General features: G+C 61.8%; 56 protein-coding genes and 1 pseudogene (1 of these 57 only partly in view). 27 read left to right on the forward strand and 30 right to left on the reverse strand.

Going from position 1 to position 55,803, the window contains the following annotated elements; translation table 11 throughout:
* On the reverse strand, positions 1–1,076 hold the 5' portion of the coding sequence (locus FPT15_RS16600) for an MFS transporter (protein ID WP_145162905.1). 151 nt of this gene lie to the left of the window's left edge; the window shows 1,076 of its 1,227 coding nt (coding positions 1–1,076); it begins with the start codon at positions 1,074–1,076; the stop codon falls past the left edge of the window.
* A 274-nt stretch (positions 1,077–1,350) separates the two neighbouring features.
* Between FPT15_RS16600 and FPT15_RS16605 the strand changes: the two genes are divergently transcribed.
* Positions 1,351–1,605: a hypothetical protein gene (locus FPT15_RS16605; protein WP_145162907.1), complete on the forward strand. Its 255-nt coding sequence runs from the start codon at positions 1,351–1,353 to the stop codon at positions 1,603–1,605.
* Positions 1,606–1,698: 93 nt separating this feature from the next.
* Here the strand turns inward: FPT15_RS16605 and FPT15_RS30370 are convergent, their stop codons facing one another.
* From FPT15_RS30370 to FPT15_RS16620, 4 genes and pseudogenes are all read right to left on the reverse strand, one after another.
* Positions 1,699–2,562, reverse strand: a complete 864-nt coding sequence (locus FPT15_RS30370; RefSeq protein WP_372241481.1) for a methyl-accepting chemotaxis protein — start codon at positions 2,560–2,562, stop codon at positions 1,699–1,701.
* Positions 2,554–3,324, reverse strand: a pseudogene (locus FPT15_RS30375) (MCP four helix bundle domain-containing protein); the annotation flags it as partial. The pseudogene FPT15_RS30375 and the gene FPT15_RS30370, both read right to left, overlap by 9 nt.
* Before the next feature lie 144 nt (positions 3,325–3,468).
* On the reverse strand, positions 3,469–4,674 hold the full coding sequence (locus FPT15_RS16615) for an EAL domain-containing protein (RefSeq protein ID WP_145162911.1): 1,206 nt from the start codon (positions 4,672–4,674) through the stop codon (positions 3,469–3,471).
* A gap of 108 nt (positions 4,675–4,782) precedes the next feature.
* Positions 4,783–8,394, reverse strand: coding sequence for a transporter substrate-binding domain-containing protein (locus FPT15_RS16620; RefSeq protein ID WP_256676471.1), 3,612 nt, complete (start codon positions 8,392–8,394; stop codon positions 4,783–4,785).
* Between the two features lie 176 nt (positions 8,395–8,570).
* Here FPT15_RS16620 and FPT15_RS16625 point away from each other — a divergent pair, with 176 nt between their 5' ends.
* The 5 genes from FPT15_RS16625 (at position 8,571) to FPT15_RS16645 (ending at position 11,836) form a co-directional block, all read left to right on the forward strand.
* Positions 8,571–9,197: a response regulator transcription factor gene (locus FPT15_RS16625; protein WP_145162913.1), complete on the forward strand. Its 627-nt coding sequence runs from the start codon at positions 8,571–8,573 to the stop codon at positions 9,195–9,197.
* Positions 9,198–9,370: 173 nt separating this feature from the next.
* Entirely contained in the window at positions 9,371–9,928 is a 558-nt protein-coding gene (locus FPT15_RS16630) for a cytochrome b (RefSeq protein WP_145162915.1), read from the forward strand.
* A gap of 34 nt (positions 9,929–9,962) precedes the next feature.
* Positions 9,963–10,514 carry a tetratricopeptide repeat protein gene (locus tag FPT15_RS16635; RefSeq protein ID WP_178119706.1) on the forward strand — a complete coding sequence of 184 codons (552 nt, stop codon included), beginning with the start codon at positions 9,963–9,965 and terminating at the stop codon, positions 10,512–10,514.
* 72 nt (positions 10,515–10,586) lie between these two features.
* Positions 10,587–11,072 (forward strand): RNA polymerase sigma factor, encoded by a 486-nt coding sequence (locus tag FPT15_RS16640; RefSeq protein ID WP_145163240.1) that lies wholly within the window; start codon positions 10,587–10,589, stop codon positions 11,070–11,072.
* Positions 11,069–11,836, forward strand: a complete 768-nt coding sequence (locus tag FPT15_RS16645; RefSeq protein ID WP_145162917.1) for an anti-sigma factor — start codon at positions 11,069–11,071, stop codon at positions 11,834–11,836. Before FPT15_RS16640 ends, FPT15_RS16645 begins: the two co-directional genes overlap by 4 nt.
* A 2-nt stretch (positions 11,837–11,838) precedes the next feature.
* On the opposite strand, the gene FPT15_RS16650 is transcribed toward FPT15_RS16645, so the two are convergent.
* Positions 11,839–12,798: a LysR family transcriptional regulator gene (locus tag FPT15_RS16650; protein ID WP_145162919.1), complete on the reverse strand. Its 960-nt coding sequence runs from the start codon at positions 12,796–12,798 to the stop codon at positions 11,839–11,841.
* A 157-nt stretch (positions 12,799–12,955) separates the two neighbouring features.
* Between FPT15_RS16650 and FPT15_RS16655 the strand changes: the two genes are divergently transcribed.
* From FPT15_RS16655 to FPT15_RS30060, 4 genes are all read left to right on the forward strand, one after another.
* Positions 12,956–14,275 carry an MFS transporter gene (locus FPT15_RS16655; RefSeq protein WP_145162921.1) on the forward strand — a complete coding sequence of 440 codons (1,320 nt, stop codon included), beginning with the start codon at positions 12,956–12,958 and terminating at the stop codon, positions 14,273–14,275.
* 13 nt (positions 14,276–14,288) lie between these two features.
* Positions 14,289–15,518 carry a Zn-dependent hydrolase gene (locus FPT15_RS16660; protein ID WP_145162923.1) on the forward strand — a complete coding sequence of 410 codons (1,230 nt, stop codon included), beginning with the start codon at positions 14,289–14,291 and terminating at the stop codon, positions 15,516–15,518.
* Positions 15,519–15,605: 87 nt separating this feature from the next.
* On the forward strand, positions 15,606–16,628 hold the full coding sequence (locus FPT15_RS16665) for a histone deacetylase family protein (protein ID WP_145162925.1): 1,023 nt from the start codon (positions 15,606–15,608) through the stop codon (positions 16,626–16,628).
* Positions 16,629–16,702: 74 nt separating this feature from the next.
* A complete protein-coding gene (locus FPT15_RS30060) occupies positions 16,703–16,834 on the forward strand; it encodes a hypothetical protein (RefSeq protein ID WP_256586935.1) in 132 nt (43 codons plus the stop codon).
* 28 nt (positions 16,835–16,862) lie between these two features.
* Here the strand turns inward: FPT15_RS30060 and FPT15_RS16670 are convergent, their stop codons facing one another.
* The 7 genes from FPT15_RS16670 to FPT15_RS16700 form a co-directional block, all read right to left on the reverse strand.
* Positions 16,863–17,756: a hypothetical protein gene (locus FPT15_RS16670; RefSeq protein ID WP_178119707.1), complete on the reverse strand. Its 894-nt coding sequence runs from the start codon at positions 17,754–17,756 to the stop codon at positions 16,863–16,865.
* Between the two features lie 98 nt (positions 17,757–17,854).
* Positions 17,855–19,789 (reverse strand): response regulator, encoded by a 1,935-nt coding sequence (locus tag FPT15_RS16675; protein ID WP_145162927.1) that lies wholly within the window; start codon positions 19,787–19,789, stop codon positions 17,855–17,857.
* On the reverse strand, positions 19,779–20,642 hold the full coding sequence (locus FPT15_RS16680; protein ID WP_145162929.1) for a sensor histidine kinase KdpD: 864 nt from the start codon (positions 20,640–20,642) through the stop codon (positions 19,779–19,781). The genes FPT15_RS16675 and FPT15_RS16680 overlap by 11 nt, the downstream gene beginning before the upstream one ends.
* Positions 20,635–21,642: an ATP-binding protein gene (locus FPT15_RS16685; protein ID WP_145162931.1), complete on the reverse strand. Its 1,008-nt coding sequence runs from the start codon at positions 21,640–21,642 to the stop codon at positions 20,635–20,637. The genes FPT15_RS16680 and FPT15_RS16685 overlap by 8 nt, the downstream gene beginning before the upstream one ends.
* Positions 21,633–22,037: an ATP-binding protein gene (locus tag FPT15_RS16690; RefSeq protein WP_145162933.1), complete on the reverse strand. Its 405-nt coding sequence runs from the start codon at positions 22,035–22,037 to the stop codon at positions 21,633–21,635. Before FPT15_RS16690 ends, FPT15_RS16685 begins: the two co-directional genes overlap by 10 nt.
* Positions 22,034–22,396 (reverse strand): STAS domain-containing protein, encoded by a 363-nt coding sequence (locus FPT15_RS16695; protein WP_145162935.1) that lies wholly within the window; start codon positions 22,394–22,396, stop codon positions 22,034–22,036. Before FPT15_RS16695 ends, FPT15_RS16690 begins: the two co-directional genes overlap by 4 nt.
* A 2-nt stretch (positions 22,397–22,398) precedes the next feature.
* A complete protein-coding gene (locus FPT15_RS16700) occupies positions 22,399–23,250 on the reverse strand; it encodes an STAS domain-containing protein (RefSeq protein ID WP_145162937.1) in 852 nt (283 codons plus the stop codon).
* Positions 23,251–23,675: 425 nt separating this feature from the next.
* Here FPT15_RS16700 and FPT15_RS16705 point away from each other — a divergent pair, with 425 nt between their 5' ends.
* A complete protein-coding gene (locus tag FPT15_RS16705; RefSeq protein WP_106577295.1) occupies positions 23,676–24,578 on the forward strand; it encodes a LysR family transcriptional regulator in 903 nt (300 codons plus the stop codon).
* Here the strand turns inward: FPT15_RS16705 and FPT15_RS16710 are convergent.
* The 4 genes from FPT15_RS16710 to FPT15_RS16725 all read right to left on the reverse strand — a co-directional run bounded on the left by FPT15_RS16710 (position 24,570) and on the right by FPT15_RS16725 (position 27,715).
* Positions 24,570–25,328 (reverse strand): substrate-binding domain-containing protein, encoded by a 759-nt coding sequence (locus tag FPT15_RS16710; protein ID WP_145163244.1) that lies wholly within the window; start codon positions 25,326–25,328, stop codon positions 24,570–24,572. The genes FPT15_RS16705 and FPT15_RS16710 overlap by 9 nt on opposite strands.
* The gene (locus FPT15_RS16715) at positions 25,328–26,632 is read right to left on the reverse strand and encodes an MFS transporter (RefSeq protein WP_145162939.1); all 1,305 of its coding nucleotides are present in this window, start codon (positions 26,630–26,632) and stop codon (positions 25,328–25,330) included. Before FPT15_RS16715 ends, FPT15_RS16710 begins: the two co-directional genes overlap by 1 nt.
* 470 nt (positions 26,633–27,102) lie before the next feature.
* Entirely contained in the window at positions 27,103–27,495 is a 393-nt protein-coding gene (locus FPT15_RS16720) for a VOC family protein (protein WP_145162941.1), read from the reverse strand.
* 40 nt (positions 27,496–27,535) lie between these two features.
* Complete coding sequence (locus FPT15_RS16725) at positions 27,536–27,715, reverse strand: hypothetical protein (protein ID WP_106576985.1); 180 nt, start codon at positions 27,713–27,715, stop codon at positions 27,536–27,538.
* Between the two features lie 129 nt (positions 27,716–27,844).
* Here FPT15_RS16725 and FPT15_RS16730 point away from each other — a divergent pair, with 129 nt between their 5' ends.
* The 3 genes from FPT15_RS16730 to FPT15_RS16740 all read left to right on the forward strand — a co-directional run bounded on the left by FPT15_RS16730 (position 27,845) and on the right by FPT15_RS16740 (position 30,428).
* Complete coding sequence (locus FPT15_RS16730) at positions 27,845–28,780, forward strand: LysR substrate-binding domain-containing protein (protein ID WP_145162943.1); 936 nt, start codon at positions 27,845–27,847, stop codon at positions 28,778–28,780.
* A 26-nt stretch (positions 28,781–28,806) separates the two neighbouring features.
* Positions 28,807–29,994, forward strand: a complete 1,188-nt coding sequence (locus FPT15_RS16735; RefSeq protein WP_145162945.1) for a low temperature requirement protein A — start codon at positions 28,807–28,809, stop codon at positions 29,992–29,994.
* Between the two features lie 71 nt (positions 29,995–30,065).
* Positions 30,066–30,428, forward strand: a complete 363-nt coding sequence (locus FPT15_RS16740; RefSeq protein WP_145162947.1) for a 5-carboxymethyl-2-hydroxymuconate Delta-isomerase — start codon at positions 30,066–30,068, stop codon at positions 30,426–30,428.
* Between the two features lie 3 nt (positions 30,429–30,431).
* On the opposite strand, the gene FPT15_RS16745 is transcribed toward FPT15_RS16740, so the two are convergent.
* The 4 genes from FPT15_RS16745 to FPT15_RS16765 form a co-directional block, all read right to left on the reverse strand.
* The gene (locus FPT15_RS16745) at positions 30,432–31,367 is read right to left on the reverse strand and encodes a LysR family transcriptional regulator (RefSeq protein WP_145162949.1); all 936 of its coding nucleotides are present in this window, start codon (positions 31,365–31,367) and stop codon (positions 30,432–30,434) included.
* Positions 31,368–31,504: 137 nt separating this feature from the next.
* Positions 31,505–32,692, reverse strand: a complete 1,188-nt coding sequence (locus FPT15_RS16750) for a cyanate transporter (RefSeq protein WP_145162951.1) — start codon at positions 32,690–32,692, stop codon at positions 31,505–31,507.
* A 219-nt stretch (positions 32,693–32,911) separates the two neighbouring features.
* Entirely contained in the window at positions 32,912–34,354 is a 1,443-nt protein-coding gene (locus FPT15_RS16760) for an aldehyde dehydrogenase family protein (protein WP_145162953.1), read from the reverse strand.
* Entirely contained in the window at positions 34,351–35,976 is a 1,626-nt protein-coding gene (locus FPT15_RS16765; RefSeq protein ID WP_145162955.1) for a 5-guanidino-2-oxopentanoate decarboxylase, read from the reverse strand. The genes FPT15_RS16760 and FPT15_RS16765 overlap by 4 nt, the downstream gene beginning before the upstream one ends.
* 110 nt (positions 35,977–36,086) lie before the next feature.
* Between FPT15_RS16765 and FPT15_RS16770 the strand changes: the two genes are divergently transcribed.
* Complete coding sequence (locus FPT15_RS16770) at positions 36,087–36,959, forward strand: LysR substrate-binding domain-containing protein (RefSeq protein WP_145162957.1); 873 nt, start codon at positions 36,087–36,089, stop codon at positions 36,957–36,959.
* A gap of 121 nt (positions 36,960–37,080) precedes the next feature.
* Here FPT15_RS16770 and FPT15_RS16780 read toward each other — a convergent pair whose 3' ends face one another.
* Positions 37,081–37,695 (reverse strand): NAD(P)-dependent oxidoreductase, encoded by a 615-nt coding sequence (locus FPT15_RS16780; protein WP_145162959.1) that lies wholly within the window; start codon positions 37,693–37,695, stop codon positions 37,081–37,083.
* 33 nt (positions 37,696–37,728) lie between these two features.
* The gene (locus FPT15_RS16785; RefSeq protein ID WP_145162961.1) at positions 37,729–38,595 is read right to left on the reverse strand and encodes an MBL fold metallo-hydrolase; all 867 of its coding nucleotides are present in this window, start codon (positions 38,593–38,595) and stop codon (positions 37,729–37,731) included.
* Positions 38,596–38,699: 104 nt separating this feature from the next.
* Between FPT15_RS16785 and FPT15_RS16790 the strand changes: the two genes are divergently transcribed.
* Positions 38,700–39,605: a LysR family transcriptional regulator gene (locus FPT15_RS16790; RefSeq protein ID WP_145162963.1), complete on the forward strand. Its 906-nt coding sequence runs from the start codon at positions 38,700–38,702 to the stop codon at positions 39,603–39,605.
* A gap of 99 nt (positions 39,606–39,704) precedes the next feature.
* Positions 39,705–39,881, forward strand: coding sequence for a hypothetical protein (locus tag FPT15_RS29795; RefSeq protein WP_164487913.1), 177 nt, complete (start codon positions 39,705–39,707; stop codon positions 39,879–39,881).
* Here the strand turns inward: FPT15_RS29795 and FPT15_RS16795 are convergent.
* Complete coding sequence (locus tag FPT15_RS16795; RefSeq protein WP_145162965.1) at positions 39,874–40,758, reverse strand: helix-turn-helix domain-containing protein; 885 nt, start codon at positions 40,756–40,758, stop codon at positions 39,874–39,876. The two genes, FPT15_RS29795 and FPT15_RS16795, sit on opposite strands and share 8 nt — an antisense overlap.
* A 180-nt stretch (positions 40,759–40,938) precedes the next feature.
* On the opposite strand from FPT15_RS16795, the gene pobA reads away from it, so the two are divergent.
* On the forward strand, positions 40,939–42,132 hold the full coding sequence (gene pobA / locus FPT15_RS16800) for a 4-hydroxybenzoate 3-monooxygenase (RefSeq protein WP_145162967.1): 1,194 nt from the start codon (positions 40,939–40,941) through the stop codon (positions 42,130–42,132).
* Positions 42,133–42,198: 66 nt separating this feature from the next.
* Complete coding sequence (locus FPT15_RS16805; RefSeq protein ID WP_145162969.1) at positions 42,199–43,716, forward strand: MDR family MFS transporter; 1,518 nt, start codon at positions 42,199–42,201, stop codon at positions 43,714–43,716.
* Positions 43,717–43,848: 132 nt separating this feature from the next.
* Here the strand turns inward: FPT15_RS16805 and FPT15_RS16810 are convergent, their stop codons facing one another.
* Positions 43,849–44,685, reverse strand: coding sequence for a cache domain-containing protein (locus FPT15_RS16810; protein WP_145162971.1), 837 nt, complete (start codon positions 44,683–44,685; stop codon positions 43,849–43,851).
* Between the two features lie 51 nt (positions 44,686–44,736).
* Positions 44,737–45,510 (reverse strand): transporter substrate-binding domain-containing protein, encoded by a 774-nt coding sequence (locus tag FPT15_RS16815; RefSeq protein WP_145162973.1) that lies wholly within the window; start codon positions 45,508–45,510, stop codon positions 44,737–44,739.
* A gap of 402 nt (positions 45,511–45,912) precedes the next feature.
* Here FPT15_RS16815 and FPT15_RS16820 point away from each other — a divergent pair, with 402 nt between their 5' ends.
* The 5 genes from FPT15_RS16820 to FPT15_RS16840 all read left to right on the forward strand — a co-directional run bounded on the left by FPT15_RS16820 (position 45,913) and on the right by FPT15_RS16840 (position 50,685).
* Positions 45,913–47,283: a glutamine synthetase family protein gene (locus FPT15_RS16820; RefSeq protein WP_145162975.1), complete on the forward strand. Its 1,371-nt coding sequence runs from the start codon at positions 45,913–45,915 to the stop codon at positions 47,281–47,283.
* 216 nt (positions 47,284–47,499) lie between these two features.
* A complete protein-coding gene (locus tag FPT15_RS16825; RefSeq protein ID WP_145162977.1) occupies positions 47,500–48,099 on the forward strand; it encodes a class I SAM-dependent methyltransferase in 600 nt (199 codons plus the stop codon).
* A gap of 122 nt (positions 48,100–48,221) precedes the next feature.
* Positions 48,222–49,355 (forward strand): ribonuclease D, encoded by a 1,134-nt coding sequence (rnd, locus tag FPT15_RS16830; RefSeq protein WP_145162979.1) that lies wholly within the window; start codon positions 48,222–48,224, stop codon positions 49,353–49,355.
* A complete protein-coding gene (locus FPT15_RS16835) occupies positions 49,352–49,645 on the forward strand; it encodes a YcgL domain-containing protein (protein ID WP_145162981.1) in 294 nt (97 codons plus the stop codon). The genes rnd and FPT15_RS16835 overlap by 4 nt, the downstream gene beginning before the upstream one ends.
* Before the next feature lie 107 nt (positions 49,646–49,752).
* The gene (locus tag FPT15_RS16840; protein WP_145162983.1) at positions 49,753–50,685 is read left to right on the forward strand and encodes a D-2-hydroxyacid dehydrogenase; all 933 of its coding nucleotides are present in this window, start codon (positions 49,753–49,755) and stop codon (positions 50,683–50,685) included.
* A gap of 45 nt (positions 50,686–50,730) precedes the next feature.
* Here the strand turns inward: FPT15_RS16840 and FPT15_RS16845 are convergent, their stop codons facing one another.
* On the reverse strand, positions 50,731–51,315 hold the full coding sequence (locus tag FPT15_RS16845) for a nitroreductase family protein (RefSeq protein ID WP_145162985.1): 585 nt from the start codon (positions 51,313–51,315) through the stop codon (positions 50,731–50,733).
* Positions 51,316–51,468: 153 nt separating this feature from the next.
* Here FPT15_RS16845 and FPT15_RS16850 point away from each other — a divergent pair, with 153 nt between their 5' ends.
* Positions 51,469–51,918, forward strand: coding sequence for a YcgN family cysteine cluster protein (locus FPT15_RS16850; RefSeq protein WP_106576966.1), 450 nt, complete (start codon positions 51,469–51,471; stop codon positions 51,916–51,918).
* 13 nt (positions 51,919–51,931) lie between these two features.
* A complete protein-coding gene (locus FPT15_RS16855; protein ID WP_145162987.1) occupies positions 51,932–53,152 on the forward strand; it encodes a hypothetical protein in 1,221 nt (406 codons plus the stop codon).
* Between the two features lie 145 nt (positions 53,153–53,297).
* Here the strand turns inward: FPT15_RS16855 and FPT15_RS16860 are convergent, their stop codons facing one another.
* The 3 genes from FPT15_RS16860 to FPT15_RS16870 all read right to left on the reverse strand — a co-directional run bounded on the left by FPT15_RS16860 (position 53,298) and on the right by FPT15_RS16870 (position 54,719).
* Positions 53,298–53,648, reverse strand: coding sequence for a DUF2892 domain-containing protein (locus FPT15_RS16860; protein WP_145162989.1), 351 nt, complete (start codon positions 53,646–53,648; stop codon positions 53,298–53,300).
* 67 nt (positions 53,649–53,715) lie between these two features.
* A complete protein-coding gene (locus tag FPT15_RS16865; RefSeq protein ID WP_003189607.1) occupies positions 53,716–54,183 on the reverse strand; it encodes an RNA methyltransferase in 468 nt (155 codons plus the stop codon).
* A 161-nt stretch (positions 54,184–54,344) separates the two neighbouring features.
* Positions 54,345–54,719 carry a YajD family HNH nuclease gene (locus tag FPT15_RS16870; protein ID WP_003210675.1) on the reverse strand — a complete coding sequence of 125 codons (375 nt, stop codon included), beginning with the start codon at positions 54,717–54,719 and terminating at the stop codon, positions 54,345–54,347.
* 151 nt (positions 54,720–54,870) lie between these two features.
* Between FPT15_RS16870 and FPT15_RS16875 the strand changes: the two genes are divergently transcribed.
* A complete protein-coding gene (locus FPT15_RS16875; protein WP_145162991.1) occupies positions 54,871–55,791 on the forward strand; it encodes a ParB/Srx family N-terminal domain-containing protein in 921 nt (306 codons plus the stop codon).
* The last annotated feature ends 12 nt before the right edge of the window (positions 55,792–55,803 follow it).

A 55,803-nucleotide genomic window follows, 5' to 3' on the forward strand; every position in this document is an offset into this window, starting at 1 on the left:
GCAATGATCACTTGGAACAAGGCAACAAACAGGGGCATGCCGCGTTCGACATCCTTGGGTGCCACCACAAACATCCAGATACTGGCGCAGGCCGGGAAGGCGCCGAAGGCGAAGCCCCACAGCCCGATCAACATCGCGGCGCCGGTCATGCCGGTGGCGAAGTAGGGGAACAGCGCGGTGCTGGTGCCGATCATCAGCGCGACCAGCAGCAAGGTATAACGAACGCTGCGGTTGGCAGCGAAACCGGCAAAGACATTGCCCATCACCCCGGCCACACCATAAAGCAGCAGCAGTGAGCCAATCGTCGGGCCGTCAAAGCCGGAGCTGTTTTTGAAGAAGGGCGCCACATAGGTGTAAGCCGCAAAATGCGCCAGCCCGATCAGCAACACAGCGATCAACCCGACCCGTGCTTGTGGGTTGATGAACAAGGCCGGCAGGTCGCGGACCTCAATGGCTTTTTCCGGGGTAAGGCGTGGCAGCAGGAGGACCTGCGCCAGCAACACCGGCACGCCGACCAGCGCGGTCACCAGAAAGGTCATGCGCCAGCCCATCAGGCCACTGAGCCAGGTGCCAACGGGCACGCCAAGTACGGTGGCCAGCGTCACTCCCATCATGATGATCGACGTGGCCTTTGCTACGCCCACTCCCTTGGGTGCCAGGCGTCCGCTTAGGGCGATTGCCGTCGCCCAGAAGCCGCCGATGCTGATACCCAGCAGTACGCGGCCGAACAACAGCACGCTGAAATCGCTGGCGTAGGCCACTACCGAGTTGGCGATGATCATGATCAGCGTCAGGCCGATCAGCAGGTAACGACGGTCCATGGCGCCAATGCTGACAGACAGCAACGGCGCGGCGAGGGCGGCCATGATGCCGGGCAGGGTCACCATCAGGCCGGCGTGGCCGGCGCTGATGCCGAGGTCGCTGGCAACGTCGTTGAGTACGCCCACCGGCAGAAACTCACTGGTCACCAGGGCGAAGGCGCCCACGGCGACTGAGAGAATCGCCAGCCACTGCTGTTTGACACTCTGTTGATTATGTTCGGGAAGGCCGCTGGGGGCCGGGCTGGCGCTTGGCATGGTGTTGGGTTCCATAGGGACATGTCGCCTGAAACAGGCGAAGGGAAGGGAGAGTGGAGGCGATTATAGGAAGCGGGTTGGGCAATCACACAGGCGAGCGTTTCGATAATAACCATCAGTGCAATCGATTAGACGCCTTACATCACGCTTGCGCCTTTCGTACCGGTTTCCCAAACGTTGCCTACAGGCAGCGCGTTGCGACCCGTTCTGCAACTCACTATCGTGGTCCAGCGATTTTCAGGTAGGAAATCCCACACAGCAAAGGACCTGCATCATGAGCAAAAACACCAAGAAAACCTCCGGCAAGATGGCCACTTTGGCGGCGCAAACCCTCAATAATCCAAACGCCTCGGCCCTTGCCAAAAGCCTTGCCGCGTCGGCCTTGGCCCAGAGCAGTACAGACAAGCAGACGAGCGCCGAGATGGAGGAGAAAGCAGCGAAGGCGCTTCAGAGCGATAAATACAGCGACCAGACCAAATCCCTCGCTGCCTCGGTCCTCTCCCAGGCCAATAGGGAACGCGGAAGCTGAGTTAACAACGCCGCCAAGGCACAAGCCCTGTAGCTAAACACGCTACAGGGATTTTTCGTTTCCGGCGTTTTGTTCCAGCAGCTTGAGGCGGGCTTAAACCACGAACTTTGCAATCATCGTGTTCAGGTCAACCGCCAGGCGTGAAAGCTCCTGACTGGCGGCGGTGGTCTGGTTGGCCCCGGCGGCCGTCTGGGCCGACAGATCGCGGATATTCGTCAGGTTGCGATCCACCTCCCGGGCCACTTGCGCCTGCTCTTCGGAAGCGCTGGCGATGATCAGGTTGCCTTCGGTGATGCGCGTGATTGCATGGGTGATGCGCTCCAGCGACTCGCCCGCACAGTGGGCCACGGTCAGTGTCGAGCGCGCGCGTTCATTGCTGCTGTGCATCACCGATACCGCCTGGGTCGAACCCTTCTGCACCCCGCTGACCATCTGCTCGATTTCCTGGGTCGACTGCTGGGTTCGATGCGCCAGGGCCCGGACTTCGTCGGCCACCACGGCAAAACCGCGTCCGGCCTCGCCGGCGCGGGCGGCTTCGATGGCCGCGTTCAGCGCCAGCAGGTTGGTTTGTTCGGCAATGGCGCGGATCACGTCCAATACTTTGGTGATGTCTTGAACGCTGTCGGCCAGGCTCTGGATTTCTTCGGTCGCCGACGTCACTTCCTCGGCCAGCAAAGAAATCGATTCCACGGTGTCCATGACGTGGCTGCGACCGTTGCCTGCCATGGCATCTCCGTCTTGGGAGGCGTCGGCAGTGCTGATGGCGTTGCGTGCGACCTCATCCACCGCAGCGGTCATCTGGTTGACCGCTGTGGCGGCCTGTTCGATTTCACCGTTCTGTTCGTGCAAGGCCCGTGTGGATTCCTCAGTGACCGCCGAGAGTTCTTCCGCCGCGGATGCCAGTTGATTGGACGAGTCGGTAATCTGGTGGATGGTTTCGCGAAGGTCCGACTGCATGGTTTCCAGCGCACGCAGCAACTGCCCAGGCTCGTCGTTGCCGTCCACCACAATCGACACGGTCAGGTCGCCCTTGGCCACTTGCTCGGCGATACGCACCGCCTGATGCAACGGCAGCACGATGCTGCGGGTAAACAGCGTGGCCAGCAGTGCGGTGAGGAATGTCGCCAGTGCCATGGCGACGAATACCCATTTCACTGCGCCGTGGTACGTGGCGTCGGAGCTCGTGGCCGCGTCGTCGGCTTCCTGAATATTGATCGACAGCAGGTTCGCCAGCTCGGTCCCAAGCTTGTCGCCCAGAGCGATCAGTTCGCCGTTGAGCAGCGCGATAGCCTGTGGGCGTTCGCCGTTGGCGGCCAGGGCCAATACCTGTTGCTGGACCTGCAGGTATTGTTCCTGGGCCGACTTAAAACGTTCGAACGTGACTCGCTCGGCGTCCACTGTGAGCTTGCTCGCGTACTGCGCGTTGTCGGCCTGAATCTGTTCGCGCAGCTGCGAAAAAGCCCGCTGGCTGGCCTTTACCTGCTCGGCGCTGTCCACCAGCATCACCCGGTAGGTCGCGGCGCGGATCTCGGACACGGCGGTTTGCAGGTCGCCCAAGGCGAGGATGCTGGGCAGCCAGTTTTTGTCGACTTCATCCGACTGGCGAGCCATGTCACGCATCTGGCTCAAAGAGAACAGGCCCAGCAATACCACGAGCAGCCCGACCAGGCCGAAGCCAAAGGCCGAACGCAACGCTATTTTCATCTTTCTTAAACTCATGAACTCCCCCGGTGACAGGAAAAAAGAGCGGTTGCAGCCTGCGGTTGTCCACGCGAAAGCGCAGGAGGCACCGGCTGCACCCCTCCGTTGGTTTGAATGTTTTCTAAGGCGCCAGTCAGCGGTGGTGACCGGTGTTGAGCGTCATCACAAGCGCTGCGTGATGGCGTTTCTGCCGATCAGCCATGGCAACAGGGTGTGTGCAGGCATTGGGCGAGCAAGCAGGTAGCCCTGGCCGGTTTCACAGCCCAGGGTTATCAGGATGTCGCGCTGTTCAACGGTTTCAATGCCTTCAATCACCACACCAATGTTCAGCTCGCGCGCCAGGGACAAGACGCTTGAGATCGCCGCACGACTGCGCGGCTCCGAAGACAGGTCGCGAATAAATTCGGCCTGTATTTTTATTTCGTTGAACGGCAGGCTGCACAGGCGCTGCAATGACGAATAGCCGCCGCCGAAGTCGTCGATGGACAACCCGCAGCCCATCATGCGTAGGCGCACCATGTTTTCCAGGCTGATGGAGCCTGGGTCGAGCGTGCCGGTCTCGGTCATTTCAAACGACAGGCTGCAACCGGGCGCGTCGAAGCGCTTGAGCAGCAGGGCCACGTGCGCACTCATCTGCGGGTTGGCAAATTGGCTCGCGTTGACATTCACTGCGAAGGTGAGTGACACCTCAGAAGCCAGTGCTTCCTTGCGCAGCGTCAGGCATTGATCGATCTGGCGATACAGCAAACTGTCCATCAGGCCGTGGCGTTCCAGTACCGGAATAAATGACGCGGGCGCCAAGATGCCCCGCTCAGGATGATTCCAGCGTGCGAGCGCCTCCACGGAGGTGACCTGCAATGTCCTGATGTCGAATTTGGGTTGATAGAAGACCTCCAGCTCGCCGTTCTCCAGTGCGCTGAGCACCTGATGTTCGTTGGTCTCACCGGCAATATGCAGCGGGCAGGCTGGGTGCGAGTCGTCGTCCAGGTACTTGCCTGCCAGTCTTTTCAACTCGTGCTCGTGCAGCGGTTTGCACAACTGGCCGAGTACCCGCAGACCGAGCAGTGTCGCCATATGACTGATGGCTTGGCGCAAGTCCAACGCGATACTGCTGGTGATAACCACCGATTTCAGCGCGTGCCGTTGGCTTGCGCGGCGCAGGAAGGTAATGCCGTCCATGCCCTCCATGCAGATATCGCAGAACGCGATGTCTACCGGCCCGTTGCTTTCCAGCAACTGCAGCGCCTCCCAGCCGCCAGAGGCTTCAAGAATGCGGGTACAGCCCAGATGAGCGAGGAGCATCACGGCGTAACGGCGCTGTACTGGCTGGTCCTCCAGGATCAGGACGCGAAGGGTGGACAGTGGCATCTGAATAGCTCATCGAAATTCTCAGACGCTAGATTGCCAAAAGGGGGTGGCCTTTTAATGGCGAAACCCCTTACGTCTTTGCAAGAAATTTCTTAAGCGGGTTGGCGCTTACGCCTGCGCAGAGTCCTCCTGCAGCAGCGCCAGCAACTGCCGCATGCACGTTTGCACGGCGGCGGTCGAGGCAATCAGGTCGGCTCGCTCTGCGCCATTCGCGCAGTGGGCCTCAAGGTTTTCGCAGGTGAGGATCAGCTGTTCGTAGCGGATAAGCCTTGCCCCACCTTTGACCCGATGAGCCACGTGAGCCAAATGCTGTCGGTCGTCGCACGCCAGCAGCTCGGTGAGCTGTTGCAGGTCGGCGAGGGTGCTCGACAGCAGTTCTTCACGCACGGTTTGCAGCGCCGATAACTTGCCAGGAACCAGCGTTTTCAAATGGGCCTCGAGTGAGGCGGGGGTCAGCTCCGTGCTCGCCTCGCTGTCGAAGTATTCGGTTTGCAGTGGCTGCAGCCGTGCACTCAGTTGCTCCAGGCTGATGGGCTTGAACAGGCAGTCGTCCATGCCGGCCTCCAGGCAGCGCTGTTTTTCTTCGGCGACGGCGTTGGCGGTGAACCCCAGCAACAAGCAACCGGGTTCGCCTCTGGAGTGCTCCGCCTGGCGAATCGCCTGGGCCAATTGATAGCCGTTCATGCCTGGCATGTCGCAGTCTGTCACCACCACATCGAACGGCTGCGCGTTCCACAAGGCCAAGGCCTGGACGCCGTCGCTGGCTTGCTGAACGTCGTGGCCCAAATAGGACAGTTGTTGTGACAGCACCAGGCGATTGGCGGCGTAGTCATCCACGATCAATACGCTTAGCGCCAGGCCCGGCGTCATCTCCAGCGCCACGTCGGCCGGCGGCGAAGGTAGGTCTGCGGCGGGCAGATCGAGCTTGACCGTAACCTGCGTGCCTTTGCCGGGGGCGCTGGTTAACACCAGGCTGCCGCCCATCATTTCGATCAACGACCGGCTGATGACCAGCCCCAGGCCGGAGCCTTGCTGCTGATTGCCGGCCTGGCTGAACGGCGCGAACAACTGCTGCTGATCGGCTGCGCAGATGCCCACGCCGGTGTCCACGATACTCACCGATAGCTGCATCGGTTGGTTGGCGTCAGCCGGTTGCGCGTGGGCGCTGATGCGCACTTCGCCCACGGCGGTGAACTTGATCGCATTGCTCAACAGGTTGGCAATAATTTGTTTGAAGCGCAGGGCATCCATCAGCACATTGCGGTTGACCGCCGGATCACTCTCCAAGGTCAGCGTGATGGCCTTTTCACGCGCCAGGCCGTCGAACACACGCGTCACCGCGTTCAACAACAGGTGCGGGTTTGCGCTCTCGAGCGTCAGGCTTTGCCGGCCGGATTCGATGCGGGCAATGTCGAGTACGTCGCCGATCAGCGCCAGTAATTCCTTGGCAGCGCCCGACGCTACATCGATGGCGGCGCGGTCGAAAATGCCGTGTTCAGACTTGCGCGCAGCCATTTCCAGCATGCCGAGCACGGCGTTCATCGGGGTGCGGATCTCGTGGCTGATGGTCGCCAGAAACGTGGTTTTGGCCCGGTTGGCGTTATCGGCTTCCTGCTTGGCGGCGTGCAGTTGTTCAACCAGGCGCTGGCGGTCACTGACGTCGACCCAGCCACCGATCAGGCCGTCGACACGGCCTTCGCTGCCGCGAAAAGGCAGGATCCAGTGATAGATGGTGAGTACTTCGCCGCTGCGCAGGACAATCTGCCGGTCACGCAGCAAGGGTTCGTCGGCGTCCATGACGGCGAGGTAGTCGCGGTGATATTCCAGAGCCTGCTCCTGGCTGGAGAGCAGGCTTTGCATCACGGTGGTGCCGAGCAACTGTCGCTCGTCCTCAACACCAAAAACCTCGCGATAAGCCTTGTTGCACATCAGCAACCGTGCCTGGCGATCCCTTACATAAGTAGGGTGGGGCATGCCGTTGATCAGCACTCGATCGAATTCAAGCCTGGCACTGAGTGCCCGCTCGGCAAGCTTGCGGCGCAGCACTTGGCGGCGCAGCAACACAATCCATACACACGCACTCAGCAGCAGCACGGCCGCCAGCGCGAAGCCCTGCAGGATTGCCGCCCGGTGTTTGCTCCAATAGCTGTCGTCGAGCACCACCGGGCTGCGCCAGCGATTGGTCAGTTCGTCCATTTCCTCAGGCGAGATGCTCAGCAGCGACTTGTTGAGGATCGAGAGCAATATCGGCGAGGAGTGATCCACCGCAAACGCCAACTGCGCAGCACGGGCGCCGACGGTTGCGCTGATCTTCAATTGGTCGGGGTAGTTTCGGGCAATCAGATAACGTGCGCTGACCAGGGTGCTGACACAGGCCTCGACACTGCCTTTGGCGAGCATTGAAAACGCATCGGCGAGGCTTTGCGCTTCGACAATCCGCACCTGCGGAAACTGCCGTTCAATCAGCTCCCGGCTGGCGTTGCCCTTGATGATCGCCAGGCGTTTGCCCGACAAATCCTGCAGGTTGTTCGAGCTGTCGGCGTGGTTGCGCGTGACCAGCACAAACGGGGTGGACAGGTACGGCCGGCTGAAACTGACGCGTTGTTCGCGATCAAGGCTTGGGGTCAATGCCGCCAGCATGTCAGCCTCCCCGTGGTTGACACGGGTAATCATCGCATCCACCGAGCCGCCTTTTTGCGGGTCGAATTTCAACCCGGTCCTGAGGCTGATTTTGGCCATCACGTCGGCACTCAGGCCGCGGAAACGGTCGTGCTCATCAAAAAAGGTGAAAGGCAAAAAGTCTTCATTGACCACCACTTTCAGGCGCGGATGGTGTGCCAGCCAGCGTTGTTCCTCGACGCTGAACTGCACCTGATGAGTGCCCGAGATGCTCACGCCGCCAGCATTCCAACGGCGCGCAATGGCCATCTGTTCACTGGCGGGGATGGCTTGCAGCGCCGCATTGATCAGGTGCAGGAGTTCACTGTTCTGGCGAGTGGCGGCGAACGAGAAGTTATTGACTTCCATGCGCGAGAAATCCACCAGCTGCACGTTATTCAAGTAACTCTTGTTGATCAGGTAACTGGCGCTGACCGAGTCCCCCAGGTAAACGTCAGCCTTGGAAAAAGCCACTGCGCCTACGGCGTTGAGGATCGAGGGATACAGCTTGAACGTCGCGTGCGGATAGAACGCCTGAACCGTACTCAGCGGCAAATAGTGTTCGACCATGGCCACGGTTTTACCCGCCAGGGTGGGATCGACCAACGGCGAATCATGGGTGCGCGCCACCAGTGTCGGCTGGTCCAGGGTGTAGGGTTCGGACAGGCGAAGGTCCGGGTCTGCGCGTTCAAAATCGTTGGCCGACGCCAGCAGGTCGATCTCACCGCGTTTGAGCGCCTGGATAACCGCACTGCGGTTGGGGTAGCGCTGCACCTGGATTTGTACCGACAGCAGTTGGCCGATTAGCGCCAGGTAGTCCGCACTGATGCCCTCGAATTCGTTGCTGTGGTTGGTGATGTCAAAGGGCGGATAGTCGGGCTCGGACGTGCCGACACGCAGCTGTTTTTGCGTACTCAGCCACGTCAGATCGGCGCGGCTCAAATGCGCTTGGCCCTCCTGCACGCTGGACCGGCCCAACACGGTTAACGTGACGGGCGAATCAGCCGCCCATGCCATGTGAGCACTCGCCCATAACACCAGCAGGGCTGCGAACAACTTCAAATCAAAGGTCCTTAATGCGTGGAAAAGAGGGCGCAACCGCGGCGCTTTATGCACACAGCGCCATTGTCCACCCGCTGAGTGGCTCGTCCGGAATTGGGTAGTGGCACTAAAGCACTATGGTACATTGTCGGCATTATTGCCGACAAAGCCCGACTAATTCCCGAGGAAAGCTGCAGATGTATAAAGTCCTGGTGGTCGATGACCACCCTTTTATCAGGACCGCGCTGCGTACGCTCGTGAGTGAGGAAGGTTATGAAGTGGTGGGCGAGACCGACAATGGCGTCGACGCCATCAGCCAGGTCCGTCAACTGACCCCGGACCTGGTGTTGCTGGACATCACCATGCCGCGCCTGGACGGCATTGCGGTGATCGAAAGAATCCGCGCGCTTGAGTTGAACACCCGGATCATCGTCCTCACCTCGCTTTCCTCGGAGCACTACGCCACGCGTTGCATCAGCGCCGGGGCCTCGGGGTTCATCAGCAAGACCGATGAACTGAGCGTACTGGCCCAGGCCATGAAAACCGTGATGAAGGGCTATGTCTATTACCCGGAAACGGTGGTGGCGTTTTCGCGCAAACGCGCATTGGCCGTGGATGAGGCGCAACTGATCGCCTCGCTGTCCAACCGTGAACTCTCGGTATTTCAGCAGTTGTCCCGAGGCATGAGTAACAAGGACATTGCCCAGAATATTTTGCTCAGCAGCAAGACCGTGAGTTGCTATAAAGCGCGTTTGCTGGCCAAGCTCAATGTGAAATCGGTGGTGGACCTGGCGGACATTGCCAGGCGCAATAATCTGATTTAGCCGGCGATGCTCGTCAGCGGTGACGGCTATGCACCCTGCAAAACGCTGGCGCCGCTTTGTCCCTGTACATAGCCAAAACCCTCGCCACATCCTCTTCGAATAAATTTTTCGCGCCTCACCGAATAACCTGCGCCGCTGCGGTGTTCACCTCACAGACCACCCAGGGAACGCCCATGAACCGCCATGCCGACCGCTACGACCGCCTGACCCGCACTTTGCACTGGCTCACCGCCGCCGTGGTGATCTTCATGTTTGCCAGTGCGCACATCTGGGAAAACCTCGAAAAGGGCACGCCGTTGCGCAAGGGCCTGCAATCGGTACATATCTCGCTCGGCATCGCCATGGCCCTGTTGATCGTCGTGCGGATTGTATGGCGCGTGTTCGGCGGCAATCGCCCGAAGGCCGACAGTCACCCAACGCTTAACCTGTTCGCAAAAATGGCGCATGGTTGCCTGTACCTGTTGTTGCTCGCGCAGATTGCCCTGGGCTTTATGTTTCGCTGGGCTCAAGGCGAACCCTTCAACTTTTTCGGACTGTTCGCGGTTCCTGCGCCTTTCGTGATCGATCACGAATGGCGCGGCACCCTTGGCGGCCTGCATAACAATGTGGCCTGGGCGATCATCCTGCTGGCGGGCCTGCATGCCGCGGCTGCGCTCTGGCATCACTATGTACTGGGCGACAGCACGCTGCGCCGCATGCTGCCGGGTTCACGCAATGTGTTTCAAAAGTGATGTTTCCTCCCTATCGCTACGGAGCATGACCGCCATGAAAAACCGTCACCCACACCCCGTCAGTTACCGCACCGCGCTGTTCTACGGCGCGTGCCTGGCTGCCGCGTTACTCGCGGGCCAGGCCCATGCCTCCGGTGACGAGTCGGCACCGCCCAAGCCCAATTGCCCCAAAGGCCAGGTCTGGGACACCAAGACCGCAAAATGCGTGCTGCAAACCAGCAAAGCCACCTCGGATGCCGACCGCACCGATTACGCCTACCGCCTGGCCAAAGATGGGCGCTACGACGAGGCCCTGGCCTTGCTCGACACCCTGCAAAACCCGAACACCGCCAAGGCCCTCAACTACCGCGGTTACGCCACGCGCAAGCTTGGGCGTACCGATGAAGGCATCGGTTATTACCTGAAGTCGGTCGCGCTCGATCCCAACTACGCCCAGGTTCGCGAATACCTGGGTGAGGCTTACGTGATCAAGGGGCGCGTCGACCTGGCGCAGGAGCAATTGGTGAAAATCAAAGCCCTGTGCAGCACCACCTGCGAAGAATACGAAGACCTGGCCGAAGCGATTGCCGCTGCGCCACAGGCTTGAATCCACTGAGTGCGCGAGCAGGGGGCAGCCATCACCCACGAGGCCGATTTTCGTCGCGAGTTAGGCCTGCTGTTGCCACGTTTGTGGCGATACGGGTGGGTACTGTCGCGCCAAAAGCACCTGGCCGAAGATCTCGTGCAAGCCACCTGTGTCCGCGCGCTGGAGCGTGCCGGCCAGTTCGCGGCCGGCACGCGGCTGGACCGTTGGCTGCTGGCGATCATGCATTCCATCTGGCTCAATGAAGTGCGCTCGCAGCGGGTGCGTCAGGGCCAGGGTTTTGTTGATGCGGAGCAGGCGTTGTCCTTCGATGGCGAACGCCAGGCGCAGGAGCAGGTATTGGCCGCGCAGGTGATCAAACGCGTCAACGGCTTGCCCGAGGCGCAGCGCGAAACGGTATTTCTGGCGTATGTCGAAGGGCTTTCCTACAAGGAAATTGCCGAGGTGCTGCGTATTCCCGTGGGCACCGTAATGAGCCGGCTGGCGGCCGCGCGTTTGACGCTGGCCGAGACCGCCCCTGCAAAAAACCGGCAGGATCAAGCCAGCGGAGAACGGCGATGACTCACACAAACCCAGTGTCCGATGAACTGTTGGTGGCTTACCTGGATGGCGAACTGGAGGCTGGGCAGCATCGGCTTATCGCCGATCAGGTCAGCACTGACCCGGCACTTGCCGCACGCCTTCAGGCCTTGCAGTGCGCCGATTTACCCTTCAAGGCCGCGTTCGACGCGGTGCTGGACCAAGCCCCCGGCGAACGCCTGCAGACCATGCTCAACGCGCTGCCCCCGGTACAGGCGCCCACCTTGAGTCGCCGGCGTTTGCTGGCTGTGGCGGCGGGGTTTGCCGTGGCCGGTGTGGTCGCCGACCGCGTGTTCATGAGCTGGCCACGGGCGGAGTCCGGCCAAGGCTGGCGCGCCTCGGTCGCCGAGTACATGGCCTTGTACACGCCGCAGACCCTGGAAAACCTCAGCGCCGACCCCGCGTTGCAGGCTGCCCAACTGCGTTCCGTGGGCGCACAACTGGGCCTGCCGTTAACCGCGCGCGCGGTAGACCTGCCCGGTGCCGAGTTTCGGCGTGCGCAGATCCTCGATTATGACGGCGTTCTGATTGGTCAACTGACCTACCTGGACCCGCGCCACGGGCCATTGGCCTTGTGCATAACGATTAGCAAAAGAGGCGCGCAGCCCGTCGCGACCGAGCAGCGCCGAGGCCTGAATGTGGTGTATTGGGCTAACCTGTCCCATGGGTTCATGCTGATCGGTAGAAACCCTGTCGACGATTTGCAGGCCATGGCTGGCAGCGTCGAGCGCGCGTTGGCGGGTTGAAATCAGTGACTGGCATCCTCAGCAGCACCCGCCAGCCGAGCCGAAAGACGCTCGATAAACACCGTCTCCGCCCGGCTCATCTTCTGCTCGCGATTCCACAGCAGATGAATGTCCACATCGGCGATCCCGTCATCCGGCGGTAGCCGCCACAGCAGCCCGTGCTTCACATCGTCGGCCACCACATGAATCGGCAAACAGCCCAAGCCATAACCGGCAATCACCAGGCGCCGCACCTCTTCCAGGCTTGACGACGACGCCACGATGCGCCCGCTGAACCCTTGCTGGTCACGAAAGATCGTCAGCGGCGACAACATGCCGCCAATCTGGTCGCTGGTAAAACTGACAAAATTCTCCGACTGCAAATCGCCTTCCGCCAAGCCGCTGCGCCCAAACAGCGGATGGTGACGCCCGCAAAAAAACGCATAGCGCTGGCGCAGGAACAGGTGCTGTTCCAGGCGTGGCTGTGGCCGGCGATTAAGGCTCAGGCCCAGGGTTGCGGTTTTTTCCAGCAGGGCGGCGACGATGTCCGAGCTGCGCATCACCTCAACCTCCAGGTCCACGCGCGGATGCTCACGGTGAAAGGCGGCGAGGAAGTCGTCGAAGGTCTCGGAGTTGATCCGGCTGATCGTCAGCAAACGCACTTTGCCGAGCACTTCATCGCCGGGTTTTTGCAGCGCATTGCTCATTTGCGACACCTGGCCATACATCTCGCCGGCGATGGTGAAGATCTGTTCACCCGCTTCGGTGAGCGCGAAGCGCGGGCCACGGCGGGCGATGAGTTGGCAGCCCAGCTGTTCTTCCAGGCGCTTGAGCGCCTGACTGATGGCCGGCTGGGTCAGGTGCAGGCGCGCAGCGGCGCGACTGATGCTCAGTTCCTGGCCGATGACACGGAAGGTGCGCAGCAGGTTCCAGTCCAGTCGATCGTTGAGCAGAGGGTGACTGTCGCGGCGAAAGTCGGGCATGGCGCAGCTCGATAATAAGCAGGATTTATAATCGGAATAATAAATAGAAAATTGACTAATCATAGCCCTGTGACGATAAATCACCCTTACCAAGCGCCATCAGAGCGCGTGCGTTCGACATTCTCCTGCCAAAAAAATAACCAAAGGAGCCAGCCCCATGAAGCCTTCCGCTTCGCCGCAGCCGCGCCGTGCTGCGGCCGCCGCTTTTATCGGCACCATGATCGAGTGGTACGACTTTTACATCTACGCCACCGCCGCCGCGCTGGTGTTCGGCCAACTGTTTTTTCCTTCCGACGACAAACTGTTCAGCACCATGGCGGCGTTCGGCACGTTCGCCGTAGGCTTCTTCGCGCGGCCGTTGGGCGGCATTGTGTTCGGGCATATCGGTGACCGCATCGGCCGCAAGAAATCCCTGGTGATCACCTTGGTGATGATGGGCGTGGTCACCGTGTGCATCGGCCTGTTGCCGACCTACGCTCAAATTGGCGTTGCGGCGCCGGTATTGCTGGTGCTGCTGCGCGTGGTGCAAGGCATCGCCGTGGGCGGTGAGTGGGGCGGTGCGGTGTTGATGGCCGGCGAACATGCGCCGAAAGGTCGTCGAAACTTCTTTGCGTCTTTCGCTCAACTGGGCAGCCCGGCGGGTTTGATCCTGTCGCTGCTGGCGTTCAGCGCGGTTACCCGGTTGCCGGAAGAGGACCTGCTCAGTTGGGGTTGGCGCCTGCCGTTTCTGGCCAGCGCCTTGCTGTTGATCGTCGGCCTGGCGATTCGCCTGGGGGTCAACGAGTCACCGGAATTCCTTGAAGACAAGGCCATTGACGAAAAAGCGCGGGCGATCCAGAAAGACCAGGCGCCCGTGATCGAAGTGCTGAAAACCGCCTGGCGCCCGTTGCTGTTGTGCATCGGCGCCAACACCCTGGGCATTGCCGGCGTGTATTTCACCAACACCTTCATGATTGCCTACAGCACTCAGCAACTGGGCCTGCCGCGTTCGCTGATTCTGGAATGCCTGTTTGTCGTCGCCATCATCCAGTTCTGCATCCAGCCACTGGCTGCCTGGGTGGCCGAGAAGGTCGGGGCCACGCGTTTTCTGTGCGCCATGACCGTGCTGGCGATGGCCTCACCTTATCCGATGTTCGTGCTGGTCAGCAGCGGGCAGGCGCCGTTGATCATCCTTGGCATCGCCCTGGCCGTGGTGTGCATGGCCTCGTTCTACGCGGTGATCGCCGGGTTTGTCAGCGGCCTGTTTGAAACCCGCGTGCGCTACACCGCGATCTCCCTGGCCTACCAGGTGTGCGGCGCGCTGGCCGGTGGCCTGACGCCGTTGATCGGTACGTGGCTGGCCCACGAATACCAGGGCCAATGGTGGCCCATGGCAGTGTTTTACAGCCTGATCGCTGCGGTCTCGCTGGTGTGCGTACTGGCATTGTCGCGCCGCCACGCCAGCGCCCACCGTCTTGAAATGGCCCACAGCGTTTAATGGAGCGTGCGTAATGTTAAAGATTAATGGCCAACGCCTGTGGGCGAGCCTGATGGCCATGGCCGAGATCGGCGCCACGGCGCGTGGCGGCAGTTGCCGTCTGGCCTTGAGTGCCGAGGACCAGGCGGGTCGTGAACTGTTCAGCCATTGGTGCAACGCCGCCGGGCTGACATTGAGCGTGGATGCGATCGGCAACCTGTTCGCCCGCCGCGCCGGTACCGACAAAGACGCCGCCCCGGTGATGATGGGCAGCCACCTCGACACGCAGCCGGAAGGCGGGCGGTTCGACGGGGTTTACGGCGTGCTGGCCGGCCTGGAAGTGCTCCGCAGCCTTGACGATCACGGCATTCAAACCCGTAAGCCGCTGGAAATCGCGGTGTGGACGAATGAGGAGGGCGCCCGTTTCACCCCGGCCATGCTCGGCTCGGCGGTGTTCACCGGCAGCCTGGCACTCGACCAGGCGCTGGCCACCATCGATGGGGCCGGCATCAGCGTCGCCGAGGCGTTGCGCAGCACCGGCTACAACGGCGAACGGCCCTTGGGTGGCGCGGTGGACGCGTATTTTGAAGCCCATATCGAGCAGGGCCCGATCCTCGAGGACAACGCCAAGAGCATCGGCGTGGTGACCGGTGGCCAGGCGATCCGCTGGCTCGACGTGCGGGTCGAAGGCGTGGCCGCGCATGCCGGCACCACGCCAATGCCCCTGCGCAAGGACGCGCTGTATGGCGCAGCCAACATGATCCAGGCGCTGGAAAATCTCGCCGCCGATTTCGCCCCCGAAGGCCTGACCACGGTCGGCGAGTTGAGCATCAGCAAGTCGTCGCGCAACACCATTCCCGGCTTGCTGACCTTCACTGTCGACCTGCGTCATCACCGCGACGCCGACATTGAAGCCATGGAGCAACAGGTGCGCGCGCGCCTGCAGGCTATCGCCGAGAAGCGCGGCCTGACGGTCAGCATCAGTGCGCACTGGATCAGCCCGGCAACGCCGTTCGATGCCGATTGTGTGGCGTGCGTGCAGGCGTCGGTGGATGCCTTGGGTTACAGCCAGCAGCGCATCGTCAGCGGCGCCGGCCACGATGCGATTCACCTGGCACGGTACTGCCCGACGGCGATGATTTTTATCCCGTGTGTCGGTGGGCTCAGCCATAACGAAGCTGAAGACGTACTGCCCGAGGATGTGCGCCAAGGCACCGATGTATTGCTTAACGCCGTGTTGCAGCGCGCAGGCCAAGCTGATTAACGACTCAACGCCAACACCTGGCTTGATTCGACTGCAGGCGCTGGTACGCCAGTGCCCAGAGGTTGGGTGTTTATACAGGAGCATCTCATGCGTACGTTTTTCCACCCCGAACAACTCTTGCACCACCCGCGCAGCTACTACTCCCGCGGCCAGATGCGCACGCCACAGGAAGTCCCCGAGCGTGCGCGCAACTTGCTGGTGGCCGCGCAGACCTTGGGCTTCGATATCCAGCCACCTGCTGACTACGGCCTTGACCCATTGCTTGGCGTGCACGGCGCGCCTTATCTGACGTTTTTGCAGGAAGCCCATTCACGCTGGAAGGAGATCCCCGAAGACTGGGGCGACGAAGTCATGTCGAATATCTTCGTGCGCGAACCCAACGCCCTGCGCGGCATCCTTGCCCAAGCTGCGCGTTACCTGGCGGATGGCAGTTGCCCGGTGGGCGAGTTGACGTGGCGTTCGGCGTATTGGTCGGCGCAAAGTGCTGTCGCCGCCGCCAAGCACATCCTTGACGGCGCGCCGGCGGCCTACGCGCTGTGTCGCCCGCCGGGGCACCATGCTCGTTACGATGCGGCGGGTGGTTTCTGCTACATCAACAATGCGGCGGTGGCCGCCCAGGTTCTGCGCGAAGGCTTTGCGCGCGTGGCCGTGCTGGACACCGACATGCACCACGGCCAAGGCATCCAGGAGATTTTCTACGACCGCGACGACGTGCTGTATGTGTCGATCCACGGCGACCCGACCAACTTCTACCCGGGCGTTGCAGGCTTTGCCGACGAGCGCGGCGTGGCTGGCGGTGCAGGCTTTAACCTCAACCTGCCCATGGCCCATGGCGCCAGCGAAGCGGTGTTCTTCGAAAAACTCGAGTTGGCCTTGGCGGCGGTGAAGCAGTTCTCGGCGGATGTGCTGGTGTTGTCCTTGGGGTTCGATATCTACGAACTCGACCCACAAAGCAAAGTGGCGGTGACCCGTGAAGGGTTTGCGCGCCTGGGCGAATGCATCCGGCAGTTGGGTTTACCCTGCGTGATTGTGCAGGAGGGTGGCTATCATCTGGAAACACTGGACAGCAATGCGCAGGCGTTTTTCAGTGGCCCCAAGGCGTGGGTGTAATGAGCAGGCGATAACTTCCGTGGATGCGTGATATCTTTGTGCCATCACGCATCGTGATCGTTACGGAGGGTCGCATGAAAAAGCTTTCGTTGGTTGGGTTGCTGGTGGTTTTGATGGTCACCCCGATGTTCGCGGCGGCGTGCCCAAAGGGCACGCATCCGGTGGGCGGCACGGGCTCGCACCACAAAGGCGGCACTTGCCAGTAGGCGTTGTTCGGTCTGTCGCGGGGCGGCGTCAGGGCGTCTTGCCGTCGCTGGTCGCCGCCAGCGCATTGTTCACCAATTTGAGTACCCGGTTGCGCCCCCCTTCGGCCACCAGGTAAGTGCCGTCTGCGGTTCGCACAATCGATTGCGGCGCCTTCAGAAACGACAGGATCGTCTGCTGGCGTCCCTGTTTGTCGATCAGCAACAAGCGTGCGCGGTGCGTGGAATCTTCATTGACCCACAGGCCCCGCTCATCGCACATCAAAAAGGTCGGCTGGTTAAGTTTGGCCAGCACCACCGGGTCACTGCCGTCGGCGGTCAGTTCGCGCACCCTGCCTTCTTTCTTTTTGGTGTAGAGCATGCGGCCATCCGTGCAGCGGATGATCGACTCCGCCTGGTCCAGGCCCTCGCGTATTACGCTTATGCTCTGGTCGCTCCAGCGATAGCGCAGCAGGCGTCCAGCATGGCTGCGGTCTTCGATGGCATAGAGGTAGTCGCCGTCATCCCACAGGCCTTGCACGTTTTCGCCTTTGAACAATTCGGTGACCGCGCCGTCCTTGAGAAAGCTGACGGGGGCGTTGCCGGTTTCCTGGCTGAACACCCAGCCGCCCCGCGTGGCCAACATCCCGTCGGGTTTGGACAGGTTGCCGAGCACGACGTCGCGCGTTCCATCCAGCCGGATGTGCACGATGCTGCCCAGCCCGTCCTTGAGTTCCTGGGTGACCATCAACGAGCCGTCAGCCATGGGCATCAACGACGCGGCCTTGGCCACATCGGTGTGCAAAACCTGATAACTCCACGAATCGGCGGCGCGCACCGGGTAAAAACTTTGCCAGGCAAAAAAGCCCAGGGTGGCGGTGCACAGCAGGCCGAGCGCCCACGATGCGAGGCGCAGGGGCCGATAGTTCTTATTGGGTTGAGTCATTGTTCGGTGCCGGTAGCAGATTGCAAGGCCGGTCACGGTATCAAGCCTGTCACCGCACAGCATCCTGCAATTTAGCCTGGGCGGCCTGCGTGTCCCCCTTACTGGGTGCCTGGCAGGCCGTCCAGCCCGCGGCGGATCTTCTCCAGCAACTCATCGATATGGAACGGTTTGGAGATCAGGTCCATGCCTTCCCCCAGGAAGCTTTGGCGATTCGCCGCGTTTTCCGCATACCCGGTCATGAACAGAATCGGCAGCGTAGGACGCAAGCCTCGGGCGACATCGGCCAATTCCCGCCCGGTCATGTAAGGCAGGCCCACGTCGGTAAGCAACAGGTCGATGCTGGTGTCCTGGTTCAGGGTGGCGATCGCTTCATCACCGTCGGCCGCCAGGCTGCAGCGGTAACCGGCGTCGACCAGCACCTCGGCGACGAAGCTGCGCACCGAGGGCATGTCATCGACGATCAGCACGTGTTCGCCGCTGCTGAGCCCGGGCGCCGCAACGGGCTTGGTGGTTACGCTCGCCGGGCCCGAGGCAGCGGGCAGCATGATGGTTACCTCGGTGCCCTGGCGGGTGACGCTGCGGATCTGTGCGTCGCCGCCGGACTGGCGCGCAAAGCCGTAGATGGTCGACAGCCCAAGCCCCGTGCCCTGGCCCAGCGGCTTGGTGGTGAAGAAAGGGTCGAACACTTTGTCGATCACAGTGTGTTCGATGCCCACGCCGTTATCGCGCACGGAGAGCGCGATGTAGGCGCCGTTTTCCAATTTCAGGTTGCCGTTGGAGTAGGCAGGGTAGGTGGTCACCCAGATATTGCCGCCCTTGGGCAGCGCATCGCGGGCATTGATGACCAGGTTCAGCACAGCGCTTTCCAGTTGGATCGGATCAACCAGCGCCACGGCCGGGTGGGTGGTCAGCTCGAGTTTGAGCGCGATGTGTTCACCGATCGTGCGCACCAGCAGCTCTTCCAGTGAGCGGATGTGCGCATTGATATCCACCGGGCGCGTGTCCAGAGGCTGCTGGCGGGCAAACGCAAGCAGGCGGTTGGTCAGGCCGGCGGCGCTCAGGGCCGAGTTCAATGCGGCGTCGGCATAAGCCTTGACCTTCTCGGTATGTTGAGTGTCGAGGCGTTTTTTGATCAGCTCAAGGCTGGTGATGATCCCGGTCAGCAGGTTGTTGAAGTCGTGAGCGATGCCGCCGGTGAGTTTGCCCAGCGCGTCCATCTTCTGTGCCTGCAGCAACTGCGCCTCGGTGCGCGCCAGTTGCGTGGTGGCGTTGGTCAGCTCGGCCAGCTGATGGCGCTCGCGATGGCGATGCTCGGTGACGTCTTCGACAAACACCAGGCTCAATTCGGCCCGGCGATAGGGCGAGATTTGCCACTCGGTTTCGCGCACCTGGCCGTCGACTTGCATTTGCAAGGTGCCTTTCCAGCGCTCTCCCGCGGCGAGACGCAGGCACAACTCCTGGATGACGGCGTGCTGATCGCTGGCGAAGCATTCGAGCAAGGCGTCAGGGTTCAGGTTGTCCTGGATCAGTTGGGCGAACGCGTGGTTGCATTCATGCACCTTCAACTGCGGGTCCATGACGGCTATCGGCGCGCTGATGTTGAAGAAGATTTCGCGAAAGCGCGCCTCGCTCTCGCGCAAGGCGTATTCGGTGTCACGCACGCGCAGCAAGGTGCGCAGGGTCGCCAGCAGCACGTCCGGGTCCACCGGGTGGATCAGGTAGGCATCGGCGCCGGCGTCCAGGCCGGTGATGATGTCGCCCGTCTCGATGGACGCAGCCGAGACATGCACCACCGGTAGCAGGGCGGTCGCCGGGTCGGCGCGCAGCGCGCGTACGATGTCGAAGCCGCTCATGTCCGGCAGATTGACGTCGAGGATGAGCCCGTCGATCTTTTTGCTCGCGATCAGGTCCAGCCCCTCTTGGCCGGTGCCGGCTTCGAGCACGCGGTAGTGATGGCTTTCCAGGCGCCGGCGTAGGGCATAGCGGGTGGCGGCGTTGTCGTCGACGATCAGCAGCTGGATGTCACGATTCATCGGCAGGCCCGCCCGCGATAGACAGAGGAATGATCACAAAAAACATCGACCCAACGCCTGGGGCGCTTTGCACCCCGACCCGGCCACCGAGCAACTCGGCAAAGCGCTTGCACAGCGAGAGCCCCAGGCCGGTGCCGCGCAGGCGCTTTTGCAGCGGTGAGTCGATCTGGGAAAAGTCTTCGAACAAGTTGTTGTGCAGCTCGGCAGGAATGCCCAGGCCGGTGTCCTGCACCGCAAAGCGGATTTCGTGCGCGCTCTCCATGCGTGCCGACACGCGCACCTCACCTTGCAGGGTGAACTTCAGGGCATTGGAGATAAAGTTGCGCAGGATCTGCGCCAGCTTCTTGTCATCGGTGTAGAGCTTGGGCAAGCCCGAGGGCTCTTCAAAGATGAGGTCCACCGACGAGGCGTCGACGATCGGGCGGAACATCCCGCGCAATGCCGAGAACAGGTCGAACATGTCAAACCAGGCAGGCGAGATGGTGATGCGCCCGGCCTCGATTTTGGCCAGGTCCAGCAGGTCGTCCACCATCTCCCGCAGCTCGCGCGCCGAGCTGCGGATAAAGCCTACCTGGGTCTGCTGCTCGGGGCTCAAAGGGCCGTCGAGTTCATCGGCAAGCAAGCTGGTGATGCTCAGGATCGAGCCCAGGGGCGTGCGAAATTCATGACTCATGTACGACAGGAAGCGGCTTTTCAGGTCTGATGCCTGACGCAACTGATCGGCCTGCATATCCAGTTCGGCATACAGTGCCAGCACACCCTGGTTGGTCTCATCCAACTCGGTACGCAAGGCGTCGGCTTCCTGGTGCAGGCGTCGCACTTGCTCAGTGAGCGAAGCAATGGTGTCAGCCATCAATGGCCTCCAGGGCAATCACGAAGACGGTAACGTCATCCCGGCCGCGACAGAAATCACGGTGAAGGATGGCGGCAATCAGGGCGGGGTGGCGGTGGCAAAGCCCGGGATAATCCGCAAGGTTCCAGCGTGACTGCAGCCCGTCGCTGTAAAGGATCAGCAGTTGGCCGCTGACCTGAGCGTAGTCGAAGGGTTGCGCCTTGCGAAACTGCACGCCGACGATGCCCGGGTGGGAAGCCAGCCCGCGCGACTTGCCGAAGCCAATCAGGCTGGCGCCGATATTGCCCACGCCGGTGAAACGCAGCCGGTCGGCCACGGCGTCGTATTGCGCCACGGCCACTGCGCCGCCCCGGGTGCCGTTCATGCCGATATGCATGTCGTTGAACAGTGTGGTCGAGTCCTGGAAGGGGTCTTGGGCGAACATCTCTTCACCCGCGCGCGCCGCGCGCTCGGCTTCGCTGCCATGGCCCAGGCCGTCGGCAACCATCACGCTGAACTGGCCCGCTTCGATTGCCAGGTGCCAGGCGTCGCCACACGCCGGATCGTTGTGCAAGGAATGCTGGCTGACGCCATAGCGGATATCCCGCGCGTTCGAGGTGCGAGGGTAGAGCCGCGCCAACATCGCGGTGCCCCGATGATCGGCATGCACATCAAAGACCTGGGCCACGCGTGAGATGGCGCCCATGCCGATGCCTTGCGTGCCGCCCGTGGAGAACCCATCCACCAGGCAGCTTTCCAGGTCGAAGCCCTGGCCACGGTCGACGGCGATCATTTCGACACCCTGGTTGCCCGTGGCGCGCAGGTGCAGCTCGCCATGGGTGGCATGCTTGAGGATGTTGCTGGCAAGTTCGGTCGCCACCAGGGCCACGCGCCCGGCGTCGGTTTCATCAAAACCCAGCAGCTCGGCAAGCTGCTGGGCACTGCGCCGGGCATAGCCGATTTGGCTGACATCTTCGATCAAAAGCACTTGGGTCAAGGCGCTGGGAATATTCAGGTCCATCGGGTGATCGTCACGCGTGTGCCCTTGCCGGGTGCGGTGTCCAGTTCAAACTCGTCCACCAGGCGCCTGGCGCCGGTCAGGCCCAGGCCCAGGCCGCTGCCGGAGGTCCAGCCGTCGGTCAGGGCCAGCTTGAGGTCGGGGATGCCGGGGCCTTCATCGCGAAAGGTCAGGCGCAGGCCGGGGCGATGGTCTCTTTCGACGACGCTCCAATCCATGTACCCGCCACCGCCGTAGACCACGGTGTTGCGCGCCAGCTCACTGACGGCCGTGACCAGCTTGGTCAGGTCGATCAGGCGCATGCCGCAGTCCTGGGCCAGCCTGCGTACTAATTGTCTGGCCAGCACAACGTCCTGTTCAATCAGCACGGGATGCGTGCCGCTGCTGGCTTGGCTCATAAGTGCTCGACCCGTTCACGCAGCAGTTTCATGCCGCGCTCGACGTTCAATGCGGTCGCCACGCCGGGCAGGGTCATGCCCAGTTCCACCAGGGTAATGGCCACCGCCGGTTGCATGCCCACCAGCACGGTCTGCGCGTCCATGATGCGCGACAGGCCGGAAATGGTGCCGATCATGCGCCCGATAAACGAGTCCACCATGTCCAGCGCCGAAATGTCGATCAGCACGCCGCGCGCCGAGGTGCGGCTGATGCGTTCGGACAGGTCGTCCTGCAGCGTCATGGCCAGCTGGTCGTGCATGTCGACCTGAATGGTCACGAGCAAAAACTCGCCCATCTGCAAAATAGGGATGCGTTCCATGCTTAGACAGCCTTGCTGATGGTGACGCCCAGGCGTTTGAGCGCCAGCGCCAGGGCATCCGCCAGGTTGGCTTTGGTCACCACGCCTTGCAGGTCCAGACCCAGGTGCACGATGGTCTGGGCAATTTGTGGGCGTACGCCGCTGATGATGCAGTCGGCACCCATCAGGCGGATGGCGGTGACGGTTTTCAGCAAGTGCTGGGCCACCAGGGTGTCGACGGTCGGCACGCCGGTGATGTCGATAATGGCGATTTCCGAGCCGGTGTCGACGATGCGTTGCAGCAGCGACTCCATGACCACCTGAGTGCGTTGCGAGTCCAGGGTGCCAATCATCGGCAGGGCCAGCACGCCGTCCCACAGCTTCACCACGGGGGTGGACAACTCCAGCAATTCTTCCTGCTGGCGTTTGATGACCGACTCACGGGACTTCTGGAAGGTGCGGATGGTGTGCATGCCCAGCGAATCGAGCAGTTCGGACACTTCCCAGAGTTGCTCGGCCAGTTGCGCCGGTTGTTCGGCGTACTCACGTTGCAGCAAGGTGAACACTGGGCCTTTAAGGGCGAAAATGAAGCTGGCGGTTTGTTGCGAGTCCTGGCCGATCAAGGCGCGGCTGTGCGACAGCTTTTCCAGGAAGACCCGGGTTTCGGCCCAGTTTTCATGGTTTATTTGCTGTGAGCCGCCTTGCAGGAGCGCGTCGATCAGCAGATTAAGAAAGTCGCCAGCTTGCTGTTTGACGTCATCACCCTTGACGTTTCGCGTGGCTCCCGAAGCCTCGAGGCTCGTAATCCATTCGTTCAGCAGGGCAGGGCGTTGGGTTTGCAGCGCCTGGATTGTATGAGCTTGAAGAGTTGCCACGGGAGTCTCCTTGAACGGCTTTGGTTGTTCGCGTGCAATTTATACTAAGTTGGGTTGTTTTAAATTGTTTCGTGGATTTTTCGTGTTGAAACCCCACTGTATTGCTAACGTTCGGCGTTGGTATCCAAGCCAATCAGTTGCCGTCCTGGCGCAAGCGCGCGGCGTCGGCGTTGCCCTCGCTTGAACACTGTGTGTATCGACACCTGTCTCACGGGTTTTATCCACCGTACCTGCGAGTGGCGCCGATAAGGCGTCATACGCAGTGAAGGTAGCAGGTCGCTGCGGTGCGGGCGCACATAACGCGCTTATATCACTGGCTTGATCGTTGTAGCCGGGTTATCAATTCAAACCCGTGCAGGCATACATGGCGCGTCACCACAGCCCATACGATAATGCCCCCCAAATCGACCACACTGGCCCATCCCGTGATCATCAACTTCGACCTCAACGACCTCCAGGCTTTCCGCGCCGTGGTAGACAAGGGCAGCTTTCGCGGCGCCGCCGAGGCCATCCGCATCTCGCAGCCGGCGCTGAGCCGGCGCATCGAAAAGCTTGAGTCCGCCCTCGAGGTGAAGTTGTTCGAACGCACCACGCGGCGGGTCAGCCTGACCATGGTCGGGCGGGCATTCCTGCCGCAAGTGGAGCGCATGCTCGACGACCTTGATGTCGCCTTGATGGGCATCAGTAATGTCGCGTCCACGCGCATGGGCAACGTGACCATTGCCTGTGTGCCGTCCACCGCTTACTACTTCATGCCCCACGTGATCTCCGAATTCCATAAGCTGTACCCCAAGATTCGCCTGCGCGTGCTGGACGCCAGCGCCGGCGAGGTGTGCAACGCGGTGGAAAGTGGCGAAGCGGATTTTGGCGTGAGTTTCAGTGGCAGCCTGGCCGACGAAGTGGAATTTGAACTGTTATTGCAGGAGCGCTACGTACTGGCCTGTCGGCGTGATCATCCGTTGGCCGAGCGCGAGAGCGTGACCTGGGCCGAGGCTTACGAGCACGACTACATCACCGTGGACAAAACCTCAGGCAACCGCTTCCTGCTGGACCAGGCGCTGCGTGGGGTGCGGGTGAAAAAACCGAGTATTTGCGAGACCCACCACGTGACCACGATGATCGGGTTGGTGGAGGCGGGGCTGGGCGTGGCGATGGTGCCGTCGATTGCGATGCCGGCGGGCACGCACCCGATTCTGGTAAGCGTGCCGCTGGTGGAACCGCAGGTGATGCGCAATGTGGGCTTGATCAAGCGCCGCGGGCGGACGTTGCCACCGGCGGCGCTGGAATTGGAACGGTTGGTGCGGGAGATGCCGTTTCGGTCAGTGTGACACCGAGTCCAACCCGGTGGATTGCACCAGCGGTTGCGCCTCGGGCGAGGCCAGGTACTGCAACAGTGCCTTGGCCTGCGCCGGATGTTGAGCGTTGACCGGAATGCCCGCCGCAAAGCGCGTCACCGATTGCACGTCTTCCGGGATCTTGCCGACGTAAGTCACGCCCGGCACCGGCAGCAATTCCGCCACCTGCTGCAGGCCCACCTCGTATTCACCCTTGGCGACCACCGAAGCCACCGGGATGCGCTCGATCATCTTGCCCTTGGCGGGCATGCCGAGCTTTTTGAACAGCTCCTTCTCGACATACACACCGCTGGCGCTGTCCGAATACGCCACGGACTTGGCCTGGCTGAGCACCGCTTTCAACTCGGCATCGGTGCCGATCGCCGGCTTGGCGGCGCCTTGCTTGACCACCAGGCCGATGCGCGAATCGGCCAGCTCCACCCGCGAGGCCTTGTCGACCTTGCCCTGCTTGATCAAGTCATCCAGGGCGTAGCCCACCATGATCACCACGTCGGCGTGCTCGCCACGGGCCAGGCGGTTGGGAATCGCTTCCGGCGCCTTGCCCATGGACGGGCCGAGGATGGTGTCGAGGGTGTCGCCGCTTTGTTGGGCGTATTGCGGGCCCAGCAGTTTATAGGCGGCGGTGAAGCCCCCGGAGGTCATTACCTTGAGCTCTTCGGCCTGGGCCGTCAGCGCCAAAGCGCCGAGGGCCAGGGCGGTCAGGGTTTTGCACAGCGCCTTCATCATGCGGCCCCCTGCATCACCTGCCCGCGGGTATTGGCGCGGCGGTACAACGCGAGGGTCGAGCACAGCGCGCACAAGGCGGCAAACATCATCCAGTAGGCCGGCGAGGCCTTGTCTTCGGTGATGTGAATGAACCAGGTGGAGATCGCCGGCGTGAAACCGCCAAAGATCGCTGTCGCCAGGCTATAGGCCAGCGAGAAGCCCGCCACGCGTACTTCTACCGGCATGATTTCGGTCAGCGCCGGGATCATCGCGCCGTTGTACATGCCGTACAGGAACGAGAACCACAGCAGGGTTTCCAGCATGTGGCCGAAGCTCGGCGCGTTGACCACAAACGACAGCGCCGGGTAGGCGGTGATCACGGTCAGCAGGGTCATCGCCACCAGCACCGGCTTGCGGCCGAAACGGTCACTCAGGGTGCCGCCGATTGGCAGCCAGACAAAGTTCGACACGGCCACCAGCAAGGTCACCAGCAGGGCGTCGGAGGTGCTCAGTTGCAGCACGGTCTTGCCGAAGGTCGGGGCGTACACGGTGATCAGGTAGAACGCGGTGGTGGTCATCGCCACCATCAGCATGCCGCCGATCACCACGGTCCAGTTCTTCACCAGGGTCGCCAGCACTTCGCGCATGGTTGGGCGATGTTTGCGGTTGGCGAACTCTTCGGTTTCCTGCAGGTTGCGCCGCAGTACGAAGATGAACGGGATGATGATGCAACCGATGGCGAACGGAATGCGCCAGCCCCAATCGGCAACCACGGCCGGTTGCATCCACACGTTCAGGCCGTAACCCAACGCGGCGGCGACCACGATGGAGATCTGTTGGCTGCCCGACTGCCAGCTGGTGTAGAAACCTTTGCGGCCCGGGGTGGCCATTTCGGAAAGGTAAACCGACACACCGCCCAGCTCCGCACCGGCAGAGAAGCCCTGCAGCAAGCGGCCCAGCAGCACCAGCAAAGGCGCCCACAGGCCGATGGTTTGATAACCCGGCACCAACACGATCAACAGCGTACCGCTGGCCATGATCGACAGGGTCACGATCAACCCTTTGCGGCGACCCACGTCATCGATATAGGCACCCAGGATGATCGCGCCCAACGGTCGCATCAGGAAGCCTGCACCGAACACGGCGAAGGTCATCATTAATGACGCAAACTCATTGGCGGCGGGGAAGAACGCGGCGGCGATATAGGTGGCGTAGAAGCCGAACAGAAAGAAGTCGAACTGTTCGAGGAAGTTGCCCGAAGTAACGCGGAATACCGCACCCACTTTCGAGCGGGCAGAGTCGGGCCGGGAAGGGCTAGTCATGGTTTTGTGTCTCCAGCGTTCTTTTTAAAGTGCTTGTTTCGCTTAAGACCGCGGATAGTGGCTGACACATTTAGAAATGATAAGTGAGTAATTTGGATACATTGATGCGCCATGGCTATCAATCGCTGTGCGCGTCCAAAATCTCGCCACTGTTCTATGCTTGAAGCGGTGACCAATTCTTACGGATGGGAGGTGGCAATGGCTGACAAACACGAGCACCGGGATGAGCACGCGCATGAGCAACCTCGGCGACAGCCCGAAGAGGAAAAGCCGCAGACCTGGAAGCATCCGGACGATGGTACGGAGCTTTCCGAGCGAGATCAGGAGCGGCCGCTCAAACCCTGACTGAATGAGCGAACGCAGTCTAAAGGTGGGAGCGGGCTTGCTCGCGAAGGCAATGTGTCAGTAACCAATGGGCTCACTGATTCACCGCCTTCGCCAACAAGCCCGCTCCTACATTGGCGCCACGGTCAGCCTACGATCGGCGTACACAATTCCACCAGCGTGCCATCCGGGCAACGCACATACGACACCACCTGGCCCCAAGGCTTGGTGGCGGGTGGCGCCAGCTCTATCGCGCCGTGGGCCAGTGCTTTGGCATGGGCGACGAACACGTCTTCGGTCACAAACCCGACCTCCATCCCCAGCGGCCTTTTAGAAGCATGCGCCTGGACATGGCCACCGTCGAAATTCAATTCGCCCAACTCATGCGCTGCAAACGAGAGCGTGGTGTCGCCGGTTTCAAGCTCGCCGTAGGTGCCCGATTCATGCAGGAAACGGCGACTGAAGCCGAAGGCTTTCTCGAAAAACATCAGAGAGGCGGCAACGTCGGGTACATAGATGATGGTGTAGGCAAATTTCACGATCAGGCGGTCCTTGCTGAGAGTGGATGAATGCAACGGCTCATGAAAGCAGCACGGAGACGGGAACCCCCCACGCCAACACCACAAACGCGATCACGGTTGCCAGGCACAGGCCGACAAACACCCGCGTCAGCGTCCTCACCGTGGGGTTGGCGATCCCCTTGACTACCCAGAGACAAAACCCGGCCACCACAATGGCCAAGGCAATAATGAACAGCACGATGGTGTTCCTGCGGCCTTCAAGCGCTGATTTATAATCCCAAAGCCGCCGGATGAACAGTGTTCACATAGACGCAGCCCCGCGGGCTTTCTAAACTGCGGCTTGTCTTGGGGAAAGGGGCAGGTGCCGATGAATCGCAATGAATTACGCAAGGCCGACATCAACCTGATGGTGGTCTTCGAAGCACTGATGCTCGAGCGCAATGTCACGCGGGTGGCGGAGAAGCTGTTTCTCGGTCAGCCGACCATCAGTTCGGCCCTCAACCGTTTGCGCACCTTGTTCAATGACCCACTGTTTATTCGCGTCGGCCACCGTATGGAACCCACCGCGCGCGCCGAGGAGATCATTCAGCACCTGTCGCCGGCCCTGGATTCACTGTCGTCGGCCCTGAGCCTGACCCACGATTTCGATCCCACCCAGAGCACCATGACCTTTCGCATCGGCTTGTCCGATGACGTTGAGTTCGGCCTGCTGCCGCCATTGCTGCGGGCGTTGCGCCAGGAAGCGCCGTTGGTGGTGTTCGTGGTGCAGCACGTAGATTACTGGCGCATTCCTGATCTGCTGGCGTCCGGCGATATCACCGTCGGCATCACCCAGACCCGCGGCCTGCCGGCGAACGCCAAACGTAAACTGCTACGGCATATCCGCCCCTGCCTGTTGCGCGCCGATGTCTCGGATAAACCGCTGACCCTCGACGAATATTGCGCACGCCCTCATGTGCTGGTGTCCCACACCGCCAACGTGTCCGGGTTTGCCGATGAATGGCTGGCCGAAATTGGCCGCAAGCGCCATGTGGTGCTGTCGGTGCCGCAATACAGTGCGCTCCCGGCGCTGCTCGCCGGCACTGACATGATCGCCAGCTTGCCGGACTACACCGCCCAGGCCATGGCCGCTGGCGGCAACCTGTTTTGCGAGCCCTTTCCGTTCGAAACGCCGACCCTGGACTTGTCCATGGTCTGGCTCAGCCACGTCGACACCGACCCGGCGGAACGCTGGATGCGCTCGCGGCTGGAGGCGTTCATGAGCGAGCGCGACATGCTGCCGGTGCTCGCGACAAAATCTTGAGATAACCCACTTCAGGAGTGCCACCGATGATTCCATCCCGTTCCTTGCTGCGTGGGCGCGGCAGTCATGACAGTGGCAAAGTCGGCATGGTCGAGCTGTTTTTCGACTTGGTGTTTGTGTTCGCCGTGACCCAATTGTCCCATTCGCTGTTGGCTCACCTGACCCTGGACGGGGCGGTGCAGGTGGCGCTGATGATGGTCGCGGTGTGGTGGGTGTGGATCTTCACGTCGTGGATCACCAACTGGCTCGATCCGGAAAAAATCCCGATCCGCCTCGGCCTGTTCGGCTTGATGGTGGCCGGTCTGCTGCTGTCTTCCTCGATTCCCAAGGCTTTTACCGACCGAGGTGTACTGTTTGCCGGCGCCTACGTGTTCATGCAGGTAGGACGCACGCTGTTTGCGTTGTGGGCAGTGCGCGGCGAGTCGCTGAACATGATTCGCAATTTTCAGCGAATCCTGGCGTGGATGTTGTGTTCCGGCGTGTTCTGGATCACCGGCAGCCTGCTCGACGGTCAACAACGGCTGGCCTTCTGGGCGCTGGCGCTGTTGATCGAGCTGATATCGCCGTCGGTGTATTTCTGGGTACCGGGCCTGGGGCGTTCGACCCTGGCGGACTGGAACGTCGAAGGCAACCACATGGCCGAACGCTGCGGCCTGTTTGTGATCATTGCCCTTGGCGAATCATTGCTGGTGACCGGCGCCACCTTTGCCCAATTGCCCTGGAGCATGGAAGGCCTGGGCGCATTCCTGGTGGCGGTGGTGGGCAGCATTGCGCTGTGGTGGATCTATTTCGACAGCGGCGCCGAGCGCGCCCATCACCGCATTGCCAGCTCTGCCGACCCGGGCCGCCAGGCGCGGATTGCCTATACCTACCTGCACGTGTTGATTGTCGCCGGCATCATTGTCAGCGCGGTGGCCGACGAACTGGTGCTAGTGCATCCGGGCCACGCCAGCCAGGCCAGCGTGGTGGCGATCATCGCCGGCCCATGGTTGTTTCTATTGGGCAGCGCGTTGTTCAAGTGGGTCATGAGTGACCGGTCATTGCCACCGCTGTCGCACCTCGGCGGGTTGTTGATGTTGCTGGTGGTGTTGCCGCTTGGGTTGCAGCAGGTGTTTTCGGCCTTGGTGCTGGGCGCGCTGACCACGGCGGTGCTGGTGATCGTAGCCGTGTGGGAAAACCGTGCGCTGCGCAGCCTGATCGAAGTTTCACACTGAAAGCGTTCTGATTCGGTTCGGCTGCGTGCTATATGTATCGCTCTTTTTCCTACAACTATTCGGAGCTTTTCATGCCGCATCTGCACCTGGAATACACCGCCAATCTGACCGGCCTGGCCGTCGAGAAAACCCTGTTGCGGCTCAACAATGTGCTGATGGCGTCCGGGCAGTTCGGTTCCGAGTTCGATATCAAAAGCCGCGCCGTCAAGGTTGAGACGTTTCAGGTCGGCACCTCACTCAACCCGCGCGGGTTTATTGCGCTGAAGCTGTCACTGCTCAGCGGGCGCTCGCCGCAGGTCAAGAAGCAGCTGTCGGAAAGCCTGTTGGCGGCGTTGCAGGACCAGGGCGAATGGCCGGCGGATATTCAGGTTCAACTCAGCGTCTTGCTGGTGGATATGGATCGCGATTCCTACAGCAAAGTCGCGATTGGCTGAGGGCTACAACAACCCCAGATCGGCGCACACCTTCACCACTTGCTCACGAAACCAGGTATTGGCGCTGTCCTGGCCGCTGGTTTCGTTCCACTGCATGTCCAGGGTGAACCCCGGCAGCCCGTTGGGCGCCTCGCAATGGCCAAACACGCTGGCGGGCGCCAAGAGCTTTTGCACACGGCGCGGCAGGGTGACGATGAAGTCGGTGCCGGTGATCATCTTCAACGCGGCGCTGTAACTGTTGGCCCTGGCGACCACTTGGCGCTTGTGGGCCTGGCGGGCCAGCCAGCCGTCGATCATGTTGGTGTGGGAGGTCCAGGGCGTGGGAAACACGTGGCGCCGCTCGACGAAGGATTGCAGGCTGAACGCCGGCTCGCGCGGGGGCGCGCGTTTATCGAACACACACACCAAATCATCTTCCAGCAGCATCTGGGCCTTGAAGTCTTTGTGGGCGCGGTGAAAGTTCGGGCCGAAACAAATCACCAGGTCGAGGCGACCTTCGCGCAAGTCCTCGGCGGGAATCTCGGTTTCCAGCTTTTGCACATTGACGATCACTGGCAGGTCGGCGCGGTCGAAGTTCTTCAACAGGCGGGGCAGGATCAGTTGCTCAAAGTACTCCGGCGCGCACACATTGAAGGTCACGGCCTTCTGCGTCGGGTCGAAGGCCTGGCCACCGGCGTGGCACAGGTTGATGCTCTCGAGGATCTTCTGCACATGCCCGTACATGGTCGTGGCTTTGTACGTAGGCCGCATGCCTGCCCGTGTGTTGATAAACAGCTCATCCTCAAAACTGGTGCGCAGTTTCTTCAGGCTGTAACTCACAGTGGACTGGCTGACGAACAGCGTTTCAGACACCTCGGTAACGCTGCTCTGGTCGTAGACGGCGATGAACACCATCAAGTCCTGCATATCGAGCTTTCTGAGCAAATTACTGTTTAGCATCCGTTCCATCCGGTAAGCCTTGGCACTGAGGCAGCGCGCGACAAGGGCAAAAGCTTAACGGAACGGTCGTGCCAATAGAAAGCTCTGTAGGGCGTTTCTATGTTTGGTGTGGGACAAAAAATGTTGGCAATACGACGTCAGCGGATATGTCGTGCGTAATGCTTTGGATTGAACCGCGTGACGATCAGCAGCATCACCCCTATCACGGCGGTCAATGACCACCAGGCCCATTCGAAGCTGCCGAGTTGGTCGCGGATCATCCCGGCAATAAGTGGCGACAGGCCAGCAATCAGGTAGCCGATGCCTTGCACGAACGCGGTCAGGCCACCGGCGCGGCGCGGGTTGTCCAAGTGGTCGAGGGACAGGATCAGGCTCATCGGAAATAGACCGCCAATGCCCAGGCCCAGCAGGCAAGGCCACAGCAGGCTCAGGTATTGAGGGCTGAGAATAAGGCCGCAGAAACCGCAGATGATCTGCACCAGCAACACCGCGACTACCCCGCGTTTATCCTGGCGGCGGTTGGCGATGGCCGGGGTGATCAGGCCGGACACGACTTCCATGGCGGTCAAGAACCCCAGCAGCAAGCCGGCATGTTGTTCGCTCCAGCCTTGCTCCACGTAGTAGGGCGCCAGCCACGCCAGCACACAGGTGTAGGAGGCGGTGCCCAGGCCAAAGAAGATCGCCAGCAACCAAGCACGACGATTGCCGAAAAACGATTCCTGCGCGCCGCCGGCGGCCTGGGGCAGTGGCGGCATTGCCGAACGCTGGGCGTACCAGAACACCAGCGCCAATAGCGCGAGTGCCGTCCAGATGGCCAGGCCGATACGCCAGCTGCCGGTCTGCATCTGCACGAGCGGCGCGAACGAAGCGGCCAGTGCCGCGCCCCCCATGATGGCGGTGACGTACAGGCCCATGAACAGCGAGACGTTGGCGCTGAAGCGTGTCTTGATCAGCGCCGGCATCAACGCCTGGATCATCGCGATACCGACGCCGGCAGCGATGGCGCTGACGATCAAGCCTGGCGCCGAATCCAGAAACAGTCGCGACAGCGTGGCCAAGCCAATCACCAGCAGCGACAGCACAATGCTGCGGTGCTCGCCAACGCGTTTACCCAGGCCCATGCCAAAGAACATCGCCAGGCCCATGGCCATGACCGGCAGCATGGTCAGCAGGGCGGCGCTGCTGAAACTCAACGGCACATCGCCGCGAATCGATGACAACAGCGGACCGACGGCAGCCATCGACGGGCGCAGGTTAAGGGCGACCAGTACGACGCTGATCATCAGCCAGACGGCGGTGGTGGGCGTTGCGCGAACGTTTTCCATGGGCGGGCCTTGAAGAGACAAGGGCGAATCAGGCCACGCAGGGGGGAGGCGAGCAAATCAGAAAGTCGTTGGGGCTATCTAAAAATTGCAGATGACTGGCACACAGCGATTCAAAATGTGGGAGCGGGCTTGCTCGCGAATGCGGTGTGTCATTCGCAGATTCATTGCCTGATGCGCCGCTTTCGCGAGCAAGCCCGCTCCCACAAGGGATCTGCGTCGCTAGAGGGCGCGGATCACATGCTTGATCTCCTGAAACGCCGCCAAGCCCCAAGGCCCCAACTCGCGGCCGATGCTGCTCTGCTTGTAACCACCCCATGCCGTTTGCGGGAAGATCACCTGCGGGGCGTTGATCCACACAAGCCCGGCCTGCAAGGCATTGGCCACGCGTTCGGCGGTGTCGACATCGGCACTCACCACACTGGCGACCAGGCCGAAATCGCTGTCATTGGCCAGGGCAATGGCTTCCTCGGCAGTGGTAAAACGTCGTACACACAGCACCGGGCCGAAGATCTCTTCGTTCCACAACGCACTGCTCAACGGCACATCGGTAAACACGGTCGGGCGAATGAAATAGCCCTTTGCCAGTTCGGCCGGTCGTTCACCGCCGCACAGCAAACGCGCGCCGTCTGCGATGCCACGCTGAATATGCCCCAGCACCCGCTGATACTGCGCACGGTTGATCAACGCGCCCATTTCCACCTCATCGGCAAACGGGTCTGCCACGCGAATCCCTTCGGCCCGCGTCTGCAAACGCTGCAGGAACGCGTCCGCCAAGCTGTCAGCCACCAGCACGCGGCTGGTGGCCGAACACATCTGCCCGGCGTTGAAAAAACCACCACCACAGGCCAGTTCCACCGCCAGGTCGAGGTCGGCATCCGCGAGCACCAGCAACGAGGATTTACCGCCCAGCTCAAGGCTTACACCCTTGATGGTTTCTGCCGCGCGTTGCATCACTTGCACGCCGACGGCGTTACTGCCGGTGAAGGACATCTTCGCCACGCGGCGGTCTGCGGCCAGCGGTGCGCCAACCGCCAGGCCCGTGCCGCAGACCAGGTTGAACACACCCGCCGGCAGCCCTGCCTGGGTAATAATCTTCGCCAGTTGCAACTCGGCCAACGGCGTGACTTCCGATGGCTTGAGCACCACGCAACATCCGGCCGCCAGGACCGGGGCGAGTTTCCAGGCGGTGGTCACCATCGGGAAATTCCACGGCACAATCAGCCCGACCACACCACAGGGCTCGCGGCGCAGGCGTGCGCTGAAGTCCTCGCCGGGCAGTGCCACCGGGCGGTCTTGCGCGGCGTCCATGTCGTCGCACATGCCGGCGTAGTAGTCGAAGGTGGCGATCACATCGTCCACATCAATGCCGGCCTCAAACAGCGGCTTGCCATTGTTGCTCGACTGCAACTTCATCAGCTGCTCGCGCTGGGCGCTCACGCCCTGGGCGATCTTGCGCAGCACGGCGGCGCGGTCCCGGCCGGTGCTTTTCGACCAGTCGATGAACGCCGCGCTGGCCGCCTCCACCGCTTGGGCCACGGTGCTCGCATCGCCCACGCTGACGTGGGCCAGGGTGGCTTCGGTGGCAGGGTTAATCACCTCGATGACGTCATGGCCTGCACGCCATTCGCCCGCAATAAACACACCGCTCAATACTGCGCTCATACCGCGACCTCCTGCATCCACAGCCCCTGGTCGATTTCTATCAGCGTCGGCCCCTGGCGATCAGCGGCGGCGCGCAATGCCGTGCGCAGCTGCGCGATACCCTGAATGCTCTCGGCGGCGCAGCCCAAGGCTTTGGCCACACCGATAAAGTCCGGGGTGTAGATGTCCACACCAACCGGCTCGATGGCGCGGTTGAGCATGTACTTCTTGATCTCCTCGTAACCCTGGTTATTCCACAGCAGCACGATGACCGGCACGCGCGCCTCGACCGCGCTGGCCAGTTCCGGCAGGCTGAATTGCAGGCCGCCGTCGCCGATCAGGCACACCACCGGTTGCCCGTCGCCGCGTCCCAGCCAGGCGCCAATCGCTGCGGGCAGGGCGTAGCCCAAGGTGCCGTAGCCGGTGGAGGAATTGAACCAGCGGCGTGGGTGGTCGAGGTTCAGCGTCAGGTTGCCGCTGTACACCGGTTGGGTGGAGTCGCCCACCAGCACGGCGCCGGGCAGTTCCGCCAGCACGGTGTTGAGAAACAGGGTTTGCGCGCGGGTGGCGGCGTCCCAGGTGGGCGTCAACTCAGCCCACAGGCGCGCGACGCGTGGGCTGCCCCAGTCTGGGTCGCGCTCGCCCAATACCTGGCTGTCCAGCGCGGCCAACAACGCTTCGGCTGCGATCTGCGCATCGGCCACCAGTGCGACCTGAGGCGGGTAATTGCGCACGGTCTGGTCGGGGTCGATGTCGATGCGCAGCAGCGCGCCGGGAATCTCGAACCCCCCGGCGAAGGTCACGTCGTAATCGGTTTCCGCCAGTTCGGTGCCGATGGCCAGCACCACATCGGCTTCGGCGACCAGGGCGCGGGTGGCGACCAGCGTCTGGGTCGAGCCGATCAGCAATGGGTGCGCGGCCGGCAGCATGCCTTTAGCGTTGATGGTCAGGGCCACCGGTGCGCCAAGCCGTTCGGCCAGGCGGGTCAATTCGGGGGCCGCCTCAATGGCGCCGCCGCCGGCGAGGATCAGCGGGCGTTTTGCTGCCGCCAGCCACTGGCTCATCTGCTTCACCGCCGCCGGCGCGGCACCGGCGCGCGCCACGCTGACCGGCTCGCTGCCGAGCAGGGCATCGGCGTTTTCGACCAGCACATCCAGCGGAATTTCAATGTGCACCGGGCGCGGTCGCCCAGCCTGGAACAGCGCAAACGCGCGGGCCAGCACGCCAGGCAACTCCGCCGCCGACATCAAAGTGTGCGAGAACGCCGCCACGCCCGCGATCATCGCGCTCTGGTTCGGCAGCTCATGCAGTTTGCCGCGCCCGCCACCCAATTGGCTGCGCGATTGCACACTGGAAATCACCAGCATCGGGATCGAGTCGGCATAAGCCTGGCCCATGGCGGTGGTGATGTTGGTCATGCCGGGGCCGGTGATGATGAAACACACGCCAGGTTTACCGCGGGTGCGCGCATAGCCGTCGGCCATGAAGCCTGCGCCCTGTTCGTGGCGCGGGGTGACGTGGCGGATGCTCGAGCGCGCCAGGCCACGGTACAACTCCACGGTGTGCACGCCGGGAATGCCGAACACCTGGTCTACGCCGTAGCGTTCCAGGAGGTTGACCAATACTTCGCCGCAGGTCGCCATACATGTCGCTCTTGTTGTTGATTCGAGGCGCTATTGGAGCGGCAGGCCGGTAGCGCCAACAATCGATAAAAAGTCATACTAGCCATGTCCCCACGTCATGGCTGCGCCCAATGAAACGCTTGCCACCGCTGCCCGCGCTGCACACCTTCTGGGTCACGGCCCAGTGCTGCAACTTCACCCGCGCCGCCGAGCAACTGCACATCACCCAAGGTGCGGTGAGCCGGCAGATTGCCGGGCTCGAAAGCCATTTGGGCTATGCCTTGTTCCAGCGCCAGGCGCGGGGCTTGAGCCTGACCGAAGAGGGCCGCGAGTGGTCGCTGCGGGCGCAGCAGGTGTTTGGCTTGATCGGCGACGCGGTGGAGCAGATCGGCAGCCGCCGCCAGACCCTGCAACTCAAGGCCTCCACCTGCGTGATGCGCTGGCTGCTGCCGCGCCTGATGCAGTGGCAAAAGGAACGCCCGGACGTGCCGGTGGAACTCACCACCACCGTGGCCTACACCGTGGACTTTCGCCGCGAGCAATTCGACGCGGCGGTGATCTATGCGCCCATCGCCGAGCAGTCGGCGCAGGCGCGGCATTTATTCGATGAACAACTCACCCCGGTCTGTGCGCCAGCGTTGCTCGCCAGCCTGCACACACCGGCTGATTTGCAGCGCCAGGTGCTGCTGCACCCCACGCGGGACGAGCGCGATTGGGCGTTGTGGCTGAAGGCTGCGAACACGCGCTTGAGCAACCTGGCCCAGGGGCATCATTTTGAAACGCTGGACCTGGCAATGACGGTGGCGTCCCAAGGCTCGGGAGTGGCGATTGGCGACAGTGCGTTGATTGGCGAGGATGTGAAGGCGGGGCGGCTGGCGACACCGTTTGAACTGCGCGTGCCGACCGGGATGGGGTATTACCTGGTGTACCCGCCGGGCACTGAGCCTTCGGCCGGGCTTGAAGCACTGATGGAGTGGCTGGTGAGCCAAGCCCAACCGTCGTAATACCGCAGACCCAAAAGTGGCAGCGGGCTTGTGTGGGAGCTGGCTTGCCTGCGATGCCGGCACCTCGGTGTGTCAGCCATACCGCGGTGATGCTATCGCAGGCAAGCCAGCTCCTACAGGGTCAGTAGCCGACGGTGAAACGCTGGCGCGAGTGCTTCGGCGTTTCTACTTCATCGATCAACGCGATGGCGTAGTCGGCAAAGCTGATCCAGCTGCGCCCTTGCGCGCTCACCAGCAAATCATCCTGGCCCACGCGGAATGTTCCGGTGCGCTCGGTCTCAACGAACTCCGCCGACGGCGACAGGAAGGTCCAGTCCAGCTCTTTTTCCTGGCGCAGCGCATCAAGAAATTCAGCGCCGGCGCTGGCCTCGGCCTTGTACTCCGCCGGGAAGCCAGGGCTGTCGATGACTCGGCTGCCATCCGGCAACAACAACGAACCTGCACCGCCGACCACCAGCAGGCGTTTCACCCCGGCGTTCTTCACCGGGCCGATCACCGCACTGGCCGGCAGTGTGGCGAAGTGCGCCGCACTGATCACCACGTCGCTGCCGCTGACCGCCTGTTGCAGGGCGTTGGCATCCAGGGCGTCGACCTGTTTGACGGTGACGCCCGGGCGTGCGGTCAGCGTGCCGGTATTACGCGCAAGGGCGGTGACGGTATGCCCACGACGCAGCGCTTCTTCCAACAGTTGGCTACCGGCGCGGCCGGTGGCACCAATGATTGCGATCTTGCTCATGACGCTCTCCAGTACGTTAAGGTTTAAAACCATTCACCACTTCATTTCGCCCTTGGCGACTTTGGCACCGAGTTCCAGGCTGCTCTCATCTTCAAGTTTCGGGTAACGCTTTTTCATGGCCGCGATCAGCGCAGTCGAATCCTTGGCCTTGGCGGTTTCCTCATCGAACGCTTTGATATAGCCCGCGGTGAATGCCACGGACTGCACAGTGGGTGTACCCAGGTAGTGACCTGGAATCACGGTGCGCGGTTTCAGGTCTTCGATGCGTTGCAAGGTTGCCAGCCAGTCAGCGTGGGACTGGGCGGTTTGCGTATCGGCCATCCACACGTGGGTGTTCTCGAACACCACAACGCCGCCCACCACGGCCTTGATCGATGGAATCCACACGAACGTGCGCTCCGGCTGCGGGCCGTCCAGGCCGACCACTTCCAGCGTCTTGCCTTCCAGGGTCAGGCTATGGCCTTGGAGCACCTGCGGGATGATGGCTTTGGCCGGTTTGTCGGCACCCAGCTTAGGGCCCCAGAACGCGAGTTTCTGCTCGGCGGTGGCCTTGATATGGTCGACCACCGGCTGGGTGGCTACCACCTTGGCGGCGGGGAACGCCTTCGTCAGCACTTCAAGGCCGAAATAGTAATCCGGGTCACCGTCACTGACGTAGATGGTGGTCAGGCGCTTGCCGCTGGCGCGAATCTTTGTCACCAGTTGCTCGGCTTGGGCATTGCCGAATTGCGCGTTCACGAGGATGACGTCGTGCTCGCCGCTGACCAGTACCGAACTGACGGGCATCATTGCCGAGGTACCAGGGTTATAAGCATCCAGCGTCAGATCGGCTGCCGCGGCATGGGCGGCGAATGCCAGGGCGGCCATGGCCGTGGCCAATCGTTTAAGCGTCGAGATCATGTGCAGCTCCAGCAGCAGTTAAGTGATGCACAGAGCTTAGTTGCACTAAACGTCACAAAAAATGCCATGCTTGAACATAGTTTGTTTCTGAAAGCGTGCAAATCATGGATCGTCTTCAAGCAATGCGGGTGTTTGTCACGGTCGTTGACCTGGGTAGCCAGTCGGCGGCGGCGGATCAGCTGGACCTGTCGCGGCCGGTCGTTTCACGTTATCTGGCAGAACTTGAGGATTGGATGGGCGCGCGGCTGATGCATCGCACCACGCGCAAGCTCAGCCTCACCGCGGCGGGTAGCGAAATGCTGCCTCGAGCGCGGCAGTTGCTGGAGTTGTGCAACGACATGCAGGCCGCCGTCAGCGAGCCGGACGAAGCGCCGCGCGGCCAGCTACGGCTGAGTGTCAGCAGCTCGTTCGGCCAGGCGCAATTGGCGGACGCCGTGGCCGAGTTCGTCAAGCGCAACCCGTTGGTCAGTATCGATCTGCAGATGCTCGACCGTACGGTGAACCTGGTGGATGAGCGGATCGACCTGGCCATTCGCACCAGTTTTGAGCTGGACCCCAACCTGATCGCTCGCAAGCTGACGCTCTGCCGTTCGGTCATTTGCGCGTCCCCGGCCTACCTGCTGGAGCACCCGCGTCCGCAGCACGTGCACGACCTGGCGAAGCACAACTGCCTGACGCACACTTACTTCGGCAAAAGCCTGTGGCACTTCACCGAAAACGCAGAGCCGGTGTCGGTGGCGGTACAGGGCAATATCAGCGCTAACGAGGCGACCGCCCTGTTACGGGTGACATTGGCGGGGGCAGGGGTGGCGCGGCTCCCCAGTTATCAGGCGGGGGATTACATCCGCAGCGGCGAACTGATCCGTTTGCTGCCCGAGGCAGAGCCCCAGCAAATGAATGTCTACGCGGTGTACGCCTCGCGCAAGCACATGCCGTTGGCGCTGCGCAGCCTGCTGGATTTTCTGGTGCTGCGCTTTCCTGAGGAACCGGTGTGGGATGTCGGCCTTTGAACCCGACATAAAGATCTTGAATGGCGTCCAATAATGGCAACTCTTGCTGGCTGACCTATGCTTTAAACAGCACCGAGTCGATCAGTTCAGAGGTGTGCCATGACTCTAAAAATCAGAAAGTACCTGATGATTTTCATCCTGTGCGCCCTGGCTACCGCGCTGTACGGCACTGCCGCGTACCGGGTTGAACAGACCCGCATGCAGCCGACCTTTGCGGTCAGTTGCCATCAGGACATGTGCCTGCCGCGTACCGGCAGTTTCAGCGCGCTCAGGTAGGCTGTTCGGCCTTCAACTGCTCGCGGAACGCTTTGGGCGAGAACCCGACCCGGCGCCGAAACAGTCGCGAGAAGTTGGTCGGGTCAGAAAACCCCAGCACCTCCGACATCTCATTGATGGTCATGCTGGTGTAGGTCAGCAGGCGCTTGGCTTCCAGCAACTGGCGGTCATGCATGATCTGCAGCGCAGGTTGCCCACCCAATTCCCGACACGTGCCGTTCAGGTGTGAAACCGAGATGCCCAGCTTGTGTGCCAGGTCTTCGATCTTGGGGTGCTCGCGGTAATGCTGTTCGACCAGTTGGGTAAACCGCCGGAAATATTCACGCCCTCGCGGTGCCCGCGCGTGGCGACGCTGGATGGCCTGGCGGCTGATCCACACCAGCAGCACGCTGACCAAGGCGTGCATCATCATGTCGCGCGCCGGTTGCTCATCGGCGTATTCGTCCTGCAGGCGCGCAAACAGGCTGTTGAGGTAGTCGCTGTCCTTGCCGGCCGGGTAGTTACCCAAGGCTTGCAAGCCGTCCACCGTCGAGCCCAGCTGCGTCTGCAAATGGCTGACCAGCGGCGCCGACAGCGTGACGATGAACCCTTCGACATCTTCGGCAAACCGAAACCCATGCACACACAAGGGCGGCAGCACCTGCAAGGTCGCCTCGTCGAGCGTGGTGCGCTGGCCTTCGATTTCCAGTTGCGCCTGGCCTTTATGCACGTACAGCAACTGGCACAGGTCCGCGTGCCGGTGGGGCTGGATTTCCCACTGGTATTCCCGACTGCGCCGGGAAATGGTTTCACAGTGCAACAAATCGGGCGTCGGCCATTGCTGGCTTTCCCCGTAAAGCTTGAAGACCGGAATCGCGGTACTGGCAGTTTTGGTCATGGTTTCAATCCGATACTCAGGATAGTGGTTCGGTAATCGCCCCGATTGGCAAAAAGCGCAGGCTTTGTCTCAGTTTTCACCTTCTTATGGCGGTCACTCAAGTGAAAAATGTCAGCAACAAGATCAATGACAACTCTTTCACCTCATCCGTTCGGGTGAGCCTTGCGGACCCTAAAAATAATGAAAACGCTGAAAACCCAAGTCGCCATTATCGGCGCCGGTCCCTCCGGACTGTTGCTCGGTCAACTGCTGCACAACGCGGGTATCCAGACCCTGGTGCTAGAGCGCCAGCGGGCCGATTACGTGCAAGGCCGCATCCGTGCCGGGGTGCTGGAGCAAGGCATGGTCGACCTGCTGCGCGAAGCCGGTGTCAGCCAGCGCATGGACGCCGAAGGCCTGGTGCATGACGGTTTCGAGCTGGCGCTCAATGGCCAGCTCAGCCATATCGACCTCAAGGGCTTGACCGGCGGCCGGTCGGTGATGATCTACGGCCAGACCGAAGTGACCCGCGACCTGATGCAAGCGCGTGAAGCCGCCGGCGCCCTCACGCTGTACGAAGCGCACAACGTGCAGCCCCATGACCTTAAAAGTGATCGACCGTGGCTGACCTTCGAGCATCAGGGCGAAGCCTTTCGTGTGGAGTGCGACTACATTGCCGGCTGTGATGGTTTCCATGGCGTGGCGCGCCAATCCATTCCGGCTGATTCGTTAAAGGTTTTCGAGCGCGTCTACCCCTTTGGTTGGCTGGGCGTCCTTGCCGACACGCCACCGGTGCATGCCGAACTGGTCTACGCCAAGCACCCGCGCGGCTTTGCGCTGTGCAGCATGCGTTCGCCGACCCGCAGCCGTTATTACCTACAAGTGCCGGCTGAAACGGCGCTGGATGAATGGTCGGATGAGCGTTTCTGGGATGAGCTGAAAACCCGCCTGCCCAGCGCCCTGGCCGCACAGTTGGTGACCGGGCCGTCGATCGAAAAAAGCATCGCGCCGCTGCGCAGCTTTGTGGTGGAACCGATGCAATACGGGCGCCTGTTCCTGCTCGGGGATGCGGCGCATATCGTGCCGCCGACCGGGGCCAAGGGGCTGAACCTGGCGGCCAGTGACGTGAATACGCTGTTTCGCATCCTGCTCAAGGTGTATCGCGAGGGGCGCGTGGACTTATTGCCGCAGTACTCGGCGATCTGCCTGCGCCGGGTGTGGAAGGCCGAGCGGTTTTCCTGGTGGATGACCTCCATGCTGCACCAGTTTGCGGACGCGGATGGCTTCAGCCAGCGCATCGCCGAGAGTGAGCTGGCGTATTTCGTCGATTCGCAGGCCGGGCGCACAACCATTGCAGAAAATTACGTCGGGCTTGCTTACGAAGCTATCGAGTAGCCTGCTATCGTATCGAGCATTCCCGCGGGCCCTTTCTGCCCGTGGGCCTTGCTCGAAGGTTCTGCCGTGACCAACCTCAACCAGCCCGCCCAACCCGTCCCCGCCGTGCGCAGTGTGCTTGCCGCCTTGATGATGGCGATCTTCCTCGGCGCACTGGACCAGACCATCGTCGCCGTGTCCATGCCGGCCATCTCCGCGCAGTTCCATGACGTCAACCTGCTGGCCTGGGTGATTTCCGGCTACATGGTGGCGATGACGGTGGCGGTGCCGATTTACGGCAAGCTCGGTGACTTGTACGGGCGTCGCCCGATGATGCTGATCGGCATGGGCGTGTTCACGCTGGCGTCGCTGTTTTGCGCCATGGCGCAAAACATGGAGCAACTGGTGCTGGCGCGCATTCTGCAGGGCATCGGCGCCGGCGGGATGATCTCGGTGAGCCAGGCGATCATTGGTGACATCATTCCACCGCGCGAGCGCGGGCGTTATCAGGGTTATTTCAGCAGCATGTACGCGGTGGCCAGCGTGGCCGGGCCGGTGCTGGGCGGGTACATGACCGAGTATCTGTCCTGGCGTTGGGTGTTTCTGATCAACCTGCCGCTGGGCGCCGGCGCCTGGTATGTGGCGCATCGCACCCTGGTCGGGTTGCCGGTGCCGCAGCGCAAGCCGATCATCGATTATGTCGGCACCTTGCTGATGATCATCGGCCTCACGGCCTTGCTGCTGGGCATCACCGAGATCGGCCAGGGCCATCATTGGCGCGACCAGCAAGTGCTCGGGCTGCTGGTGTGTGCGGGGGTGGCGCTTACGGTGTTCGTCTGGCATGAACGCCGTGCGCGCGAGCCTCTGCTGCCGATGCACCTGTTTGCCAATCGCAGCGCCGTGTTGTGCTGGTGCACGATTTTTTTCACCAGTTTTCAGGCGATTTCCCTGACGGTGTTGATGCCGCTGCGGTATCAGACGGTGACCGGCTCGGGGGCGGACAGCGCCGCGCTGCACCTGCTGCCGCTGGCGTTCGGCCTGCCGGTGGGGGCTTATTTTGCCGGGCGCATGACCTCGGTGACCGGGCGCTATAAGCCAATGATTCTGACCGGCGCGTTGCTGAGCCCGTTCGCGATTCTGGGCATGGCCTACAGTGCGCCGCAGGCGGTCGGGATGACGGCGATGTTCATGTTGCTGTGTGGGATTGCGGCAGGGATGCAGTTCCCGACGTCGCTGGTGGGGACGCAGAATTCGGTCGAGCAGCGCGACATTGGCGTGGCGACCAGCACCACCAACCTGTTCCGTTCCCTTGGCGGGGCCGTAGGCGTGGCCTGCATGTCGGCCTTGTTGCTGGCGCTGTTGCAGGATTCGAGCTTTGCGCATTTGGCCAGCGGCGCGCTGGTGGCCGAAGGCAGTTCCGGCAACGTCTTGCTGGACGGCTTGAACGCCGCGCCCGGCCCGGCGCAGGATGCGCTGCGCGGGGAGTTGGCGGTGACGTTCCGGCATTTGCTGATGGTGAGTGCGGCGGTGTCGTTGCTGGGGTTGGCGGCCGCGATTGCGATGCCTAACCGAGTGCTGCGTGGGCGTGAAGACAAGGCCAAGTAACTGACCCGATGAAGATCAAATTGTAGGAGCTGGCTTGCCTGCGAAGGCGGTGTATCAGTGCCGGCTATGCAAACTGACCCACCGCTTTCGCAGGCAAGCCAGCTCCCACAGGTGACTGCATTCCAAGCCTGATCAGGGGCTGTAATACCCGACCGCCACCATGAAATGTCCGGTCTTGCGCAAGTAGGCGTGCTTGTTCTCGACCTTGTTGGTCACCGGGTTTTTCCAGCGGTACTTGTACTCACCCTGATCCTGCTCGGCCATCAGCTTCAAAATCGGCTCGCCCACCGGCTTGCCGTCCGGGTCCCTGATCTTGGCGAAGTCGGTGTCCACCAGCCGCAGGTTGGTGCCGTGGGCCACATAGCGCCCGGTATTCAGGTCGACCACGAACACATACAGGTCATCCTGCAGGAAGTCGCCCTGCAACGAATTGATCGCCTTGAGCGTGCCGGCTTCATCCTTGACCAGTGCCTTTACCGCCTTGTCGCGCAAACCGCGAGCCTGCTCTGGCGTGGCGCGTGGCAGGTAATAGCCGACGGCCAGAATCCGCTCGCCGATGCGTTGATAAAACACATGCTTGTGCTCAACCTTGCCGTCGTTCCAGTTCTGCCAGCGATAATCGGCCTGCTGGATGCCTTGGCCTTCGGGCACCACCAGCGCTTGTTTGAACGAGGCTTGCAAGTCGGGCCCGAGCAACTCGGACACATCGCGGCCGATCAAGGCCGAGGAGGGCCCGCCACTGGCCAGCAACACGCCCTGGGTGTCGACCACAAACACATAACGGTCATGGTCGACAAACTCCCCTTGGCGACTGAACGCGGCAAACGCCTTGTCGCCATTGCTCTGGTAATAGGCCAAGGCCTTGGTCAGCAGCGCCTTGGCGGCCTGGGCGTCCTCCTCCTGAGTGGCCGCGTGCACCTGGCTGCAACACAACAGCAGCAGCCAGGTGATTCGGAGCAGTCCCTTCATTACTCATCCCTCGTTATTGTTTGATGTGAGCACAGCGTAGACCGCTGCGGCTCAGGGCGCCGCCAGCCATTGATTGACGATGGCGTCGTATGCCCCGGTGGCGACGCTCAAGTGCAACCACTGGTCGACATAGCTTTTCCACGCCACGTCATCGCGGGGCAGCAGGAAGGCTTTTTCGCTGTACTGCATCTGCTGCTGCGGGTTGACCGCGCACAGTCCGGGCTTGAGCTTTTGCTGGAAGCGCGCCTCGCTGGCGTCGGTGATCATCACGTCCGCCTTGCCCGCCAGCAACTCGTCGAAGATGGTCACGTTGTCGTGCAGGCGGATCTGCGCCTGGCCCAGGTGAGCGCGGGCAAACACTTCGTTGGTGCCGCCGGCCGGCTCGATCACCCGCACCTGCGGCTGGTTGATCTGCTCGACGCTCTGGTAGCGCTGCACGTCGGCGCATCGCACCAACGGGATTTTGCCGTCCACACCCAGTGCCTGGCTGAAGAAGGCCTTTTTCTGGCGCTCCAGCGACACCGAAATACCGCCCACGGCGATGTCACAGCGTTGAGCCAGGAAGTCCGGCATCAGGGTTTTCCAGGTGGTCGGCACCCACGTGATCGTCGCATTCAGGCTTTTGGCCAGCGACTCGGCCATGGCGATGTCGATGCCTTCATAACGGCCATCGGCGCGCAGCGACGTGTAAGGCTTGTAGTCGCCGGTGGTGCAGACGGTGAGCGTGCCGCGCTGCACCACCTCATCGAGGCGCGAGGGCGCGGCATCGGCCAGGGCGGTGGTTGCCAAACCCGCCAATACACACAGGGCCAGGGGAGCTTTCATGCGGTCGAGTCCTTGGGGCAAGATCGGGGCGGCCATTATTTCCAGGAGCGCGCCGAGGTAGCAAGCGGCGCGATTGTTTAGCCAAGCTGCAACCAAACTCCGTCAACCCTGAATTTAAACCCCCTGTGCAGCCGTGTGACGCTGCCGGGCATCCACCTCACTGTGAATCCCGCATGGACGGTTCCCCCGACACTCATCCCGCGACATTGCCTGGCGCTTTAGTGCCCAGCTGTACCGCGGTTGTCGAGGCCCTTCCTTCCGAGCTGGCCTTCTGGGCCTTGTTCCACTGCCGACACGCACGCCCACCGGATACCGCTCTCCTACGTTGACCTCTCTCATAGACCCAGCGCCCCTGCGCGCGGTGCCTATGTTCCTGCCTGACGCAAACGTATGAGACTTGCCATGAGTGATTTTGCCTGCCTGCACGAAGCCCGATCTTTCCTTGAACAGCACCCGGACATCGAGATGTTCGAGCTGTTTATCCTCGACAACAACGGCGTGCCGCGCGGCAAATGGCTGCACCGCGATGAGCTGCTGGCGGTGTACGAAAGTGGCCGGCCGTTGCCCAGCACCATCCTCGGCCTGACGATTAATGGCGACGACGTGGAAAACTCCGGGCTGGTGTGGGAGGTCGGGGATATCGACTGCCGCGCCTATCCGATCAGCGCGAGCTTGCAGCGCATGCCGTGGCGCCTGATTCCCACGGCCGCCGTGCAAGTGAGCATGCACCCCACCGAGGGCATGCCCGCCACCGTGGCCGACCCTCGGCATTTGCTCGCCAAGGTCATCGACGGGCTGAAAGCCGACGGTTACTACCCGGTGATGGCGGCCGAGCTGGAGTTTTACCTGCTCGACCAGACACCCGACAGCAATGGCCGCCCACAACCGGCGCGGGATGTGGACGGCAATCGCCCGCGCTCGACCCAGGTGTATGGCCTGCGCGAGCTGGAGCAGATCGAGCCGTTCCTCGCCGACCTTTATAGCGCGTGCAAACTGCAAGGCATTCCGGCGCGCACGGCAATCTCCGAATACGCCCCGGGCCAGGTTGAAATCACCCTGGAACATCGCGCCGATGCCTTGCAGGCCATGGACGAAGCCGTGCGCTACAAGCGCTTGGTCAAGGGCGTGGCGCATAAACACGGGATGACCGCCTGCTTCATGGCCAAGCCGTTCGACGACCTCGCGGGCACCGGCATGCACATGCACGTCAGCCTGGCGGATGCCGATGGCAATAACCTGTTCGCCAGTGAGGCTGCCGACGGCACGCCGCTGCTGCGTCAGGCCGTGGGTGGCATGCTCAGCACCTTGCTTGATTCGTTGCTGATGTTCTGCCCCAACGCCAACTCCTATCGCCGCTTCCAGACCAACAGCTACGCACCGCTGGCCGCCACCTGGGGCGTGGACAACCGCACCGTGAGCCTGCGTGTGCCCGGCGGGCCGGCCAATTCCCGACACATCGAGCACCGCATCTGCGGCGCTGACGCCAACCCTTACCTGGCTGCCGCCGCAATCCTGGCGGGTATCCATCGCGGTATCCGCGAGCAACGCGATCCCGGCGCCCCGGTGGAAGGCAATGGCTATGCGCAAGCCAAACAATTGCTGCCCACCGACTGGCTCACCACCTTGCGTGCCCTGGAAGGGTCAAGCTGGGCGCGGGATGCGTTCGGCAGTGAGTTCCTGGGTGTGTACCTGGCGGTCAAGCGTGCCGAATATCGCCAGTTTATGGGCGAGGTAGGCGAGCAGGACTGGCGCTGGTATCTGCACCAGGCGTAATCCACTGTGGGAGCCGGGCTTGCCCGCGACAGCGGTGTGTCAGCCAGTGATGGGTTGCCTGACCCACCGCCATCGTAGCCTCGCTAAAGCTCGACAACTTCCACAATGGATCTTGGGTGTTTGGTGGCCGTGACGGCTTCGACCTTTTTTTCACGTTGCAGTGGGTAAGCTGCGGTTCAAGGTCGTTCACTACCGTTCCACACACATGAGCCCGTGATGCCGTCACAACCACCTTCCGCCATCGAAATTGAATTCACCGAGCGCTGTGGCCGTGAGCATGCCAGGGTCTGCGGCGACACACGCCCGCCGCGCCTGCGCCAGCGCGTGGCGGCGTGGCGCGATGAGCGGTTGGTGCGCCAGGCATTGAAAGTGGCCGGCGAGCCGGGGCTGATCCTCGACCTGGCCTGCGGTTCCGGCCGGTTCTGGCCGGTGTTGGCAGAACACATCAACCGCGTGATTCTGGCCTCTGACAATTCCCAGGCGATGCTCGACCATGCGCGCACTCATCACCCGGCAGCACTGCTCAAGCGCGTCAAAACATTCCAGGGGTCGGCGTTTTCCATCGGCTTGTCGGCCAATGCGGTGGACTGCATTTTCTGCATGGAACTGTTTCGCCATGTACCCAGCAGTGAAGGGCGTTTGGCGCTGCTGCGCGAGTTCCATCGGGTCAGCCGCGACACCGTGATCGTTTCCGTGAACGCACACACACCTGTCGAGGGCGAGTTTCGCCAAGCCGGTTTCAAAATACTCAACCATCAGGAATTCCTGCCGGGCTCCAAGCTGTGGCGGGTTTACGTACTGCGTAAGAGAAGCTAACTCCCGTCCGTCGGACTATTCTTCCTGTCTTGTCGGAGTTTTCATGAAGGCGTGTGCACTGCGGATGCTCGCAAGCGTCTTTCGCGATATATACTGCGCGCCATTCTTCAAGGGAGAGCCGTGTGGCCATCGATATTCACTGGATCTGCGACAACGATAGCCTCGGCCAGCATTGCGCCGAATGGCAGCAGTTGCCATTCGTCGCCCTCGACACCGAATTCATGCGGGTCGATACCTTTTATCCCATTGCCGGGCTGATCCAGATCGGCGATGGCGTACGCGCTTACCTGATCGACCCTCTGACCATCGACAATTGGCAACCCTTGGCCGCCTTGCTGGAAAACCCGGCGGTGATCAAGGTGGTGCACGCCTGCAGCGAAGACCTGGAAGTGTTGCTGCGCCTGACCGGCAGCCTGCCGGTGCCGTTGTTCGACACCCAATTGGCGGCGGCTTACCTGAACCTCGGTTTCTCCATGGGCTATTCGCGCCTGGTGCAGGCCGTGCTGGATATCGAGTTGCCCAAGGGCGAAACGCGCTCGGACTGGCTGCAGCGGCCGTTGTCCGAGACCCAAGTGAGCTACGCCGCCGAAGACGCGGTGCACTTGGCCGAGGTCTACATCCGCCTGCGTCCGCAGCTCTCAGACGACAAATACGCCTGGGTGCTGGAAGACGGCGCCGAGTTGGTCGCCAACCTGCGCCGCGAAGTCGACCCCTACGAGGTGTACCGCGACGCCAAGCTGGCGTGGAAACTGTCCCGCGCCCAGCTCGCCGTGCTGCGTGAACTGTGCGCCTGGCGCGAGCAGCAGGCCCGTGCCCGCGACCTGCCGCGCAACCGCATTATCCGCGAGCACTCGTTGTGGCCCCTGGCCAAATCCCAGCCGGACAACCTTGCCGCGCTGGGCAAAATCGAAGACATGCACCCGCGCACCGTACGTCAGGACGGCCAGTTTCTGCTGGACCTGATCAAGCGCGCCGGCAGCGTGCCCATGGACCAGTGGCCGCCGGCGGTTGCCGAGCCGCTGCCGGTGGACGCCGCCACGCTGATCAAGCATCTGCGGGCCTTGGGCCAGGCCGAAGCCGAACGCCTGGACATGGCGCCGGAACTGATGCTGCGCAAGAAAACCCTCGAAGCCCTGGTCAAAAGTGGCTACCCCGATGGGCCTTATAAATTGCCAGACTCGCTGCGTGGCTGGCGCCGCGAGTTGATGGGCCAGGCGCTGCTCGACAGCCTGGCCACTGCCGGAGAACAGCCTTGAAACGTATTTGCTCCATCTACCGCAGCTTGAAAAAAGACGGGATGTACCTCTACGTGCTCAAAAGCGACGCGTTGGAGCGTGTGCCCGAACCGTTGATGGCGGCCTTCGGCAAGGCCCATCTTGCGTTCGAGATGATTCTGACGCCGGAGCGCAAGCTGTCCCGCGAGGACATCAGCGTGGTCCTGGAAAACCTCGACAAGCAGGGCTACCACCTGCAAATGCCACCGGCCGAGGATGAGTACATCGAACACTTGCCCGAAGAGCTGCTGCGCCGCAACGACCCGATGTGATCGGTCAGTGCCCGAACCCGGGCACCTTCTTCAATGCAAACGTATTCGTTGGCGGTGGCCGTAAGGATGCGGGCGGCCGTCTGCAGTGTTTTTGAAAGGTTTGAACCATGCGTGTTCTGATTGCTGAACAGGATTACCCGCTCTACGCCAAGCTGCTGAGCGAAGCGGCACCGGACCTTGAGGTGCTGACCAGCGGCGACTCGGCCGAACTGTCGCGCCTGGCCGCCGATTGCCCGGTATGGCTTGGCCAGCCGGATCTGCTCGCCACCCTGTTGCGCCAGGGCCACCAGCCGCAATGGCTGCAATCGACCTGGGCGGGCATCACGCCGCTGCTGGCCGATGGCTTGCCACGCGACTATCGCCTGACCCGTGCGGTGGGCATTTTTGGCCAGGTCATGGCCGAGTTTGTGCTCACCTACATGCTCGGCCACGAGCGCGAAGTGCTCGCGCGGCTGGTCAGCCAGGTTGAGCGCAAGTGGGACAACCGCATGGGCCAGAGCCTGGCCGGGCGCAAGGCGCTGATCGTCGGCACCGGCGATATCGGCCAGAGCGTTGCCGATTTTCTGCTGCCGTTTGGCGTCAAGCTCTACGGCATCGCCAGCACCGCGCGTGAGCAGGCGCCGTTTATCGAAGTGGCCGGGCTGGATCAACTGGGCCGCCTGGTGGGCGAGGTGGACTACGTGATCAACCTGCTGCCCAACACGCCAAACACGCACGATTTGTACGATGCGGCGTTGTTCAAGCAATTCAAGCCGACCGGCTTGTTTATCAACGTTGGCCGCGGCGTGGCCGTGGTTGATGCTGACCTTGTCGAGGCGCTGAAAGAAGGGCACCTGGCCGGCGCGGTGATCGACGTGTGCCGCCAGGAACCGCTGCCGCAACGCCATCCGTTCTGGACCGCGTGGGGGCTGCTGCTGACCGGGCACAGCTCGGCGCCAACCTCGCCGGGGATGATGGTGGAGTTGTTTGTGCAGAACCTGCGGGCGTATCAAGCCAAGCAAGCGTTACGCGCAGAAGTGAGCTTCGAACGCGGTTACTGATGTGGGAGCGGGCAAGCCCGCTCCCACAGGGGATATCAGCAAGGCTTACAGGCTGAAGTCGCCTTCGGACACCAGCTCGCTCAACGGCTTGCGTGGGCTTGGCGCTTCACGGCCCTGCAGGTACTCCGGCAGGCTCGACTTGTCGCCCAGCTTGCCCACGGCCACCGCCGCGTGCAGCGCGTAGCCTTCAGGAATCTTCAGTTCTTTGCGGGTCAGTTCCTGATCGAAACCGGCCATGCCGTGGGTGTGCCAGCCGCTCAGGCTGGCTTGCAACGCCAGGTGGCCCCAGGCCGAACCGGTGTCGAAGGTGTGCCACAGCGCCGGGGTTTCTTCGCTGGCGCCGGGGGCGGTGAAGTCGGTTTTTGACGCGATGATCACCAAGGCCGACGCATGCTGCGCCCAGGTACGGTTGAATTCATTCAGCAGGCTCAGGAAGCGTTCCCAATCCGGCGTGTCACGGCGCGCGTAGAGAAAACGCCAAGGTTGCGAGTTGTAGGCCGATGGCGCCCAGCGCGCGGCCTCGAAAAAGCTCAGCAGGGTGTCTTTCGGGATGCTCTCGCCGGTAAAGGCGCGAGGCGACCAGCGTTCGGTAAATTGGGTGTGGATCGGGTAGTCGGCAACGCGTGTCATGGGCAGTTCCTGAGGTGCGATTCGGCGTTCAAAGCTACTGCGCGCCCACTGCACTGACAAGTGTTGTTACACCGCCAGTCGCAAGCGCTTGGCCCCAGAGGCCTTGGGCACTAGACTGGCGGCCTTTTCACCGACCGATACTGATGTAGAGCCATGGCCGCTAAAGTCGAACCTTTCTGGATACGCAAAACCCTTGAACACCTCGACCAGGAGGAGTGGGAGTCGTTGTGCGACGGCTGTGGCCTGTGCTGCCTGCAAAAGCTTGAGGACGAGGAGGACAACAGCGTTTATTACACGCGCATTGCCTGCAAACTGCTCGACTTGAACACCTGCCAGTGCACCGATTACCCCAACCGCCGCGCTTCGGTGCCCGACTGCATCCAGCTCACGCCGGGCCAGGCCGACCAGTTCAAGTGGTTGCCGCCAACCTGCGGCTATCGCCTGGTCAGCGAGCGCAAGGACCTGCCGCTGTGGCACCACCTGGTCTGCGGCGACCGCGATGCAGTGCACCACGAACGCATTTCCCAGTCCGGTCGCATGCTCGCCGAAGGCAGCGTGCCCGAAGACGACTGGGAGGATTACCTGATCTTCCGCGCAGGCTGAAAAAGGAGTGTGTATGACGGTGGCAACCAAGCTGGCGGCCTCTTTTGTGTTGCTGGCGCTGAGCCTGCCCGCGTGGTGCGCGAAGAAAGTCGACCTCGACTATCACGTCAAACTGCTGCCCCAGAGTGATCAAGCCGAGGTGCGTGTGAGCCTGTCCCAAGGCTCGGCGGTGCGCAGCCTGAATTTCGACCTGGGCCGCGACGGTGATTACAGCGACTTCAAGGCCGATGGCCAGTGGACGGTCACCGGCAACCGTGGCCTGTGGCAACCCAGCGCCGACAAGGCCAGCCTGAGCTACCGGGTACGCCTGACTCACGCGCGCAAACCTGGCGTGTATGAAGCGCGGATGACGCCGAGTTGGGCGTTGTTCCGAGGCGAAGACCTGGTGCCGGCTGCACGGCTCGACCAGCAGGACGGCGTCGAGCTGGTCTCGCGCCTGGCGTTCGAGTTGCCGGCAGGCTGGAAAAGCGTCGAAACCGCCTGGCCGCGCATCGGCAAGCACAAATTTCGCATCGACAACGTTTCCCGCCTGTTCGATCGGCCCACCGGCTGGATGCTCGCCGGCACCCTCGGCAGCCGCCGCGTGCGCCTGGGCGAAACCGAGGTCACCGTGGCCTCGCCCAAAGGCCAGGCCATGCGCCGCATGGACGTGCTGACGCTGCTGACCTTCGTCTGGCCTCAAGTGGAGGCCGCGTTTCCGCGTCACCCGGCCAAGCTGCTGGTGGTGGGCGCCAGCGACCCGATGCGCCGTGGCGTGTTTGCGTCACGCGACTCGGTCTACCTCAACAGCCGCACGCCGCTGGTCAGCGAGAACGGCAGCAGCGCGTTGATCCGTGAGGTGGTGCAGGCGATCGGGCGCTTCAACGATCACGACACCAGTGACTGGATCAGCGAAGGGCTTGGCGAGTATTACGCCATCGAGCTGCTACGCCGCGCGGGCGGGATCACCGATGAGCGGTATGCCGCGATTCAGGCGCGCTTGAGCAAAGAGGGCAAGGACGCAACCACGTTGCGTGGCGAGCACGTCAACGGCGCGACCGTCGCGCGGGCGGTGGTGGTGTTGCAGGAGCTGGACCGCGAGATTCGCGTGAAGACCCACAACAAGCGCTCGCTGGATGATCTTGCGCAGGCGGTGATGCGCGCGAACAGCATTACGACGGCGGAGTTTGTGCAGTTGGCCGACAGTGTGATCGGCGAGTCGTCGGTGGTGTTGGATAGCAAATTATTGCGCTGAGCTTAGGCCATACACAAAGCCAAAATGTGGGAGCGGGCTTGCCCGCGATTACGGTGGATCAGTCAGCACACCTGTCGACTGATACACCGCTTTCGCGGGCAAGCCCGCTCCCACATTTAGCTCTCCAATAGGTTGGAGAGGGGCGTCAGCCGGTGGTTTTGGTGGCTTTTTCAGCGGCGACTTCGGCTTTGGTCTTCAGGTTTTTCAGCTCTTCGCCCGCGCGCTCGATTTTGGTACGCACGCTGTTCATTTCCTGGCGGCCCTGTTCCAGCTTGTCTTTGAGCGAGCTGCGCCCGGTCACGCCGCGCACCAGCGCCACGCCACCAATCGCCACCTGGATAAGCCCGAAGATCCCGCCACGGCGCAGGCCTTTGCCAACCATCATCACGCCACCGGCCACCGAGCCAATGCGCTCCCAGCCGTGCACGTTTTGAGGCGGTTGGGTTTCAAGCGGCGTGTGTTCGATGATAGGTCGCAGGATTTTGCTGTCGCTCATGATCTGTCTCCAACAAGGCAAGTGATATGTAGCTGACTGCCTGCAGGCGCCGGATGTTCCCAAAAAATCAGTACTTGGGGCCCGAGCGGGTGTTGTTGCCCTTGGCCAGGCGATCGTAGAGCACCACGTTGACAGTGGCGGCGAGGTTCATGCAGCCGGTGGTCGGGATGTACACCACGTCTTCACACCAGTCGCGAATCTCCTTGTCCAGCGAGCCGTCTTCGGGGCCGAAGATGTACAACGCGCGATCAGGATGGGTGTATTCGGGCAGCGGGCGGGCGCCTTCGACCAGCTCCACGGCGACCGGGATGCAACCCAGCGGCAGGATCTTTTTCAGGTCGTCGATGCCGATCAGCGGAATGTCGTGATGGACCTTCTTGGTGTCGGTGATGAAATCCCGGGCGCGCTCGTAACGCACGCCGGTGTAGAACACCGAGGCCACGCCGTAGCAGCCGGCGGCACGCATCACCGAACCGACGTTTTCGGGGGATTTGGGGTTATACAGACCGATGCAGCTGTAGCGTTTATTGCCCACGGGGAAGGGTGCCTTGGAGAAAAACGGCGATTATACGGCTTGGGCTGTTGGGTTGCTTGGGCGATCGCTATCGCGGGCAAGCCCGGCTCCCACAGGGGAATGCGTTCCAAATGTGGGAGCGGGCTTGCCCGCGAAGAGGCCATAACAGGCAACGACGAACCTCAGTCGTCTTTTTTCATCAACCCGGCCAACGCCGCAAACGGGTTGTGCGTGGCCTTGGCAATCGTTGGGCTGCTGGTGGAGCCTTCGCCGAAGTACTGCTGGTCGGTGTAGCGCGAGTGCTCGTTGTCGTGGCAATACAGGCACAGCAACTCCCAGTTGGAACCGTCCTGGGGGTTGTCATCATGGTTGTGGTTGCGATGGTGCACGGTCAGTTCGCTCAAGCGCTTGCCGGCAAATTCACGCGCGCAGCGGCCACACACGTGCGGGTACATCTTCAAGGCTTTGTCGCGATAGCCCATTTCCCGGTCACGCTGGGCATCGGCGAGGATGCGGTCCAGCTTGGCGGTGTGGGAGGGCGGGTTGGTCGAGCTCATCATGGCTCCTGGCTATTTGGGGGTTCACGGATAGGGTTGATTCTAGCTGCTTGCGGGGTAAATGACTGCTGGCTTTTTCAGCTGCGGTACAGCCTTGCAGTGGCAATCGTTTGTAGTATCGGCTCACTTCATTCTCAAGGATCTGACACCAATGCGTTTATACACATGGACCGCAGCACTGCTACTCAGCGTCCTGGCGGCCCAAGCCCAGGCATTCTCCACGCCCAAGCCTGGCCAGATCATCGAGGTAGCCCTTGAACAATTGCACCCGACCCAGGCCGTCGTGGGCTTTGACCAGATTTACTACAGCCTGGGTCTGTTTGCCGACAAGCCGGCCAAGGTCTTCGACGAATACTGCGAAACCAACGGCCAGGGCGCGGCCGACAAGGTGCCCAAAAAGGCCGACCTGCACCAACCTGCCAGCTTCAGTTGCAAGGACCCGGTGGGCACGCATCCCGATGACATGAAAACCGTCGTGGTCGGCCCTGGTGGCCAGTTGTACCTGACCGACGGTCACCACAGCTTCACCACCTTGTGGGAAGTCCAAGGCGGCGGCCCGCAGCTGAACATGTGGGTCAAGGTGACCGATGATTTCAGCAACAGCCCCGACATGGCCACCTTCTGGCAGCGTATGCAAGCAGCGCGCAAGGTCTGGCTCAAAGGCGATCACGGCCAGCCGCTGTCACCGCAGCAACTGCCGGCGCACTTGGGCTTCAAGAACCTGCAGGACGACACCTTCCGCAGCCTGGTGTATTTCACCCGCAAGGCCGCCTACGGCAAACCGGACGATGGCGCCGTCGCGCCGGAATTCCTGGAGTTTTACTGGGGCAATTGGCTGCGCACGCAGATCGACCTGGGTGCTTTCAACCTGAACAAGAAGGGCGGTTACAAGGACGCGATTGAAGCCGTTGCCCAGCGTATGGTCAGCCTGGCGCCGGGTTCACAGGTAGGCGATAGCGGCTTCACGGCCCATCAGTTGGGCGGCATGGCCTCGTTGGATCAAGCCGAGTTGAAGAAGACTGTCGAGAAAAAAGTGCCGTATGTGATCGATTACCGCAAATCCCGAAGTTAACACCGATCAAAA

It is taken from the genome of Pseudomonas sp. RGB (assembly GCF_007713445.1).
Lineage (GTDB): Bacteria > Pseudomonadota > Gammaproteobacteria > Pseudomonadales > Pseudomonadaceae > Aquipseudomonas.

Coding starts and splice junctions, on each gene's coding strand:
- FPT15_RS16605 (WP_145162907.1), top strand. CDS start 1,351: ATGAGCAAAAACACCAAGAAAACCTCCGGCAAGATGGCCACTTTGGCG.
- FPT15_RS30370 (WP_372241481.1), bottom strand. CDS start 2,562: ATGCAGTCGGACCTTCGCGAAACCATCCACCAGATTACCGACTCGTCC.
- FPT15_RS16615 (WP_145162911.1), bottom strand. CDS start 4,674: ATGCCACTGTCCACCCTTCGCGTCCTGATCCTGGAGGACCAGCCAGTA.
- FPT15_RS16625 (WP_145162913.1), top strand. CDS start 8,571: ATGTATAAAGTCCTGGTGGTCGATGACCACCCTTTTATCAGGACCGCG.
- FPT15_RS16630 (WP_145162915.1), top strand. CDS start 9,371: ATGAACCGCCATGCCGACCGCTACGACCGCCTGACCCGCACTTTGCAC.
- FPT15_RS16635 (WP_178119706.1), top strand. CDS start 9,963: ATGAAAAACCGTCACCCACACCCCGTCAGTTACCGCACCGCGCTGTTC.
- FPT15_RS16645 (WP_145162917.1), top strand. CDS start 11,069: ATGACTCACACAAACCCAGTGTCCGATGAACTGTTGGTGGCTTACCTG.
- FPT15_RS16650 (WP_145162919.1), bottom strand. CDS start 12,798: ATGCCCGACTTTCGCCGCGACAGTCACCCTCTGCTCAACGATCGACTG.
- FPT15_RS16655 (WP_145162921.1), top strand. CDS start 12,956: ATGAAGCCTTCCGCTTCGCCGCAGCCGCGCCGTGCTGCGGCCGCCGCT.
- FPT15_RS16660 (WP_145162923.1), top strand. CDS start 14,289: ATGTTAAAGATTAATGGCCAACGCCTGTGGGCGAGCCTGATGGCCATG.
- FPT15_RS16665 (WP_145162925.1), top strand. CDS start 15,606: ATGCGTACGTTTTTCCACCCCGAACAACTCTTGCACCACCCGCGCAGC.
- FPT15_RS30060 (WP_256586935.1), top strand. CDS start 16,703: ATGAAAAAGCTTTCGTTGGTTGGGTTGCTGGTGGTTTTGATGGTCACC.
- FPT15_RS16670 (WP_178119707.1), bottom strand. CDS start 17,756: ATGACTCAACCCAATAAGAACTATCGGCCCCTGCGCCTCGCATCGTGG.
- FPT15_RS16675 (WP_145162927.1), bottom strand. CDS start 19,789: ATGAATCGTGACATCCAGCTGCTGATCGTCGACGACAACGCCGCCACC.
- FPT15_RS16680 (WP_145162929.1), bottom strand. CDS start 20,642: ATGGCTGACACCATTGCTTCGCTCACTGAGCAAGTGCGACGCCTGCAC.
- FPT15_RS16685 (WP_145162931.1), bottom strand. CDS start 21,642: ATGGACCTGAATATTCCCAGCGCCTTGACCCAAGTGCTTTTGATCGAA.
- FPT15_RS16690 (WP_145162933.1), bottom strand. CDS start 22,037: ATGAGCCAAGCCAGCAGCGGCACGCATCCCGTGCTGATTGAACAGGAC.
- FPT15_RS16695 (WP_145162935.1), bottom strand. CDS start 22,396: ATGGAACGCATCCCTATTTTGCAGATGGGCGAGTTTTTGCTCGTGACC.
- FPT15_RS16710 (WP_145163244.1), bottom strand. CDS start 25,328: ATGAAGGCGCTGTGCAAAACCCTGACCGCCCTGGCCCTCGGCGCTTTG.
- FPT15_RS16715 (WP_145162939.1), bottom strand. CDS start 26,632: ATGACTAGCCCTTCCCGGCCCGACTCTGCCCGCTCGAAAGTGGGTGCG.
- FPT15_RS16730 (WP_145162943.1), top strand. CDS start 27,845: ATGAATCGCAATGAATTACGCAAGGCCGACATCAACCTGATGGTGGTC.
- FPT15_RS16735 (WP_145162945.1), top strand. CDS start 28,807: ATGATTCCATCCCGTTCCTTGCTGCGTGGGCGCGGCAGTCATGACAGT.
- FPT15_RS16740 (WP_145162947.1), top strand. CDS start 30,066: ATGCCGCATCTGCACCTGGAATACACCGCCAATCTGACCGGCCTGGCC.
- FPT15_RS16745 (WP_145162949.1), bottom strand. CDS start 31,367: ATGCTAAACAGTAATTTGCTCAGAAAGCTCGATATGCAGGACTTGATG.
- FPT15_RS16750 (WP_145162951.1), bottom strand. CDS start 32,692: ATGGAAAACGTTCGCGCAACGCCCACCACCGCCGTCTGGCTGATGATC.
- FPT15_RS16760 (WP_145162953.1), bottom strand. CDS start 34,354: ATGAGCGCAGTATTGAGCGGTGTGTTTATTGCGGGCGAATGGCGTGCA.
- FPT15_RS16765 (WP_145162955.1), bottom strand. CDS start 35,976: ATGGCGACCTGCGGCGAAGTATTGGTCAACCTCCTGGAACGCTACGGC.
- FPT15_RS16770 (WP_145162957.1), top strand. CDS start 36,087: ATGAAACGCTTGCCACCGCTGCCCGCGCTGCACACCTTCTGGGTCACG.
- FPT15_RS16780 (WP_145162959.1), bottom strand. CDS start 37,695: ATGAGCAAGATCGCAATCATTGGTGCCACCGGCCGCGCCGGTAGCCAA.
- FPT15_RS16785 (WP_145162961.1), bottom strand. CDS start 38,595: ATGATCTCGACGCTTAAACGATTGGCCACGGCCATGGCCGCCCTGGCA.
- FPT15_RS16790 (WP_145162963.1), top strand. CDS start 38,700: ATGGATCGTCTTCAAGCAATGCGGGTGTTTGTCACGGTCGTTGACCTG.
- FPT15_RS29795 (WP_164487913.1), top strand. CDS start 39,705: ATGACTCTAAAAATCAGAAAGTACCTGATGATTTTCATCCTGTGCGCC.
- FPT15_RS16795 (WP_145162965.1), bottom strand. CDS start 40,758: ATGACCAAAACTGCCAGTACCGCGATTCCGGTCTTCAAGCTTTACGGG.
- pobA (WP_145162967.1), top strand. CDS start 40,939: ATGAAAACGCTGAAAACCCAAGTCGCCATTATCGGCGCCGGTCCCTCC.
- FPT15_RS16810 (WP_145162971.1), bottom strand. CDS start 44,685: ATGAAGGGACTGCTCCGAATCACCTGGCTGCTGCTGTTGTGTTGCAGC.
- FPT15_RS16815 (WP_145162973.1), bottom strand. CDS start 45,510: ATGAAAGCTCCCCTGGCCCTGTGTGTATTGGCGGGTTTGGCAACCACC.
- FPT15_RS16820 (WP_145162975.1), top strand. CDS start 45,913: ATGAGTGATTTTGCCTGCCTGCACGAAGCCCGATCTTTCCTTGAACAG.
- FPT15_RS16825 (WP_145162977.1), top strand. CDS start 47,500: ATGCCGTCACAACCACCTTCCGCCATCGAAATTGAATTCACCGAGCGC.
- FPT15_RS16840 (WP_145162983.1), top strand. CDS start 49,753: ATGCGTGTTCTGATTGCTGAACAGGATTACCCGCTCTACGCCAAGCTG.
- FPT15_RS16845 (WP_145162985.1), bottom strand. CDS start 51,315: ATGACACGCGTTGCCGACTACCCGATCCACACCCAATTTACCGAACGC.
- FPT15_RS16850 (WP_106576966.1), top strand. CDS start 51,469: ATGGCCGCTAAAGTCGAACCTTTCTGGATACGCAAAACCCTTGAACAC.
- FPT15_RS16855 (WP_145162987.1), top strand. CDS start 51,932: ATGACGGTGGCAACCAAGCTGGCGGCCTCTTTTGTGTTGCTGGCGCTG.
- FPT15_RS16860 (WP_145162989.1), bottom strand. CDS start 53,648: ATGAGCGACAGCAAAATCCTGCGACCTATCATCGAACACACGCCGCTT.
- FPT15_RS16870 (WP_003210675.1), bottom strand. CDS start 54,719: ATGAGCTCGACCAACCCGCCCTCCCACACCGCCAAGCTGGACCGCATC.
- FPT15_RS16875 (WP_145162991.1), top strand. CDS start 54,871: ATGCGTTTATACACATGGACCGCAGCACTGCTACTCAGCGTCCTGGCG.